The sequence below is a fragment of the Qipengyuania sp. L-5Y genome, from assembly GCF_056859455.1.
In genome coordinates this window covers 1-56,927 of sequence record NZ_JBSXOM010000015.1, presented here as the reverse complement: position 1 = coordinate 56,927, position 56,927 = coordinate 1, and the positions used below count along the sequence as shown (strand labels likewise).

Annotated in this window: 55 protein-coding genes and 1 tRNA gene (1 of these 56 running past the window's edge); 19 read left to right on the top strand and 37 right to left on the bottom strand. The window is 59.9% G+C overall.

All coding sequences use genetic code 11. The features are described from left to right. The 5 genes in view from rodA to AC13F2_RS01240 are tightly spaced (at most 13 nt apart) and all read right to left on the bottom strand, a layout consistent with a single transcriptional unit that may run on beyond the window. Positions 1-390, bottom strand: partial view of a rod shape-determining protein RodA gene (gene rodA, locus AC13F2_RS01260; RefSeq protein ID WP_482963995.1) — the start only. 729 nt of this gene lie to the left of the window's left edge; the window shows 390 of its 1,119 coding nt (coding positions 1-390); its start codon is at positions 388-390; its stop codon lies off the left edge, out of view. After that, entirely contained in the window at positions 387-2,444 is a 2,058-nt protein-coding gene (gene mrdA, locus AC13F2_RS01255) for a penicillin-binding protein 2 (protein WP_103025076.1), read from the bottom strand. Before mrdA ends, rodA begins: the two co-directional genes overlap by 4 nt. Beyond that, a complete protein-coding gene (locus AC13F2_RS01250; RefSeq protein WP_103024950.1) occupies positions 2,444-2,995 on the bottom strand; it encodes a rod shape-determining protein MreD in 552 nt (183 codons plus the stop codon). Before AC13F2_RS01250 ends, mrdA begins: the two co-directional genes overlap by 1 nt. Continuing rightward, the gene (gene mreC / locus AC13F2_RS01245) at positions 2,995-3,885 is read right to left on the bottom strand and encodes a rod shape-determining protein MreC (protein ID WP_196846202.1); all 891 of its coding nucleotides are present in this window, start codon (positions 3,883-3,885) and stop codon (positions 2,995-2,997) included. Before mreC ends, AC13F2_RS01250 begins: the two co-directional genes overlap by 1 nt. A gap of 13 nt (positions 3,886-3,898) precedes the next feature. Next, complete coding sequence (locus AC13F2_RS01240; protein ID WP_103024952.1) at positions 3,899-4,942, bottom strand: rod shape-determining protein; 1,044 nt, start codon at positions 4,940-4,942, stop codon at positions 3,899-3,901. Positions 4,943-5,137: 195 nt separating this feature from the next. Between AC13F2_RS01240 and mutL the strand changes: the two genes are divergently transcribed. Continuing rightward, complete coding sequence (mutL, locus tag AC13F2_RS01235; RefSeq protein ID WP_482963996.1) at positions 5,138-6,940, top strand: DNA mismatch repair endonuclease MutL; 1,803 nt, start codon at positions 5,138-5,140, stop codon at positions 6,938-6,940. Further along, positions 6,940-7,425: a hypothetical protein gene (locus tag AC13F2_RS01230; protein WP_397490686.1), complete on the top strand. Its 486-nt coding sequence runs from the start codon at positions 6,940-6,942 to the stop codon at positions 7,423-7,425. Before mutL ends, AC13F2_RS01230 begins: the two co-directional genes overlap by 1 nt. A gap of 1 nt (position 7,426) precedes the next feature. Here the strand turns inward: AC13F2_RS01230 and AC13F2_RS01225 are convergent, their stop codons facing one another. The 11 genes from AC13F2_RS01225 to AC13F2_RS01175 form a co-directional block, all read right to left on the bottom strand. After that, positions 7,427-7,885: a MaoC family dehydratase gene (locus AC13F2_RS01225; protein ID WP_482963997.1), complete on the bottom strand. Its 459-nt coding sequence runs from the start codon at positions 7,883-7,885 to the stop codon at positions 7,427-7,429. A gap of 16 nt (positions 7,886-7,901) precedes the next feature. After that, entirely contained in the window at positions 7,902-8,642 is a 741-nt protein-coding gene (locus AC13F2_RS01220) for a MauE/DoxX family redox-associated membrane protein (protein ID WP_482963998.1), read from the bottom strand. 36 nt (positions 8,643-8,678) lie between these two features. Beyond that, complete coding sequence (locus tag AC13F2_RS01215; protein WP_482963999.1) at positions 8,679-9,476, bottom strand: DUF1206 domain-containing protein; 798 nt, start codon at positions 9,474-9,476, stop codon at positions 8,679-8,681. Positions 9,477-9,542: 66 nt separating this feature from the next. Next, positions 9,543-10,805: an alkaline phosphatase family protein gene (locus AC13F2_RS01210; RefSeq protein WP_482964000.1), complete on the bottom strand. Its 1,263-nt coding sequence runs from the start codon at positions 10,803-10,805 to the stop codon at positions 9,543-9,545. 8 nt (positions 10,806-10,813) lie between these two features. Next, positions 10,814-11,914, bottom strand: coding sequence for a redox-regulated ATPase YchF (gene ychF / locus AC13F2_RS01205; RefSeq protein ID WP_482964001.1), 1,101 nt, complete (start codon positions 11,912-11,914; stop codon positions 10,814-10,816). Between the two features lie 64 nt (positions 11,915-11,978). Beyond that, positions 11,979-12,974, bottom strand: coding sequence for an SDR family oxidoreductase (locus AC13F2_RS01200; protein WP_482964002.1), 996 nt, complete (start codon positions 12,972-12,974; stop codon positions 11,979-11,981). A gap of 136 nt (positions 12,975-13,110) precedes the next feature. Beyond that, entirely contained in the window at positions 13,111-13,332 is a 222-nt protein-coding gene (locus AC13F2_RS01195; RefSeq protein WP_196846194.1) for a PEP-CTERM sorting domain-containing protein, read from the bottom strand. Between the two features lie 114 nt (positions 13,333-13,446). Continuing rightward, positions 13,447-14,010 (bottom strand): aminoacyl-tRNA hydrolase, encoded by a 564-nt coding sequence (gene pth, locus AC13F2_RS01190; RefSeq protein WP_221598458.1) that lies wholly within the window; start codon positions 14,008-14,010, stop codon positions 13,447-13,449. Between the two features lie 90 nt (positions 14,011-14,100). Next, on the bottom strand, positions 14,101-14,784 hold the full coding sequence (locus AC13F2_RS01185; protein WP_103024962.1) for a 50S ribosomal protein L25/general stress protein Ctc: 684 nt from the start codon (positions 14,782-14,784) through the stop codon (positions 14,101-14,103). Positions 14,785-14,909: 125 nt separating this feature from the next. Further along, positions 14,910-15,797: a TraB/GumN family protein gene (locus AC13F2_RS01180; protein ID WP_482964003.1), complete on the bottom strand. Its 888-nt coding sequence runs from the start codon at positions 15,795-15,797 to the stop codon at positions 14,910-14,912. A gap of 23 nt (positions 15,798-15,820) precedes the next feature. Beyond that, positions 15,821-16,747, bottom strand: coding sequence for a TraB/GumN family protein (locus AC13F2_RS01175; RefSeq protein ID WP_482964004.1), 927 nt, complete (start codon positions 16,745-16,747; stop codon positions 15,821-15,823). Between the two features lie 138 nt (positions 16,748-16,885). On the opposite strand from AC13F2_RS01175, the gene AC13F2_RS01170 reads away from it, so the two are divergent. Genes AC13F2_RS01170 through ppdK form a run of 3 tightly spaced genes read left to right on the top strand, consistent with a single transcriptional unit; the run spans position 16,886 to position 22,721 of the window. Further along, complete coding sequence (locus tag AC13F2_RS01170) at positions 16,886-17,821, top strand: glycine--tRNA ligase subunit alpha (protein WP_301642805.1); 936 nt, start codon at positions 16,886-16,888, stop codon at positions 17,819-17,821. Beyond that, entirely contained in the window at positions 17,818-19,998 is a 2,181-nt protein-coding gene (gene glyS / locus AC13F2_RS01165; RefSeq protein ID WP_482964005.1) for a glycine--tRNA ligase subunit beta, read from the top strand. The genes AC13F2_RS01170 and glyS overlap by 4 nt, the downstream gene beginning before the upstream one ends. A gap of 59 nt (positions 19,999-20,057) precedes the next feature. After that, entirely contained in the window at positions 20,058-22,721 is a 2,664-nt protein-coding gene (gene ppdK, locus AC13F2_RS01160) for a pyruvate, phosphate dikinase (RefSeq protein WP_482964006.1), read from the top strand. Here the strand turns inward: ppdK and AC13F2_RS01155 are convergent. Further along, complete coding sequence (locus tag AC13F2_RS01155; protein WP_482964007.1) at positions 22,718-23,476, bottom strand: methyltransferase domain-containing protein; 759 nt, start codon at positions 23,474-23,476, stop codon at positions 22,718-22,720. The two genes, ppdK and AC13F2_RS01155, sit on opposite strands and share 4 nt — an antisense overlap. Before the next feature lie 54 nt (positions 23,477-23,530). Between AC13F2_RS01155 and AC13F2_RS01150 the strand changes: the two genes are divergently transcribed. The 5 genes from AC13F2_RS01150 to AC13F2_RS01130 all read left to right on the top strand — a co-directional run bounded on the left by AC13F2_RS01150 (position 23,531) and on the right by AC13F2_RS01130 (position 29,095). Continuing rightward, entirely contained in the window at positions 23,531-24,283 is a 753-nt protein-coding gene (locus AC13F2_RS01150) for a double zinc ribbon domain-containing protein (protein WP_482970437.1), read from the top strand. A 394-nt stretch (positions 24,284-24,677) separates the two neighbouring features. Then, a complete protein-coding gene (gene hisI / locus AC13F2_RS01145; RefSeq protein ID WP_482964008.1) occupies positions 24,678-25,010 on the top strand; it encodes a phosphoribosyl-AMP cyclohydrolase in 333 nt (110 codons plus the stop codon). Positions 25,011-25,042: 32 nt separating this feature from the next. Then, positions 25,043-25,501, top strand: coding sequence for a MerR family transcriptional regulator (locus AC13F2_RS01140; RefSeq protein ID WP_103024969.1), 459 nt, complete (start codon positions 25,043-25,045; stop codon positions 25,499-25,501). Positions 25,502-25,550: 49 nt separating this feature from the next. After that, the gene (locus tag AC13F2_RS01135) at positions 25,551-27,356 is read left to right on the top strand and encodes an acyl-CoA dehydrogenase C-terminal domain-containing protein (RefSeq protein ID WP_482964009.1); all 1,806 of its coding nucleotides are present in this window, start codon (positions 25,551-25,553) and stop codon (positions 27,354-27,356) included. A 512-nt stretch (positions 27,357-27,868) separates the two neighbouring features. Further along, positions 27,869-29,095 (top strand): GGDEF domain-containing protein, encoded by a 1,227-nt coding sequence (locus AC13F2_RS01130; RefSeq protein ID WP_397490699.1) that lies wholly within the window; start codon positions 27,869-27,871, stop codon positions 29,093-29,095. 9 nt (positions 29,096-29,104) lie between these two features. On the opposite strand, the gene AC13F2_RS01125 is transcribed toward AC13F2_RS01130, so the two are convergent. The 5 genes from AC13F2_RS01125 to tyrS form a co-directional block, all read right to left on the bottom strand. Beyond that, on the bottom strand, positions 29,105-29,812 hold the full coding sequence (locus AC13F2_RS01125) for a dienelactone hydrolase family protein (protein WP_482964010.1): 708 nt from the start codon (positions 29,810-29,812) through the stop codon (positions 29,105-29,107). After that, positions 29,809-30,726, bottom strand: a complete 918-nt coding sequence (gene cysK, locus AC13F2_RS01120; protein WP_103024973.1) for a cysteine synthase A — start codon at positions 30,724-30,726, stop codon at positions 29,809-29,811. Before cysK ends, AC13F2_RS01125 begins: the two co-directional genes overlap by 4 nt. Then, positions 30,723-32,045: an MFS transporter gene (locus tag AC13F2_RS01115; RefSeq protein WP_482964011.1), complete on the bottom strand. Its 1,323-nt coding sequence runs from the start codon at positions 32,043-32,045 to the stop codon at positions 30,723-30,725. Before AC13F2_RS01115 ends, cysK begins: the two co-directional genes overlap by 4 nt. Positions 32,046-32,108: 63 nt before the next feature. Then, positions 32,109-32,447 carry a PilZ domain-containing protein gene (locus AC13F2_RS01110; RefSeq protein WP_103024975.1) on the bottom strand — a complete coding sequence of 113 codons (339 nt, stop codon included), beginning with the start codon at positions 32,445-32,447 and terminating at the stop codon, positions 32,109-32,111. Positions 32,448-32,547: 100 nt separating this feature from the next. After that, positions 32,548-33,777 carry a tyrosine--tRNA ligase gene (gene tyrS / locus AC13F2_RS01105; RefSeq protein ID WP_482964012.1) on the bottom strand — a complete coding sequence of 410 codons (1,230 nt, stop codon included), beginning with the start codon at positions 33,775-33,777 and terminating at the stop codon, positions 32,548-32,550. Positions 33,778-33,809: 32 nt separating this feature from the next. Here tyrS and AC13F2_RS01100 point away from each other — a divergent pair, with 32 nt between their 5' ends. The 3 genes from AC13F2_RS01100 to AC13F2_RS01090 all read left to right on the top strand — a co-directional run bounded on the left by AC13F2_RS01100 (position 33,810) and on the right by AC13F2_RS01090 (position 36,981). Then, positions 33,810-34,352, top strand: a complete 543-nt coding sequence (locus tag AC13F2_RS01100) for a DOMON-like domain-containing protein (protein ID WP_482964013.1) — start codon at positions 33,810-33,812, stop codon at positions 34,350-34,352. After that, on the top strand, positions 34,349-35,551 hold the full coding sequence (locus AC13F2_RS01095; protein ID WP_222828174.1) for an exo-beta-N-acetylmuramidase NamZ family protein: 1,203 nt from the start codon (positions 34,349-34,351) through the stop codon (positions 35,549-35,551). The genes AC13F2_RS01100 and AC13F2_RS01095 overlap by 4 nt, the downstream gene beginning before the upstream one ends. Before the next feature lie 140 nt (positions 35,552-35,691). Continuing rightward, complete coding sequence (locus AC13F2_RS01090) at positions 35,692-36,981, top strand: spinster family MFS transporter (RefSeq protein ID WP_397490703.1); 1,290 nt, start codon at positions 35,692-35,694, stop codon at positions 36,979-36,981. Here the strand turns inward: AC13F2_RS01090 and AC13F2_RS01085 are convergent. From AC13F2_RS01085 to AC13F2_RS01075, 3 genes are all read right to left on the bottom strand, one after another. Continuing rightward, complete coding sequence (locus AC13F2_RS01085; RefSeq protein ID WP_482964014.1) at positions 36,891-37,835, bottom strand: DUF817 domain-containing protein; 945 nt, start codon at positions 37,833-37,835, stop codon at positions 36,891-36,893. The two genes, AC13F2_RS01090 and AC13F2_RS01085, sit on opposite strands and share 91 nt — an antisense overlap. A 9-nt stretch (positions 37,836-37,844) precedes the next feature. Further along, the gene (locus tag AC13F2_RS01080; RefSeq protein WP_482964015.1) at positions 37,845-38,186 is read right to left on the bottom strand and encodes a hypothetical protein; all 342 of its coding nucleotides are present in this window, start codon (positions 38,184-38,186) and stop codon (positions 37,845-37,847) included. 71 nt (positions 38,187-38,257) lie between these two features. After that, positions 38,258-39,439 carry a vWA domain-containing protein gene (locus AC13F2_RS01075; RefSeq protein WP_221598439.1) on the bottom strand — a complete coding sequence of 394 codons (1,182 nt, stop codon included), beginning with the start codon at positions 39,437-39,439 and terminating at the stop codon, positions 38,258-38,260. 132 nt (positions 39,440-39,571) lie between these two features. Here AC13F2_RS01075 and AC13F2_RS01070 point away from each other — a divergent pair, with 132 nt between their 5' ends. Then, positions 39,572-40,972, top strand: coding sequence for a methyl-accepting chemotaxis protein (locus AC13F2_RS01070; RefSeq protein ID WP_196846174.1), 1,401 nt, complete (start codon positions 39,572-39,574; stop codon positions 40,970-40,972). Between the two features lie 57 nt (positions 40,973-41,029). On the opposite strand, the gene AC13F2_RS01065 is transcribed toward AC13F2_RS01070, so the two are convergent. Next, positions 41,030-41,884 (bottom strand): AAA family ATPase, encoded by an 855-nt coding sequence (locus AC13F2_RS01065; protein WP_482964016.1) that lies wholly within the window; start codon positions 41,882-41,884, stop codon positions 41,030-41,032. A 359-nt stretch (positions 41,885-42,243) separates the two neighbouring features. On the opposite strand from AC13F2_RS01065, the gene AC13F2_RS01060 reads away from it, so the two are divergent. Further along, on the top strand, positions 42,244-43,455 hold the full coding sequence (locus AC13F2_RS01060; protein WP_482964017.1) for a bifunctional alpha/beta hydrolase/OsmC family protein: 1,212 nt from the start codon (positions 42,244-42,246) through the stop codon (positions 43,453-43,455). Between the two features lie 76 nt (positions 43,456-43,531). Here AC13F2_RS01060 and AC13F2_RS01055 read toward each other — a convergent pair whose 3' ends face one another. Beyond that, on the bottom strand, positions 43,532-44,833 hold the full coding sequence (locus AC13F2_RS01055; protein WP_482964018.1) for an Nramp family divalent metal transporter: 1,302 nt from the start codon (positions 44,831-44,833) through the stop codon (positions 43,532-43,534). Between the two features lie 43 nt (positions 44,834-44,876). Then, the gene (locus AC13F2_RS01050; protein WP_482964019.1) at positions 44,877-46,205 is read right to left on the bottom strand and encodes an alginate export family protein; all 1,329 of its coding nucleotides are present in this window, start codon (positions 46,203-46,205) and stop codon (positions 44,877-44,879) included. 63 nt (positions 46,206-46,268) lie between these two features. On the opposite strand from AC13F2_RS01050, the gene AC13F2_RS01045 reads away from it, so the two are divergent. Continuing rightward, positions 46,269-46,976 carry a sensor histidine kinase gene (locus AC13F2_RS01045; RefSeq protein WP_482964020.1) on the top strand — a complete coding sequence of 236 codons (708 nt, stop codon included), beginning with the start codon at positions 46,269-46,271 and terminating at the stop codon, positions 46,974-46,976. Then, positions 46,973-48,253, top strand: a complete 1,281-nt coding sequence (locus AC13F2_RS01040; RefSeq protein ID WP_482964021.1) for a sigma-54-dependent transcriptional regulator — start codon at positions 46,973-46,975, stop codon at positions 48,251-48,253. Before AC13F2_RS01045 ends, AC13F2_RS01040 begins: the two co-directional genes overlap by 4 nt. 123 nt (positions 48,254-48,376) lie before the next feature. Here the strand turns inward: AC13F2_RS01040 and AC13F2_RS01035 are convergent, their stop codons facing one another. The 9 genes from AC13F2_RS01035 to AC13F2_RS00995 are packed head-to-tail and all read right to left on the bottom strand — an operon-like array spanning position 48,377 to position 56,414. After that, positions 48,377-48,544, bottom strand: coding sequence for a hypothetical protein (locus AC13F2_RS01035; protein ID WP_196846170.1), 168 nt, complete (start codon positions 48,542-48,544; stop codon positions 48,377-48,379). Then, entirely contained in the window at positions 48,541-49,308 is a 768-nt protein-coding gene (locus AC13F2_RS01030; RefSeq protein WP_196846169.1) for an MBL fold metallo-hydrolase, read from the bottom strand. The genes AC13F2_RS01035 and AC13F2_RS01030 overlap by 4 nt, the downstream gene beginning before the upstream one ends. Next, complete coding sequence (locus tag AC13F2_RS01025; protein WP_482964022.1) at positions 49,305-50,081, bottom strand: TatD family hydrolase; 777 nt, start codon at positions 50,079-50,081, stop codon at positions 49,305-49,307. Before AC13F2_RS01025 ends, AC13F2_RS01030 begins: the two co-directional genes overlap by 4 nt. Continuing rightward, positions 50,081-51,640 carry a methionine--tRNA ligase gene (metG, locus tag AC13F2_RS01020; protein WP_482964023.1) on the bottom strand — a complete coding sequence of 520 codons (1,560 nt, stop codon included), beginning with the start codon at positions 51,638-51,640 and terminating at the stop codon, positions 50,081-50,083. The genes AC13F2_RS01025 and metG overlap by 1 nt, the downstream gene beginning before the upstream one ends. Next, a complete protein-coding gene (locus tag AC13F2_RS01015; protein WP_482964024.1) occupies positions 51,633-52,583 on the bottom strand; it encodes an AAA family ATPase in 951 nt (316 codons plus the stop codon). The genes metG and AC13F2_RS01015 overlap by 8 nt, the downstream gene beginning before the upstream one ends. Next, a complete protein-coding gene (tmk, locus tag AC13F2_RS01010) occupies positions 52,580-53,218 on the bottom strand; it encodes a dTMP kinase (protein WP_482964025.1) in 639 nt (212 codons plus the stop codon). Before tmk ends, AC13F2_RS01015 begins: the two co-directional genes overlap by 4 nt. Beyond that, positions 53,215-54,375, bottom strand: coding sequence for a D-alanyl-D-alanine carboxypeptidase family protein (locus AC13F2_RS01005; protein WP_482964026.1), 1,161 nt, complete (start codon positions 54,373-54,375; stop codon positions 53,215-53,217). Before AC13F2_RS01005 ends, tmk begins: the two co-directional genes overlap by 4 nt. A gap of 34 nt (positions 54,376-54,409) precedes the next feature. Further along, positions 54,410-55,408: an SPOR domain-containing protein gene (locus tag AC13F2_RS01000; protein ID WP_482964027.1), complete on the bottom strand. Its 999-nt coding sequence runs from the start codon at positions 55,406-55,408 to the stop codon at positions 54,410-54,412. Continuing rightward, positions 55,392-56,414 carry a lytic murein transglycosylase gene (locus AC13F2_RS00995; protein ID WP_482964028.1) on the bottom strand — a complete coding sequence of 341 codons (1,023 nt, stop codon included), beginning with the start codon at positions 56,412-56,414 and terminating at the stop codon, positions 55,392-55,394. The genes AC13F2_RS01000 and AC13F2_RS00995 overlap by 17 nt, the downstream gene beginning before the upstream one ends. Positions 56,415-56,539: 125 nt before the next feature. Between AC13F2_RS00995 and AC13F2_RS00990 the strand changes: the two genes are divergently transcribed. After that, positions 56,540-56,629: transfer RNA gene (locus AC13F2_RS00990), tRNA-Ser, on the top strand. A 146-nt stretch (positions 56,630-56,775) separates the two neighbouring features. Continuing rightward, positions 56,776-56,927, top strand: a 152-nt coding sequence (locus AC13F2_RS00985; protein WP_482970438.1) for an Arm DNA-binding domain-containing protein, incomplete at its 3' end; no start/stop codon positions are given.

The following is a 56,927-nucleotide window of genomic DNA, read 5'->3' as shown; positions in this document are numbered from 1 at the left end:
TACAGGGAGCGACGAGTAGAACCGCGCAAGCACCAAGACGATGGCCGGCTTCATCAATTCCGATGGCTGCAATTGCATGAACCCGAGGTCCAGCCAGCGTTGGCTACCTCCGCCGACGAAGCCGATCGCTTCCACCGCGACCAGCATCAGCAGAATGATGCCATATATGGGAAATGCCAGAAAAATGGCCCATTCGCGAGTGAAGCGGGCCAGAATGAAGGCCATCACGAGGAAAATACCAAATCGCAGGATGTGCGAGGCGGCATAGGGTTGCCAGCTTCCGGCTGCGGCCGAGAAAAGCACCAGCGCGCCGAATCCGATCAGGACGAAAAGTGGGAAAAGCATTCGCCATGGCTGGCGCGCGATGGGCGCCGGAACGATCCCGCTCATTCGCTGGCCTGTCCGGATGAAAGGGAGGTGTCGAGACGCGGATCAACCTTTTCGTCGGCGAGGCTTTCCTGCCGGCGCACGGCGAGACGGGCTTCGGCCTCGACCTGATCGAATATCTCTTCGTCGCGGGCCGGAACGGGTTTGACGTCCTCTCCGGCTGCTGCCGCATAGGCACGGTATTTCGCATCGAGCCGTTGCTGTGCGGTGCCGCCCCATTGCTCCTCGAAGCCGCGAAGCATTTCCATGCCCTTTTCGGGATCGAACAAAAAGGTCATCACATCGCGCGCGATCGGATAAGCGGAACCGGAGCCACCGCCATGCTCGATCACGACGGCCCCCGCATATTTCGGTTTGTCAAAGGGCGCGAAGAAAATGAAGAGGCCGTGGTCGCGGTATTTCCATGGCCCCGATTTGCCGTCCGACAAATTCAGGCCCACGACCTGTGCGGTTCCTGTCTTGCCCGCCATCTTGATGTCGTCGAAGGGCAGACGAGCACGACCGGCGGTTCCGGGGCCGTTGACGACATCGCTCATCGCCTGACGAACATAGGCCACGTGCTCGGGAGCAAAATCGACTTCGTCGAAACCTTTGACCGGTGTGGAGGTTACCAACCGGGGCTGAACGTGCCGCCCGGTTGCGAGACGCGCCGACATCACTGCCAGTTGAAGCGGATTGGCCAGCATGTAGCCTTGCCCGATGGTGGCATTGACGGTGTCGAATGCCTGCCAGGGGCGCCCGTATTTCTCTTCCTTCCAGGCGGGATACGGCACGGTGCCATAGAATTGGCTGGCGACGGGGAGGGGGAATTCCTGCCCCATTCCGCAGCGCTGCGCCATGGCAGCAATGGGATCCATGCCGATACGCTGAGCGAAGTGATAGTAATAGACGTCGCACGACTGGTAGATGCCCTTGGCCATATTGACCGTGCCGTGGCCGCCGCGTTTCCAGCAGCGGAATACGCGATTGCCCACGCGCAGACCGCCACCGCAGAAAACCGTTTCGTCCGGGTCCAGACCTTCACGCATGAACGCCATGGACACCATGGGTTTGACCGTCGATCCAGGCGGATACAGACCCTTCAGAACCTTGTTTCGCAGCGGCACGCGTTCATCATCGCGCAGCATGGAATATTCGACGCGCCCGATCCCTTGCGAAAAGCTGTTTGGATCGAAGCTAGGCATCGATGCCATGCACAGGAGGTCGCCCGTTTCGCAGTCCATTACGACGACAGAGCCGCTTTCCAGGCCGATGCGCCGTGCGGCATAATCCTGCAGGGGTCCATCGATGGTAAGCCGGATCGGATCGCCCTGGATATCCTCACGAGTTTCCAGTTCCCGTACGATCCGGCCAGATGCCGTCACCTCGACCCGCCGGGCGCCAGGTACACCGCGAAGTTCCTGCTCGTACTGCTTTTCCAGTCCGTCCTTGCCGATCTTGTAGCCCGGTGTGACGAGCAGAGGATTCCGATCCTGTTCGGCGTATTCTTCGGCATTCGCCGTACCGACGTATCCGATAAGATGGCCTACGCTGGGCCCTGTCGGATAGAAGCGCGAGAAACCGCGCTGAGGAACGACACCGGGCAGATCGGGCAGCCTCACGCTGACCGCGGCAAATTCGTCGTAGGTTATGCCGGAAGCAATCTCGACAGGCTGATATCCCGGACCATCGGATACCTGCTTGCGGATATCCGCGGCCTGATTTTCATCGAGGTTCAGGATCTTCGTAAGGGCCGCGATCGTCGCTTCCGTGTCGGGAGTGCGATCGGGAATGATATCGACGCGAAAATCCGCTCTATTGGAGGCGAGGGGGGCGCCATTACGATCCAGAATCCAGCCGCGCCGTGGCGGGATGAGCGAAAGGTTGACCCGATTGCTTTCCGATTCCAGCTCGTATTTTTCGTTCTCGGCAATTGCGATGTATCCCATCCGCGCTGCCAGCAGCACGCCAAGACCGCCCATGGCGGTGCCGATGACGAAGGTCCGCCTGTCGAACGCATTGTCCAGCGTCGATTGCGTTACGACCTCTTTCGGCTTTGCACGCTTACGTAGACGCATCACAGCGCCTTCCACCTGGTAAGGCGGAAGCGGTCAAGCATGGCGACGAGACGTGCGGCGATCGGGAAGAGAAGAATGGTAAGCACTAGCTGCGGTATCAGGGCGATAAGAGAATGGAACGTGGGTTGGCCACCTGAAAGCAGCCAGCCTGCCAAGAGATAACCGAAGATCAATATACAGGCGGTGAACCAGTCCTGCCAGAATGTGCGCCACGGCAGCCGGGTTTCAATAAGTTCGATTACGATCATGATCAGAGACCATGTGAAAATCGCAAATCCGAAGGGCTGGCCGTTATAGAGATCGTCGAGCAGACCAAGGGGCATCCCTGCCCAAATCGGCATCAGGCCCGGGCGAACCAGTCGCCAGGCGAGAAGCATCAGCAATCCAAGGGGTGGAATGATCGGGAGAGCCGAAGCGATCGGAAAGATGGGCAGGATCGAAGCGACCATGATGCTGACCCAGGGAACAACATTTGCCAGCAAGCTGGAATGCGAACGGTTGATCCGGCTGCCATAAGCATCGCTGCGAGAACGCGGGTCGTTGCGTTCCATCAGTCGGTCAGTTCGCGCTCGATCGGCGTCTCCGCGCCGAGCACTGCTTCGGGTTCGTAGATCGGTTCTACACTTACATAGTCGGTGGCCGCGGGATCGCTGATAATGCGCGCCACCCCGCCGTCATCGGTCGTTTCCGTCAGGATGGCGACTGCGATTCCGGGAGGGTAGTATCCGCCAGCGCCGCTGGTCACGAAAACATCGCCGGGCTTGAGCGGGTTGATACCCAAATTGATAAGCCTGATCCGTATCAACCCATCTCCGCGCCCCTCGGCGAAGGCGACAACCTCGTCATTGGCGCGGCGGACCGGGAGGATGCTTTCGGTGTCCGTAAGGAGAAGAACGCGCGAACTGTCGCTGCCGACCTCGAGAATCCGGCCAACAATGCCGCGCGGCGACCGTACCGGCATACCGATCTCGACACCCTCGGACGAGCCAGCACCGAGATAGGCGAAGCGTCTCGTGCTCGAGGCCGAAGAGCTCACGAGGCGGGCCACCGCAACGGGCTCACGCTCGGCGTCCTGAAGTTTCAGCAAGCCCTTGAGGTGAAGGTTCTCGCGCTTCACCGCCTCCGCTTCGGCAAGGCGGATCCGCGCGATTTCCATTTCGCGCTTGAGGTCAGCATTTTTGGACCCGGCCCGGTAGTAGCCGCTGATCGTGTCCCAGAACCCCTTGCTTCCCGTACGAACAGTAGAGGCAGCTTCCGTGGCGGGCGAAACACCATCCTGCGCGACCCCTCGGAGTCCGCCGAAAAGATGGGGTTGAAAAAACGACAGGGCGAGCAGGATCGCGCCGATCAGCGCGCCGATGCCCGCGATCACGTAACCGGTAAAAAGATTGTACTGCGCCCTGCGAGAATACCCCGAGCGCCGTGAACTTATCGGCGCCATCCGTTTTGCCTTTCTACGCCGTCATCAGGACGCCGCGATAGATCGGGTCCTCCATCGCACGACCGGTGCCGAGTGCGACGCATGAAAGCGGATCTTCGGCGATGGTGACCGGCAGGCCGGTTTCTTCGCGCAGGTAATCGTCGAGCCCGCCGATCAATGCGCCGCCGCCGGTCAGCACGATGCCTTGGTCGACAATATCGGCAGCAAGTTCAGGTGCAGTATTTTCGAGCGCAATCCGCACGCCTTCGACGATAGCGCCGATCGGTTCATTGAGCGCTTCGGCAAGGTGGCCCTGATTAATCGTAATTTCCTTGGGCACCCCGTTCACGAGGTCGCGGCCCTTGATGGTGATGCTTTCGCCAACACCATCTTCCGGCGGGCGCGCCACGGCGTAGTCTTTCTTGATGCGTTCGGCTGTGCTGTCGCCGATCAGCAGGTTGTGGTGTCGGCGGACATAGGAAACGATCGCTTCGTCCATCTTGTCGCCGCCAGTACGAACCGACGTAGTATAGGCAAGACCGCGCAGGGAAAGAACGGCGACTTCGGTCGTGCCGCCACCGATGTCGACGACCATGCTGCCGACCGGTTCCGTAACCGGCATGTCGGCGCCGATCGCGGCGGCCATCGGTTCGAGAATAAGATAAACCTGCGATGCGCCAGCATTCGATGCCGCATCGCGGATTGCGCGACGTTCGACCGAGGTGGAACCCGACGGAACGCAGATCGTGATTTCCGGATAGCGCATCAGGCTCTTGCGACCATTCACCTTGCGGATGAAGTGCTTGATCATCTCTTCGGCCACGTCGAGGTCGGCGATCACACCGTCACGCAGCGGGCGGATGGCTTCGATGCTGTCCGGAGTCTTGCCCATCATCATCTTCGCATCATCGCCTACAGCCTTGACGCGCTTCATACCGTTGATCGTCTCGAGGGCGACGACGCTCGGCTCGTTAAGAACGATGCCCTGATCCTGTACATAGACGAGGGTATTGGCGGTCCCCAGGTCGATCGCCATGTTCTGCACGCCGAATTTGAAGATGTTGTTCCAGAAGCCCATTTTAACTCGATTTTCCGTGTTGTCGCGTGGTCAGGCGAGGGGGATGCGGCCCACTCGCACCTCTCCGGGGGGATATGGTGGCCGTGCCTTAGCGAGATTAAGCAGGGAATGCCAAAAATTTCCGTGCATCTCATGGGGGATAGCGAAACGCACTGTCTCGGAATCGTGGCGCTTCATCGTTAGTATTGCCCATCAATGCCCGAAATACGCCGCCTGCCCGAGAATCTGGTCAACCGAATTGCCGCCGGTGAGGTGGTGGAGCGTCCGTCTTCCGCGCTCAAGGAAGTGGTCGAAAACGCCATCGATGCTGGCGCAAACCGGATAGCGATAAAGCTGGTCGACGGTGGGTTGACGAGTCTCGAAGTGACCGACGACGGGTGCGGCATGTCGCCCGAGGAAATGGCGCTGGCCTTAGAACGTCATGCCACGTCTAAACTGCCGAACGAAGCAATCGAACAGGTTGCAACGCTCGGCTTTCGCGGAGAAGCGCTGCCGAGCATCGCCAGTGTGGCGCGCTTTACGCTGGAAAGCCGGCCGCACGGGGCCGAGCAAGGCTGGAAACGGGTCGTGGACCACGGCGAAATTCGCGACGAGGGACCGGCTGCATTGCCACCGGGGACGCGCGTGCGAATCGAAAACCTGTTCGGGAAAATTCCCGCGCGGCGCAAATTTCTACGCACCCCGCGCAGCGAATACGCCGCATGCAAGGATGTGGTGCAGCGACTTGCCATGGCGCGACCCGATATTGCGATCACGCTCGACCACGGCGATCGCCGCATTTTCGGTTTGCAGGCCGGCGAAGGGCTGGCGAACCGCGTGGCACAACTCGTAGCACGCGAACTCAAGGATAACGGCGTTGCCATCGATCTCGAGCGTGGGGCGATGCGTCTGACCGGTATTGCCGGCTTGCCGACGTATAACCGCGGCATTGCCGATCATCAGTATCTGTTCGTCAATGGCCGGCCAGTAAAGGACCGCCTTCTGACCGGAGCTGTTCGGGGGGCTTATGCCGACATGCTCGCCCGGGATCGCCACGCTGTGCTGGCCCTGTTCCTCGAACTGCCCTGCGAAGACGTCGATGTGAATGTCCATCCAGCCAAATCGGAAGTGCGCTTTCGCGATGCCCAGGGGGTCCGCGGATTTATCGTTTCCGGACTGCGGCAGGCACTGGCAACGGGCGACAAGCGCAGTGCACAATCGCCGGATGCCGGAGCGATGGCGCGCTGGCAGCAGGAGCCGGTGCGCGAAGAACCGGCTGCGGCATTGCGGTCCATGTTCAGCGGTCGGGACTGGTCCGCTCCGCAGCAGCGCGTGGCGGAAGCCAGCGCCGTATGGCGCGGTGTCGAGGCCGATGTCATGGCGCAGCCGCAGGGGCGCGCCGAAGAAGCTGCGCCGGTAACACAAGCGACGGATGAATATCCGCTCGGCATAGCGCGCGGGCAAGTGGCGAACACCTACATCGTCGCAGAAGCGAAGGATGGTCTCGTACTGGTGGATCAGCACGCGGCGCACGAGCGTCTGGTGCTAGAGCGGCTGCGCGAGGCGGGGGCTGAAGAGGCCGTGGCACGCAGCCAGGCCTTGCTTATTCCCGAAGTGGTCGAACTGGACGAAACGAGTTGCGACAGGCTGGAGGAGGCAGCGCCGAAGCTGGCCGAACATGGTTTGGCTATCGAGAGGTTCGGCCCTTCCGCGATGCTTGTCCGCAGCCTGCCGCATGCCATTGCACGGACCGATCCGGAAAAGCTTTTGCGCGATATCGATGACGATCTCGCGTTGAACGGGGAGGCATTGCTTCTGGGCGAAAAGCTCGACCTCGTGCTCGCCACCATGGCATGTCATGGGTCGGTAAGGGCGGGCCGCGTCCTGCGTGTCGATGAAATGAATTCGCTACTGCGCGAGATGGAGCGGACACCGCGGTCCGGGCAGTGCAATCATGGTCGCCCGACCTGGGTCAAACTCTCGATGGAAGACGTCGAAAAACTGTTCGGAAGGCACTGATGCGCGTTTCAATTATCCTACTCGCCCTGACGCTGGTGGCGTGTTCGAATGAACCGAACGAACAAGAACGCGCTGCCGCGGTTGCTGAGGTGGAGGCTAACCGCATTCCTCCACCGGAGGAGCTCCAACTCGAACCGATCCGCTACCGCGAGATCGAGAAGAACGAATTATACGGAACAGGCTGCAGCTTTGCACCGGACGGTGGGGGCATGTCTGCGGTTGCCCTGGCGATGGCCGAAACCGGTCATTTTCTGCGCGGCGATAAACTGATTACGCTTGCAGCCGACAAGGGCAGTCCAGAATTGCCCTATCTCGCGCGTCGCAAATATGACGGGGCGGCTTATTCGATGACCCTGGATCTCGATGAGGCCGAGGGCGAACAATCCGGCGAAGAGACAAGCGACTATCCGGCCACCCTGACGATCCGGGATGCAAGCGAACAGGTCGTGTACCGTAAGAGCGGGATTGCCCAATGCGGCGCGTAGCCTAGTCGTTTCCTTCCGGGTCGCGCGTGCTGATCAAACCATTGGACACCATTTCCAAAACCGGTTCGTCGTCCTGATTGAACACGGTCAGCGAGCTTTTGAAGATTCCCATCTCCGGGCGCGATCCACTGCGGCGCTTTTCGATAACGACACTTTCACAGCGCAGTGTGTCACCGGGAAAAACGGGCTTCTTCCAGCGCAGTTGATCAATACCGGGCGAGCCGAGTCCTGCCTGACGGTTGGCTTTCAGGTTCTCGACCAGCATGGCCATCGTCATCGCACAGGTATGCCAGCCACTGGCAGACAATCTACCGAAATGCGTCGCAGCAGCAGCATCGTCGTCCAGATGGAAAGGTTGCGGATCGTATTTCGAAGCGAATTCGATCACTTCTTCACGCGTTACTTCGTAGCGCCCGAAAGCCTGCTTCTGCCCGATGGCTAGATCTTCGTAAAACTGCATTGCATATTGCAATGGATCACAAAGTCGGACGAAGCAACATCCAAATCGCCATGCCGATCATGGCGAGATTTTCGCTCAGGGAAACGAAACCCAGCGGCACATTCGCACTGCCGCCGACACAGGCACATTTGATGCTGCGCTTCTGGATGTATACCGCATAGAAAACGCTGATCGCGCCTACCGTCCCGATAAACAAGGCAACGGGTATGGATAGCCAAGGCAAAAGACGGCCCGCCATCAGGATAGCTGCGGTCGCTTCCAAGTAGGGGTAGGCATAGGCGTAGGGCACCCATTTTCGCCCGAGGAGATCATAACCGACGAACATGGTGGAAAACTGTTGGACATCCTGCAGTTTCAGCATGGCGAGCATCGCCATCGAAAAGGCGACAAACCATTCGGCAGTGCGAATAGTGAAGGGCAGCTGAAAAACGAACAGGCTCAGAGCAATCGCCAATGCAGCGCCGACTGCGAATACTGCAATGACAGGCCGATAGCTTGTCCCCTCTGCATCTTCGCTATCGTGACCGAAGTGCTCGCGGAGCTCGGAGTAGCCCCCAATCCGCTTGCCATCGATAAAGGTCTGCGGGGTGGTTTCTACCCCGTGTTTTGCCTTGAAGGCATTCGTTTCCTCACGGGTGGTCAGGTAACGATCATCGACCGAAAAACCTTCCCGTTCAAGGAGCCACTTCGATTTCACACCGAATGGACAGACATGCTTGTCCATTACCATTCGATACAGGGTCGCGGTTCTCGACATAATCGGAATGTATACCCCTAGGGGGTATTATTCAACTCACGAACGGAACTTGGGAACGCGCCCGTTCAGATTCATCTCGGGAATGGTCCGATACCTCGCGAGCACCAGACTGAATATCCCAAACGCCAAGACACCGATCGCGACAAGCGTGAAGGCGATGCCTTCGCCGGCAAGGGCTGCGACTGCGTCGCCCAGCGTTTTAATCTGACCTGCTCCGGCTGACATGAACCCGGCTTTGAACAACGACCAACCGATGACGAGGAATACAACCGCCCGCGCGATGTATCCGATGCCCCCGAGCAAGCGTGTTTGCGAAGGAGCAGCAGGACTGATCCGGTTCATGAAACTGCCGGTCACCGCCTTCTTCGCCTGAAAAAAAGCAGTAGCGAAAAATGCTATGCCAAGTAGGCCGAGCGCTGCCCCGCCGAATTGCATGGAAAGTATGCCCGAAGCTGCATCCTGCGCCCCGCCACCAGTGTCGCTTCCGGTAGTCGCGAACTGATATGCGGAGAAGGCCAGGGCAAGGTGACCGATGGCACTACCGGCATGGCCGATACGATGCGCCCATCCCGTGGTGTCACTGCCCTGGTTTTCGATATCGAAGAAGGTCGAGGCGAAGCGAAACAGGGCATAGGCCAACAGGCCGACCACCATCAGCCACAGGATGGCATGCCCCAACGGAAACTCTTCGATGGCGTCGAAGATACCATTCGTACCCTGACTGATCCGACCGGCACTGGTCAGAGCGATCAGGCCGAGAACGCAATAGAGGATGGCACGACTGAAGTAGCCGACGCGCACCAATGTGCTGAATTTAGAAGACTTGCTACCCACGTTTCATCCCCACTACCTTTGCATGGCAACGGGAACATGGGACGCTCGTTCCGGATGGTGCGTAAATTAGGGTACGAGCGCCCCGGACACATCGGACAGTTTGCCGTCAGTTTTGGCTGCTTGAGGAAGGCCCAGTAGCTGGCGAAGCAACGGCGTCACAGCCGTATTCTGAAAAGAAGGGAGCGTGGTGCCGTGCCGAAAGGCTGGACCATTGACGATGAATAGCGACGTCATCTCCGGCGAATAGGGATCGAAACCGTGGTTGCCGCCGTGCCAGCTACCTTCCGGCGCCGTCGGAATGATGGTCCAACCTGTATCCGGCAAACAGAAATAGGGCGGGATACGTCGGTGGGTGCCATACTGGAAGCGGGCGGGCATATCCCCCTTGCGCCAGCATTCCATATGCTCGTGCTCACGCAAGAGTGCAGCTTCCAGCGCAGCCGTGTTGCCTTCCGTCGGCTCGAACGTGGCATAGGCGCCGCCTTCTACGAGGCGATAGAGCGACGGATCGACGATATCGGCCAGCACGACCACTTTGTCCGACCCTGTTGCGGCCATGCCGTGATCGGACACGATGACCAGATTGGCTGGTTGCCCCAGGGTTTGAAGGCCCGAAACTAAATTTGCGATGTGCTGATCCACGTCGGCGAGTGCGCGGTTCACCTCTTCGCTCTCGGGACCGCCATCATGGCCCGCACTATCGACGGTGTCGAAATACAGGGTCACAAATTCGGGACGAATGTCTGCAGGACGCCGCAACCAGTCGAGCACCGCATTGACCCGTTGGGTATTCGAAACCTGCATGCTGAAAGCCTGCCAGTCGCTCGCCATCTCGCCGTCCGTGACGGGGCCGTAGCGAACCGCGGTGCCGCCCCAGGGGACCGCCGAGCCGGGCCAGAACATGGCAGCACTGCGGATCCCTGCCTCTTCCGCTTCCACCCAGATCGGCTTGGCCTCGCTCCACCAGTAAGGATCGACCGTCGCCATCGTAAAGGTTTCACCGGGCCTGCTCTTATCCTCCATCTTGTTGGCGATAATGCCATGATGGTCGGGGACGAGACCCGTTACCAATGTCCAGTGGTTGGGGAATGTCTTGCTGGGAAAAGACGGTCGCATCGGCGCAGTGACGCCATCCGCGGCCAGACGGGAAAGGGTGGGTGTCAAACCGCGATCCAGATAGCTGGGATGAAATCCGTCTATCGCGATGAGAATGGTGACCGGATCACGCTGTTCGATAGCCGCGCTTGCGACGGGCTCGCCGGTATAGGTAGCGCAACCGCTCGTAATTGCGGCAAGACCAAAGGCGAGGGCGGCAGCGATCCGGTTCATTGGTGTTCTCAGACGTTGAATTTGAAAAGCATGACGTCGCCGTCCTGCACGAGGTATTCCTTGCCCTCCTGCCGCAGCTTGCCCGCTTCGCGCGCACCGCTTTCGCCACCGAGAGCGACGTAGTCATCGTACGCAATTGTTTCAGCACGAATAAAGCCGCGCTCGAAATCGGTATGGATTTCACCGGCCGCCTGCGGGGCCTTGGCGCCAGCCGGGAATGTCCATGCGCGCGATTCCTTGGGGCCGGCTGTAAAGAAGGTCTGCAGGCCGAGCAGCTTATACCCTGCCTTGATTACGCGGCTGAGACCCGATTCCACGAGTCCGAGTTCGGCGAGATATTCTGCGCGGTCCTCTTCCGGCATGCCGACCAGTTCGCTTTCGATGGCTGCTGATACCACGACGGCTTCAGCGCCTTCGGCAGCGGCCTTGGCGAACACCTGTTCCGAAAGCGCGTTTCCTTTCGCAGCATCTTCTTCCGCGACGTTGCACACGTAGAGGACGGGCTTGGCAGTCAACAATTGAGCCTGACGGAAAACCCGCGCCTCTTCCTCATCCTTCGGTTCGGTGAGGCGGGCTGGTTTGCCATCTTTCAGCAGTTCCAGCGCCTGGCCCAGCACGCTGGCCATCAGCTTGGCTTCCTTATCGCCGCCAGTGGCACGCTTGGCCGCTGCCGGCACGCGCTTCTCCAAGCTCTCCAGATCAGCGAGCAGCAATTCAGTCTCGACCACCTCGGCATCTGCGAGGGGGTCCACCTTGTTGGCTACATGCTGGATGTCGTCATCTTCGAAGCAGCGCAGCACGTGAACGATCGCATCTACTTCACGGATATTGCCGAGGAACTGGTTGCCCAGACCTTCACCCTTGCTCGCACCTCTCACCAGACCGGCGATGTCGACGAAGGCCAGCTGGGTTGGAATAGTCTTGGCCGATTTAGCTATCCCGGCGATTTTCTCGAGCCGCTCATCAGGGACAGACACCTGGCCGACATTCGGTTCGATCGTGCAAAACGGATAGTTCGCAGCTTGCGCAGCCTGCGTCTCGGTCAGTGCATTGAACAGGGTGGACTTGCCGACATTCGGCAGGCCGACGATCCCGCAGCGGAAACCCATCAGAAACTCCGGATATAGTGTGTGGCGCGCGCCTTAGCCGCACCCTACACGAATTGCCATAGCGTCAGACGTTGTGGACGGCCTTGATCAGCGGGCCGTAGCCGCTTTCCCCCAACCACCCGACCGGGGTCTCGGCGCAAACCTCGTTGATCGCGACTTGCGGAATGCTTCCCGCACTGACCGGCAGGCGCACGGGGCGAGTGCCTGGCGCCATTGCAAGCACCTTGGCCATGGCGCGTGGGATGTCCATTGGATCTGCTTGGCGTCCCGATCCGTCCTCAGTCCCCATGGTCGCGACGATTTGCGGGTAGCCGTCGAGATGAATTTGAGACGCGCGATTCTTGAGGTCCTGCGAATATAGATTTCGGTTGACCCAAACCTTTGTCGGATAGCCGCCCGGCTCGATTATCGTGACGCCGATATTATGCGGTACCAGTTCGTAGGCTAGTTGTTCGAACATGGCTTCGACCGCGAACTTCGTCGCGGAATAGTGGCCGGAATAGGGGACCATTACCCGGCCGAGCTGGCTTGAAACGGCAAAGAAATGACCCTGTTTGCGCGCACGCATTCCGGGTAGGACAGCGCGGACAAGCCGGTGATAACCAAGCACATTGGTATCGAAAGCGAGCTTGGTTGCCTCCATGTCCTGAACCTCGACAGGGCCCGTAATGCCGACACCGGCATTATTGACCAGAACGTCGATCCCGCGTCCGATTTCTCGCTCTGCTGTCGCAACCGCTTCTGCGACCTCATCGTCGAGCAGAACGTCGAGCCGCAATACCCGGATATCCAGACCTTCGTCGCGCGCCAATTGCTGCAATTCATCCGCTTCGGGCCGCGGCGTATTGCGCATGGTAGCGAAGACCGTGGCGCCGGCACGGGCAAACAGTTCGCTCGCCCGCCGGCCGAAGCCGGACGAGGTCCCGGTAATCAGGATTGCCTGCCCGGTCAGATCAGGAAGGGTGTCTAGCTTATCGTCCTGAGCGAACGAGGCCGTAGCGGCGAGCGCGCCCGTTGCCGCGGCGCCCGCGAGCAAGGTTCGGCGAGTAAGATCGGTCATGACTGGTCTCCTTCACAGCCATGATGCCGCGGCATGGCCCAATTGGCCAGCGCGTCGTCAGGATCGTGAAAAAGTCTGAGCCGGCCGGCCAGATAGTCGCTGCCTTTGCGGTCCCATCCCGGAACCGCCAAATGTCTCAGCGCTTTTCGTTGCGCTTTTTGCGGCGGTAGAGCGCGACGGCCGCGCCATAGCCTGCAACGCCGGTTCCCATCATCGCGAGCGCGCCGGGTTCTGGCACGGAAGTCCCACCGCTGCTGCTGCTGCCACCCGTATCGCTAGGCGGACGGGTCATGGCCGCTGCCGAGGTGGCCGAGGCAAGCAAGGTAGCGGAAAGGAGAGCCGTCTGAACTAAGCGCATGATGAAATCCCTGAACAATCTGGAGAGGGGACTAGTGTTCGGAGGACGAAAATCGACTGCCGGCTTCAAGCTGTCTCTTGCCGGGACAGTTTATCGCAGTGCAGCGTAAGTTAGTCAGATCCGCAAGGCGAGATCGCTCATGAAGCGTGCGTCATCCCCTGCGGCGAGCCACTTGGCTTCGGCGGCGATCCCGGCAAGCATGTCGGTCAGCGGATCCATTTCAGCTTTCGCGTAATTGCCCAGAACGTGGCCGTGGACGCGCTCTTTGGTACCGGGATGACCGATGCCAATTCGTACCCGGCGGAAGTCGGGCCCCAGGTGCTGATTGATCGATTTGAGACCGTTATGGCCTGCCAGTCCGCCACCGACACGGACCTTTACCTTGAACGGTGCCAGATCGAGTTCATCGTGAAAGACTGTGAGTGCATCGGGCTCCAGCTTGTAAAACCGCAATGCCTCGCCTGCAGCACGGCCGCTCTCGTTCATGAAGGTGGCGGGCTTCAGAAGCAGAATCTTCTCGGACCCGATCCGCCCCTCCTGTACCCACCCGGAAAATTTCTTCTGAACGGGGCCGAAATCATACATGTCGGCGATCACGTCCACCGCCATGAAGCCGACATTGTGCCGGTTCATCGCATATTGCGGTCCGGGATTTCCTAGGCCTGTCCAGATCTGCATGCGGCTCCTCTAGCTTCGCTCACCTCAAAAGCAAAACGCCGGCCCCTTGCGGGACCGGCGCTTCGTGAAACCCCGGTAAGGGCGGAAGGATTAGTCCTCGCCGCCTTCTTCCTCGGTATTCTCTTCGTCGCCTTCGCCAGCGTCCTGCTCGGTTGCAGGAACATCGGCTGCGTCGGCGCTGGTCGTATCGCCTTCGGACTTCTTGAGAGCCGAAGGAGCAACGAGCGTAGCGATGGTGAAATCGCGATCCGTGATCGCGCTTTCGCTGCCTGCCGGCAGTGCGACTTCGCTGATGTGGATCGAATCGCCGACTTCCTTGCCGGTGACGTCGATTTCGATTTCGCTCGGGATCTTGTCGGCATCGCAGACAAGTTCAAGCTCGTGGCGGACGATGTTGAGCACGCCGCCCTTCTTGAGGCCCGGCGAGGCTTCTTCATGCGTGAAGACAACCGGAACCTGGACTTCGACCTTGGCACCCTTCGAGAGGCGCAGGAAGTCGGCATGTTCCGGACGGTCTGTGACCGGGTGAAGCGCTACGTCCTTGGGAAGTGTGCGGAATTTCTTGCCGCCCAGTTCGATTTCGACGATCGAATTCATGAAGTGGCCGCTGTCGAGCTGCTTGATCAGCTCCTTGGCTTCAACATGGATCAGTGTGGGTTCTTCCTTGCCGCCGTAAATCACGGCGGGGACGCGGCCATCGCGGCGCAGTTGACGGGAGGCTCCCTTGCCAGCCCGTTCGCGCGCCTCGGCCGGCAGGGTCAGAGCGTCGCTCATGTCACATACCTTTCGAATGCATATTGGTTGCTCGGTCCACCACACCTCCAGGGATGACCATGGTGCCGAAGGGCGCGCCGATAGCACGAAGCGGGGGAAAGGCAAGCCTTAACCGGCCTGTCCGGCTATTCGATTCGCCTGACGGTATAGCCGCGTTTCTGCAATAATGCCGGCAGGCCGCCTTCGCCCAGAAGGTGCCCGGCGCCAACCGCGATCAACGGTTTTTCTTCGGCAGACAGCAAATTCTCGATCTGTGCCGCCCAGCTCGCATTACGGTCGTGCAGCAGGGCTTTCTCGAGTTCGGGATCAGCCAGAACCCCGCGTCGCGTCAGTTGCGTTAGCTGGTCTAGATCGCCGGCAAGCCAGGCTTCGGCGAGAGCGCCCCGGCCATCGCCATACTCACTCGATTCCTCAAGTACGGCATTCAGCAGGTCGCGCTGCTCGGATTCGGGAAGCCTGTCGAAGATTGCCAGCTGTCTTCGCGCCCCTTCCAATTCCACGATTTCGCGCCCGTCGAAGGCGGTCAGTAGCGCGCGATCGGCACCATTCTGCGACTTATTGGACTGCGCCACCTGAGACAGTGCCAGAGCGGCCGCCCAACTTTCCATCGAATCGAAATGGTTTCGACGGACTTTTGCCTTCGCCAGCAGCGTTTCGAACTCGTCCCGAAATTGCGGGTCGATGCGATTTTCCAAAGGGCCGGTCGGCTGATCGAACGCCATCTCGCCGAACAGCCGGGACAGTTCCGCACCGTCTTCCAGATTGGCGACCTCGACCACCAGCGTATCGGCGTTGTCGATAACCTCGGCCAGCCTGGGCGAACGCCATTTGGTCCCGTCGGGAAGGGCGTGAATGGTCCCGAACATCCAGCCTTCCACCGAGCCGGAGCCATTCACGATTTCCCACAGGGCCGGGTGCGGCCCCTCCGCTTTGTCGATATCCGGTTGCGAACCGCATGCCGCGATTAGCACGGACAGCGCGAGGCAGATGGACGTCAGGAAGCCGCGTTTCACAAAAAACCCGCTGTGCTCGAACGTTACTGTACGCGCTCAACGGTCAGACCGCGCTCTGTCAGGTAATCCTGCACGCTTTTCTGACCTGCAAGGTGCCCCGCGCCAACCGCGATGAACACGGTACCAGGGCGCTTGAGGCGCGTATTTATCCAGTTGGCCCAGTTTTCATTGCGTTTGTAGAGCAGGGCATCCGCCAGCGCCGGATCGGTTAGGCCTTCGTTCATCAGCTCGGCCAGCCCGTCGGCATCGCCGGCCAGCCATTCGGCGACCATGCTGTCCATCATGGGCACGATGCGATCGATATTTTCCGCCGACACCATAAGGAAGGCGGTCTGGGATTCCTTGGGCAGGGAATCGAACAGACCGATCTGCCATTCCATGGTTTCCAGCGCGCCGCGTGCTGCCGAGGCTGGAGCGAGCTGCTCCAGCTTGGCTTCCACGCCGCTTTCGGCACTGTACCCGGCCTTTATCAGCGGCAGCACCGATAGCGTCATTCCGGCAAACCACGGTTCGAAACGGTCGAACGCTGCGGGCGGCATGTCCAGCTTGGTCAGCGCCGCTTCGTATGTGGTGCGGTCGCTATCGCTGAGCATTTCGCGCAGCGACTGGTCTGCCGGCAGAATCGCCTTTGACATCACCATCTGCTGCGATGCCGGGTCCTGCGTTTCGGAGCTCGGAATTTCGGTTACGAGTTCCTGCGTTTCCGCAAGCGCGCTTTCGATCGGTCCCTGATACCAGTCGACGCTATCGGGCAGGGCATGAACCGTGCCGAACAGATAGATCGTCGTATCCTCATCCGCCACCTTCCACAGGCCCGGGCCATCGCCTGTCCGCCCATCCGCCACGGGCGCGGTGGCGACATTTTCCTGCGAATAGGCGGCACACCCCTGCAGCAGAAGTGCAAGCGACAGAAGGCAGCCCGACAGCGGGCCCGAAGTAAGGCGTTTCATATTATGTGATTCCCTGTTGATTGACACAGGGATAGCGGGCGGCACGGCCAGTTGCAAAGCGACCTGCACGGGAAAGGTACCGAAGGCGCGACGCTGTGGCATTGACGCATTTTCGCGCTTGCGCCATTGCCCCGCGCCATGGACCGCAATCCGCAGAATTCCTTTCAGGACATGATCCTCGCCCTCCACGATTTCTGGAGTGCACAGGGGTGCCTCATCCTCCAGCCCTACGACATGCGCATGGGTGCCGGGACCTTCCACACCGCGACCACCTTGCGCGCGCTGGGGCCCGAACCGTGGAACGCCGCCTTCGTACAGCCCTGCCGCCGCCCGACCGACGGTCGTTATGGTGAGAATCCGAACCGGCTGCAGCATTATTACCAGTATCAGGTGATCCTGAAGCCGAGCCCGCCCGATATCCAGGACCTCTATCTCAAGAGCCTTGAAGTGATCGGCATCGATCCGCTGAAACACGACATCCGTTTCGTCGAGGACGACTGGGAGAGCCCGACGCTGGGCGCATGGGGGCTGGGCTGGGAGGTCTGGTGCGACGGGATGGAAGTCACCCAGTTCACCTATTTCCAGCAGATGGGCGGCTTCGATTGCAAGCCGGTGGCGGGCGAACTGACCTACGGGCTCGAACGGCTCGCCATGTACATCCAGGGCGTCGACAACGTCTATGATCTCAACTTCAATGGGGGCACGTCCTCAAGTAGCGAAGCGGTAGGACGCGAAAGACTCGTGACGTACGGCGACGTGTTTCTCGAGAACGAGAAGCAGATGTCGAAATGGAACTTCGAGGTCGCCGAGACCGATGCTCTGTTCGACCTGTTCAACAAGGCCGAAGCGGAATGCAAAAACGCGCTCGCGAATGAAGTGCCGATCGCCGCTTACGAACAGGCCGTGGAGGCGAGCCACATCTTCAACCTGTTGCAGGCGCGCGGTGTGATCAGTGTGCAGGAACGGGCCAGCTATATGGGCCGCGTCCGTGATCTCGCGCGCGGGTCTTGCGAAGCGCACATGGCGAAGGAAGCACCCGTCTGGGCAGAGAAATATCCGGAGTGGTCGAAATGAGCGACTTTCTCCTCGAACTGCGCAGCGAAGAGATCCCCGCCCGCATGCAGGCGGGCGGGCGCGCCGAACTGGAAAAGCTGTTCCGGCGCGAGCTGGACGCGGCGGGCATTTCCGCAGGTGAGATCACTGTGTGGTCGACCCCGCGCCGTCTCGCATTGATTGCCCGCGGTCTTCCCGAGACAACCGAGGCGGTGAGCGAAGAACTGAAGGGCCCGCCGGTCGGCGCGCCCGATCAGGCGCTCGAAGGTTTCTGTCGCAAGGCAGGGATCGAAAAGGCCGACCTCGAGGTTCGCGAGGTGAAGGGCCGCGAGACCTATTTCGCCATCAAGAACGTGCCCGGCCGCGCCACCAAGGACCTGCTCGCCGATGCGATCCCCGTGATCGTTCGCGATTTCAGCTGGCCCAAATCGATGCGCTGGGGTGCCGCCTCGATCAGCACCGAAAGCCTGCGCTGGGTGCGCCCGCTTTCCGGCATCGTTGCGCTGCTGGGCGACGATGTGGTCGATTGCGAGGTGCATGGCGTCACCTCGAGCGCGGTCACGCTCGGCCACCGCTTCCACCATTCCGGCGACATCACCATCGGCAATGCTGAAGATTATGCGGTGAAACTGCGAGCCGCGCATGTGATCGTCGATCAGGAGGAACGGCAGGACCTGATCCGTTCGGGCGCAGCCAAGGTTGCTTCGGAAGCCGGCCTCAAGCTGGTCGAGGACGAGGGGCTGGTGATCGAAAACGCCGGTCTCACCGAATGGCCCGTTCCACTGCTCGGCCGGTTCGAGGAAGATTTTCTCGAGGTGCCGCCCGAGACGATCCAGCTCACCGCACGTGTGAACCAGAAGTATTTCGTCTGCGAAGACGACAAGGGCGAGCTCGCCAACGCCTTCATCTGCACCGCCAATATCGAGGCCGAAGATGGCGGCGCACGCGTGGTCGACGGCAACCGCAAGGTCCTCGCCGCCCGCCTGTCCGACGCCCGTTTCTTCTGGGACGTCGACCGCAAGAAGACCCTCGCCGAGCACGCGAAGGGTCTGGAGCGGATCACCTTCCACGAGAAGCTGGGAACCGTCGCCGACAAGGTGGAGCGCGTGGCGAAGCTGGCTGAATGGCTGGTCGAGGAAGGCATCGTCAAGGATGCGGATCCGGACATGGCCGAACAGGCCGCACGCCTCGCCAAGGCCGATCTCGTCACCGAGATGGTCGGCGAGTTTCCCGAACTGCAGGGCCTGATGGGCGGCTACTACGCGCGCGCCGAGGGTCTTCCGGACGAAGTCGCCGACGCGATCCGCGACCATTACAAGCCGGTCGGGCAGGGCGACGATGTCCCAACTGCACCGGTGACCGTTGCGGTTTCGTTAGCGGATAAATTAGACACCTTGGCCGGGTTCTTCCTCATCGACGAGCGCCCGACAGGCTCTAAAGACCCATTCGCGCTGCGGCGCGCCATCCTAGCAGTTATCCGTCTGGTTACAGCGAATAATCTTCGCCTTTCGCTCTCCGACGCATTTCTAGAAGCGCAAGCGCGGTTGGAAAGTAACGATGACAGCCAGGTCTTTAACGCGCTGAGCGCGAACCATTTTGAGGATTTCCTTGCTGACCGCCTCAAGGTCCAGCAACGCGAGGCAGGCGTTCGCCACGATCTCATCGATGCGGTCTTCGCGCTTGGCGGGGAGGACGATCTCGTCCGCCTGCTCGCGCGTGTAAAAGCCCTCCAGTCCTTCATGGAAACCGAAGACGGCGCCAACCTCCTCGCCGGTTTCAAGCGCGCCGCCAACATCCTCAAGAAGGAAGACTGGCACGGCAGCGAAGGCGAAATCGCCCGCACAGGCGAAGAAGATCCTCTTGCGCTTGTCGACGATCCCGACATGAAAGCCGTGATCCAGGCCAAGATGAATGAGCGCCATGCAAAAGAGCTTTCCTACACTCCGGAACCGGCCGAAAAGGCTCTTATGGACGCGCTGGAATCATCGGAACCTGCAGCTACACTAGCCATTGATGCGGAAGACTTCTCCGGCGCAATGGCTGCACTTGCTTCTCTGCGCGCACCGATCGATCGCTTCTTCGATGAAGTGACGGTAAACGCGGATGAAGAAAACAAGCGCGCCCATCGGCTCGACCTGCTTGCGCGTTTTCGCGCTGCAGTGCACCAAGTGGCAGATTTCTCTCGCATCGAGGGATGACTTTTTCCCCCTTGGACCGTGTAACAGGCGGTCCATGTCTCGGATAAGCAGGGATTAAAATGAACGATACGGTCTTCACCTTCGGCGGCAGCGCTCCGCATTCGAATGCACGACAGAAGGACAAGACCGTCACGGGCGGCAAGGGTGCGAACCTGGCCGAGATGGCCAGCATCGGCCTGCCGGTTCCCCCCGGCTTCACCATCGCGACCGAAGAATGCCTCGAATATCTCGCAGGCGGTTCGGACTTTTCCGAAAAGTTGCGGACGGACGTCGCGGATGCACTTCGCCACGTCGAAGAAACGGTGGGCAAGGGATTTGGCAATGCTGCCGATCCGCTGCTCGTGTCTGTCCGGTCGGGCGCGGCCATTTCCATGCCGGGCATGATGGACACCGTGCTCAACCTCGGCCTGAACGACGAGACGGTCGAAGGCCTTGCCAGGACGTCCGGCGATGAACGTTTCGCTTGGGACAGCTACCGCCGCTTCGTCCAGATGTACGGTGATGTGGTCCTCGGGGTTGATCACGGCCTGTTCGAAGAAGCGCTGGAAATCGCCAAGGAAGACAACGGTTATTACGCGGATACCGAGCTTTCCGCCGACGAGTGGAAGACGCTCGTTGCGCAATACAAGTCCATTGTCGAAGAAGAACTCGGCTCTCCTTTCCCTCAGGATCCTGTCGAACAGCTCTGGGGCGCCATCAGCGCCGTCTTCGACAGCTGGGATACCGAGCGCGCCAAGGTCTATCGCCGCCTGAACGATATTCCGCATGACATGGGCACTGCGGTGAACGTGCAGGCGATGGTATTCGGCAACATGGGCGATACCAGCGCTACCGGGGTTGCGTTCACGCGCGATCCGTCGACCGGTGAAAAGGCTTATTACGGCGAATGGCTGGTCAATGCGCAGGGCGAAGATGTGGTCGCGGGCATCCGCACACCGCAATATCTCACCAGGGCCCGCCGTGAAGCTGCCGGGGCAGACAAACCGAGCATGGAAGAAGCCATGCCCGAAGCGTTTGCCGAACTGTCACATCTGTTCGATCTGCTGGAACGGCATTACACCGACATGCAGGATATCGAGTTCACCGTGCAGCAGGGCAAGCTCTGGCTTCTCCAGACGCGCAACGGCAAGCGGACGGCAAAGGCCGCGCTGAAGATGGCCGTCGACATGGTGGCCGAAGGGCTGATTGACGAGAAAACCGCCATCCTGCGCGTTGATCCGATGGCACTCGACCAATTGCTGCACCCAACGCTCGATCCCGATGCTCCGCGTGATGTTTTGACAACCGGCCTTCCTGCATCGCCGGGTGCCGCAAGCGGCAAGATCGTTCTCGATGCGGATACGGCCGAAGTTTGGGCAAATCGTGGCGAGAAGGTCATTCTGGTTCGTGTTGAAACCTCGCCGGAAGATATTCACGGAATGCACGCTGCAACCGGGATTTTGACGGCGCGCGGCGGGATGACCAGCCATGCGGCCGTGGTTGCACGTGGAATGGGTCGTCCTTGCGTATCGGGCGCTTCGCAGGTCTCGATCGCACGGGAAGGGCGCACGCTGAGCATTGGTGATCGCGAACTTTCCGAAGGCGATATCATTACCATCGACGGCGCGAATGGTCAGGTCATGGCGGGCGAGGTCGCGACCATCGAACCCGAACTCGCTGGCGATTTCGGTACCTTGATGGAATGGGCCGACAGGCACCGCCGCATGCGCGTGCGCACCAATGCCGAAACCGAAACCGAATGCCGCATGGCGCGCCAGTTCGGCGCCGAAGGCATCGGCCTTTGCCGGACCGAGCACATGTTCTTCGATGCCGGCCGGATCAGCGCCGTGCGTGAAATGATCCTGGCCGATACCGAAAAGGGCCGCCGTGCCGCGCTCGACAAGCTGCTGCCGGAACAGCGCAGCGACTTCGTGACCATCTTTGAAGTGATGGCGGGTCTGCCATGCACTATCCGCTTGCTCGACCCGCCGCTGCACGAATTCCTGCCGCACGGCGATACCGAGTTCGAGGAACTGGCCGAAGCAACTGGAGTGCCGATCGAGAAGCTGCGCCGGCGCGCTGGCGAATTGCACGAATTCAACCCCATGCTCGGCCACCGCGGTTGCCGCCTGGGGATCACCTATCCCGAAATCTACGAAATGCAGGCACGCGCGATCTTCGAAGCCGCCTGTCAGGTCGCCAGGGACAGCGGGGACGCACCTGTCCCTGAAATCATGATCCCGCTAGTCGCCACGCGGCGCGAACTCGAATTGCTCAAAGCTGTCGTCGACAGGGTCGCGACCGAAGTGTTTGCCGATACCGGAACGACGCTCGAATACCTCGTCGGCACGATGATCGAACTGCCTCGCGCTGCCCTGATGGCGGGCGAGATAGCCGAAGTCGGCGAATTTTTCAGTTTCGGGACCAATGACCTCACCCAGACCACGCTCGGGGTCAGCCGCGACGATGCCGGACGATTCCTCACAACCTACGTCGACAAAGGCATTTTTGCGCGTGATCCGTTCGTCAGCCTCGATGTCGACGGCGTCGGGCAACTGGTCGAACTCGCGGTAGAGCGGGGCAGGGCCACGCGCGAAGGACTGAAGCTGGGTATTTGCGGCGAACATGGCGGCGATCCGGCAAGTATAGCCTTCTGCGATCGTACCGGTCTGGATTACGTGAGTGCGTCCCCCTACCGCGTACCGATTGCGCGTCTGGCCGCTGCGCAAGCCAGCCTTCGTTAGTCTTTCCAGCCTGTAAGCGTCAGTATTTCGAAAGTTTCGAGCACACGGCCCTTGTCGTTGGCAGCGGTCATGAACGCGTTGTCCGCTCTCGTCTTCGCCCTTTTCCCAAGCGCTGGAGGCACATTGGCTAGCGTGCTGCCCAATCCCTGATCGCGAAGGTCGGACACGAGCCGGTCAAGCGAGGCGAAGGATACGGTCAGGCGCCGACTGTCGACCACCTGCCGTTTGAACAATGCGCGTTGGAGAAGGGCAGAGGCCGCCTGATTGTCGACCAGCGGATGCATCCGCGCCGTGGGCCTGTCCGGTTCACTCGCGATCATGGCGCGCCGCAAGTTGGGAAGGCTCCCGGCCCCAAGGAAGCTGGCCATCATCAGGCCATCATCCGCCAAGGCGTTGCGCATATGCCGAAGAGCGCCTGGAAGGTCGTTGACGCGGTCAACCGAAGAAAGGCTGACGATCAGATCGAACGGTTCGCCCTTGATCGGTCGCTCTTCGTCGAGAGTGGCAACGTCATGCTCGACGACGTTCGAACCAGCGCCTCGCAGCGACAGCGCCAGAGTTCCAGTCCAGTCGCCGATTACCAAGACACGTTCAGGCGACATGCGGATAAATTCGAGCCGGTCGAGAATATCCTCGACCATATCGTCCATGATGTAACGCGCCGCATCGCGATGAGCCTGCCTCACCCGGGCACGGCGCAAGCCCGCAATACGACGCTCGCGAGAGAATATCCGGGGGGGCGTGGAGGAATTCATGTCTCGATCCCTGCCGCGCTTGCCAGGTGCGCGCAAGGCGGGCAGCAAGGGAAGGTGTCGACAAGCCGCCTTCTCGCGACCAGCTTCGCGCCCGTGCTCAACTTCGTGTATCCGCCCCGTTGTCCGGTGTGCGGCGGGGGAGTGGGCGAGCAGGGCGGTTTGTGCATGACCTGCTGGGATGATTTAGTCATTCCATCGGAGCCGTGGTGCTCTTCGTGCCAGCGCCCATTCGGCGAAAACGGTCCGACCGATGGCGCTATCTGCGCACCCTGCCTTGCCGATCCACCGAAACACGACGGGATCGCCGCGGGAACGCTCTATACCGACACGTCGCGAAAGCTCGTTCTCGCGTTCAAGCACGGACGGCGGATCGCGCTAGCGCCGATGCTTGCAAAACTGATCGCCGCCCGGCTTCCGCGAGCAGACGGCCTCAGGCTTATCGTTCCCGTTCCGCTTCACCGCGGAAGGTTGTGGCACAGGGGCTATAATCAGGCAGCGTTGCTCGGACGGCAGCTCAGCCGCATGGGACATGGAACCCTGTGCGTGGATGGATTGATTCGAACCAAACCCACGCCAAGCCTTGGTGGTCTCGGAAGAAAGGCCAGGGCAAAGGCTCTGTCCGGGGCCGTGAAAATCAATCCCAAGCGCGCACGAGTTTTGAATGGTGCTGAAATCGTGCTGGTCGACGATGTTTTGACCAGCGGTGCGACGAGCGCGGCTTGTGTGAAGGCCTTAAAAGCTGCTGGCGCGAAGAGGGTGATGATCGCGTGTTTTTCGCGCGTTCTCGACGAGGCCATACGAAGCTGACCCATAACGGAAACGCCCGGGATCTTGCGATCCCGGGCGCCACGTGACGAATATAACCGGACCTGCCTTGCGGCGCGGGTGCAGCCCCCCAGCATGCACCTTGGGTCCATCCCTCATCGTTTCCGGATGCGCCGCGCATACCCTCATCGCGGCTGCGGATCCGTTAACCCCCTGAACCTGGCGCTCTACTGGCACCGCTGCTCCGGTGGGCAGGCCTCACGTGCCTGCTGACCCTTTTGTTCCTCAAAAACGCCTGACTTCAAACACACTTCTGCAAGAGTGTGTGATTTTGGGTCGACTTTGTGGTTATCGTGCAACAAGCATGTCGCAGGTGTACAATTTGAAAGGTTCTACCATGTCAGATCGATCCGAGCGCGAAGCTGGACGGTCCTTTATGCCGAAGTTCGACGACAAGGGCCTCCTCAGTGCCGTGGTGGTTCACCACGAGACTCGCGACGTGCTCATGGTAGCCTTCATGGATGCCGAAGCGCTGAATGCGACGCGAGAGACGGGGGTCGCCCACTTCCATTCCCGCTCGCGCGGCAAATTGTGGAAGAAGGGTGAAAGCTCCGGCAATATACTCAAGGTCCATGAGATACTGGTGGACTGTGATCAGGATGCGCTTGTTCTGTCTTGCACACCGGCGGGGCCGACTTGCCATACCGGAGCCCGTAGCTGCTTCTACCGCGTATTGCAGGATGACGCTCTCGAACCCGTCAAGACTTGACGCTTACGTAAACGTTGGATTATTGGAAGGGCATGAACCAGCCGCTTCCCAAGGATGTCACCGCCGCGACTGGCGATCGCCGCCACGCCGGCGCCCATATCGAACGACCCGACGAATTGGGTCGCGAACAATACTCGATATCCGATCTTACCAGCGAATTCGGTTGCACGGCGCGGGCGCTCCGCTTCTACGAGGACGAGGGCCTTATCGCGCCGTCGCGTATCGGGCTGACCCGCATCTATTCGAAACGGGACCGCGCGCGACTCGCATGGATCATGCGGGCCAAGAACGTCGGCTTCTCGCTCGTCGAGATCCGCGAGATGATCGACCTCTACGATCTGGGTGACGGGCGTGTCGAACAACGGCGCGTCACGATCGAGAAGTGCAGGACCCATGTCGCCAAGCTGAAGGAACAGCGCGACGATATCGACAGCGCGATCAGCGAACTATCCGACTTCATCGAACATATCGAAACACTCGACCGCGATTGATTTCACCACCCGGCGCCATGCCGGCCAGGCTCAAACCAAGGACACGCAGATGCCCACATATACCGCGCCGACCCGCGACACCCGCTTCCTTGTCAATGAACTGCTCGATCTTGCCAGCTACGGCAACCTGCCGGGCTTCGAGATGGCAAGCCCGGATGTCACCGATGCCGTGATCACCGAAGGCGGCAAGTTCTGTGCCAAGGTATTGGCGCCCATAAACCAGTCGGGCGATCAGGAAGGATGTACGCGTCACGAAGACGGTTCCGTCACCACTCCGAAAGGTTTCAAGGAAGCCTTCAACCAGTTTCGCGAAGCGGGATGGGGGACGCTGGCGCAGCCTGAGGAGTTTGGCGGACAGGGCTTGCCGCATGTGCTCGGCTTCGTGATGGAAGAATTCATTTCCAGCGCCAACCAGGCATTCGGTATGTATCCGGGCCTGACCAATGGCGCCATTTCTGCACTGATCGCCAAGGGCACTCAGGAACAGAAGGAAATGTATCTGCCCAAGATGGTGTCCGGCGAATGGACCGGCACCATGAACCTGACCGAACCGCAGTGCGGCACCGATCTCGGCATGATCCGCACCAAGGCGGAGCCGAAGGGCGATGGCAGCTACTCGATTACCGGCACCAAGATCTTCATTTCTGCCGGCGAGCATGACCTTTCGGACAACATCATCCATCTGGTTCTGGCGAAGACCCCGGGAGCGCCTGACAGCACGAAGGGTATCTCGCTGTTCGTGGTGCCCAAGTTCCTGGTGAACGAGGACGGTTCGGTGGGCGAACGCAATGGCGTGATGTGCGGTTCGATCGAACACAAGATGGGTATTCACGCCAATTCCACCTGCGTCCTCAACTACGACGGCGCCACGGGATGGCTTGTCGGTGAAGAGAACAAGGGCCTCGCAGCAATGTTCATCATGATGAACGCAGCGCGCCTCGGCGTCGGCATGCAAGGTCTCAGCCAGGCTGAAGTCGCATATCAGAACGCTGTCGCCTACGCTCTCGACCGGCGTCAGGGCCGCGCACTGACCGGCCCCGCCGAGCCGGAAGCCCAAGCCGACCCGATCTTCGTCCATCCCGACGTTCGCCGGATGCTGATGGATGCCAAGGCCTTCACCGAAGGCATGCGCGCCCTGTCGCTGTGGGGGGCGTTGCTCGTCGACCTGACTCACAAGGCGCAGACCGAAGAGGAACGCGCCGAAGCCGATGCGATGATCGGTCTGCTGACCCCCGTCATCAAGGGATATGGCACCGACAAGGGCTATGAGGTTGCGACCAACATGCAGCAGGTCTTCGGTGGCCACGGCTATATCGAGGAATGGGGCATGAGCCAGTTCGTGCGTGATGCGAGGATCGCCCAGATCTACGAAGGCACCAACGGCGTGCAGGCGATGGATCTGTGCGGCCGGAAGCTCGCGCAGAAGGGCGGGGCAGCCATCCAGGCATATTTCAAAGCGGTGGGCGACGATATTGCAGCGGCCAAGGACGACGACGATCTGGGTGCAATGGCCGAAGCTCTGGAAAAAGCGCTTGGCCAACAGCAGGCGGCGACGATGTGGTTCATGCAGAAGGCCATGCAGAACCCGAACCATCTTGGCGCTGGCGCGCACCACTACATGCACATCATGGGTATCGTGACCCTGGGCTGGATGTGGCTGCGCATGGCTAAGGTGGCACAGACAGCTCTCGCATCCGACACCGATGACAAGGCGTTCTATGAGGCGAAGCTGGCAACTGCGCGCTATTACATGGACCGGTTCCTGCCTGACGTGGGAGCGCTGCGTCGCAAGCTGGAAGCCGGTGCCGATAGCCTCATGGCGCTGGACGAAGCGGCCTTCTCAACCGCCGCCTGACAGCAGGGCGGGTGACACCGACCGGGGGTGAATTAAAAACTGCCTCCGGTCGATTTCCCGTTTGCAATCATCGAATTACAAACCTTTTCGACGAAGCGTGTGTCACCTTTCGCCTTTCCTTGAGTATGGGCGACACATCTAAAAGCGCGATCGCGAGAAAATGCGACTTACGCATTTCAAAGGCGCGGCTCGCCGTCACTTCCTCATTGATGTGAAAGAGCTGCTTCCAGCATCTACCCAACAGCAGCAGTGTAGGAAAATGCTTTTGCGCTCGTGAGTAACGGGGCCAACATGATCCGCTAAGCATCGGTAAGAAAACGCAGATCAGAAGTTCGATCTTATTCATCACCGGAACGTCGGAGCACAGATTGACGTGCCTTGCTCCGAACGAAGCGCAGAGCGGACAATCATTCCACCGAATTGTTTCCAAGGGCATGGTCGTTAATCCCGTCAAACCCTAATGCGCGTTTAACCAAGCATTCGCACTTGGAAGTTACCGACTGGCTCCGCTCATGACCGCCGTTTTCATCCTCAGCATCAACATGTTCGTTTCGGCGCTGTTTGCGGTGGCATTTGCGGTGGTCGCATCTACAAATCCAACCGTTCGCGGTGCGCGGTGGCTCGCCGCTGCCTATGGCATCGGAGTAATCGATGTCGCGCTGGAGTTCCTTCTGCCTTCGCTGGCCCATCCGGGGGTGGGCGTGGTGGCGATCTATCTTGTCTATCTGACTGCACTGACCTTTGGGGTCGTGGGCGTCGCAACGCATTACGATGTGAAGCGACCGAAGATAGCTCTGGCGACGATCTGGGTTGCCGCCCTGGGGCTGATCCCGGCCCTGTTCTACCTGCCATATGGCTCGACCCTGCGCACGCTCCTGTACCAACTTCCTTATGTGTCGCTGCATGTACTGATCGTTGTGCTCGTGCTCCGGTCCGGAAGGCGTATGGCGCTCGACAGGCTCCTGGCGGCCGTCAGTGCGATGGGCGCGCTCACCTATCTGTCAAAATCCGCCATTGTTGCGCGAGTGAACAATGCCCCCGATCCGCAAAGTTACCTCGGTTCGGAATACGCCGCGATTTCTCAAACACTGGGCGCGGTTGTCCTCGTCGCCCTGGCATTGGTCCTGTTGCTGGTGATCATGCGCGACACGACGATGGAAATGGTCGTCCGCTCCGAAACGGACCCGCTTTCGGGCGTACTCAATCGTCGCGGCTTCGAAGCGCGCGGACAGCCTTATGTCGAACACGCAAAAAAGAACGGTCAGCCATTGGCGCTGATCACGATCGACCTCGATCGGTTCAAGGCGATCAATGACAGCTTCGGCCATGCCGCGGGCGACATGGTGATCGCGGACCTGGCCGCGTTGTTGAGTGCATCGTCCGGCCAGAGCGATCTGGTCGCGCGGTTGGGCGGCGAAGAATTTGCGATGCTTCTGCCGGGGCATAATGCAGCACAGGCCCAGGCTTTAGCGGAAGACATCAGGGTGCTGATTTCGCGCAAGCTTCCCCTTCGCTTGGGCAATGAGAAAGCGGTCACGGCATCGTTCGGAGTGGCCGAATTGCAAATGACCGATCAGCTTTCCGACCTGTGCCGTAGATCAGACGTCGCCCTGTACGAAGCGAAAGCCGGGGGGCGCAACAAGGTCGCCGCGGCATCCATTCTGCGCGCGGTCGGTTCCGAAGAGGACAGGCGCGATTATGGCCGGGTGCAGGACAGCCGCACCAAATACTGCGCGTAATCTGCTGCGCTAACTGCGCAATTCCAGCACTTCGTCGAAGAGCGCGTGCATTGCGGCCCAGCTCTGGCGATCGGCGCTGGGATCGTATGCGGGATTTGGCGTCCCGTCGCGCGCAAGCGGGTTGGTGAAGCCATGTTCGACGCCGGCATAGCTGTGGAAGTGCCAGTCGGCTCCGATTGCGTCCATCTCTTCCCAGAAGGCCAGAACCTGTGGCCGCGCAACCAAGGAGTCCGCATCGCCATGACACACCAGAATGCGCGGCTTTATTGGATCGTTTGCGGGAAGCGAGGTTTCCAGCATCCCATGGAAGCTGCACACGGCAACCAGATCCTGCCCGGCGCGCGCCATCTCCAGTACCGCCATTCCCCCCAGACAGAAGCCTATCGCCAGATGGGGTAAATCCGGGTGCAAGGTGCGTAGGAGGTCGAGCGTTGCCCCCAACCGCTGGCGCATGGCTGGCGGATCGCTACGCAAGGTCCGCATGGCGGCAAAGGCTTCTTCGGGATTTTCCGGTGCTTCGGGCCCGTAAAAATCGCCGATCAGAACGGCGTAGCCGGCATCGACCAGTTGCCGCGCCTTCATTTCGACCGCCGGGGTCGAGTTCATGAAGGTCGGATAGATCGCGACAGCGGCGCGGATCGCATCTTGCGGGTGTGCATGCAGTGCGGTCAGATCAACCGAACCGTCGCGATATCCGACCTTCCTGAGTTCCGTCATTCGGGAAGGAAATCCGGCACCGAGAGATAACGTTCACCGGTGTCGTAGTTGAACCCCAGGACCCGGGTGCCTGCGGGCAGATCGTTCAGCTTCTGCTTGATGGCGGCCAGCGTCGCGCCGCTGGAGATACCGACGAGCAAGCCTTCCTTTGCGGCACACTGACGAGCCATTTCCTTCGCATCTTCCGGTTCCACCTGGATGGTGCCGTCGATAGCCTGCGTGTGCAGATTGTCAGGGATGAAGCCGGCACCGATACCCTGAATGGGGTGAGGACCAGGTTGGCCGCCGCTGATGACGGGAGAGAGCGTGGGTTCGACGGCGAAAGCCTTCATATCAGGCCACGCGTCCTTCAGCACTTCTGCGCAGCCGGTAAGATGGCCGCCCGTGCCAACACCGGTGATCAGCGCGCCGATCGGCGCGTCGCTGAAATCGTCGAGGATTTCCTTTGCAGTCGTGCGTGCATGGACCTTCCAGTTGCTGTCATTGTCGAACTGGCTGGGCATCCAGGCACCATCGGTCTGTTCGACAAGCTGCTGCGCACGCTCGATAGCGCCCTTCATGCCGCCTTCCTTGGGCGTGAGATCGAAGGTGGCGCCGTAGGCGAGCATAAGTCGGCGACGTTCGACGCTCATGCTTTCCGGCATGACCAGAACCAGCTTGTAGCCTTTGACCGCGGCGGCCATGGCAAGTCCAATGCCGGTATTGCCGCTCGTCGGTTCAATAATCGTGCCGCCAGGCTTGAGCTTGCCCGCCTGTTCCGCATCTTCGATCATCGCCAGACCGATGCGATCCTTGATCGAGCCGCCGGGATTGGCGCGTTCGCTTTTCACCCAGACTTCGTGATCAGGGAAAAGTCGCGACAGGCGAATGTGTGGGGTTCCGCCAATGGTGGCGAGGACGGAGTCGGCTTTCATGGCATCTGCTCCTGCAGTTTTTCTTCAGGGGGAGAGTCTAGCAATTCCTCAGGCGGGTCAAAGGTCCGCGTGGTGCGCAAAACGGGAAATATTCTGGCCCAGATGGCGACGGTGACGATGGCGCCGACCCCGCCACCCACGACAGCGAAGACCGGCCCGATGAGAAAGGCCAGGCTGCCGGAAAAGAAATCGCCGAATTCGTTGGAGGCGCTGATGGTCAAGAGGCTGACGGACGAGACGCGGCCGCGCTTGTCATCGGGCGTGTGCAACTGGATCAGCGACTGACGGATGTAGACGCTGAACATGTCTGCGGCACCGACGATAAAGAGCATGGCCAGACTGAGCGGCATCCATTTGGAAAAGCCGAATATGATCGTGGCCATGCCGAAAATGCCGACGGCCCACAGCATCCGAGGGCCGACATTGGTCTTTAGGGGCCGGAAACTGAACCAGAGCGCCGTCAGCGCGGCTCCTACTGCAGGTGCCATGGCTAGCTGGGCAAGGCCGGTCTCGCCAACCTGGAGGATATCGCGTGCGAAGACCGGGAAGAGCGCCGTGGCCCCGGCAAGAAAGACGGCAAAAAGGTCGAGCGTTATCGCGCCCAGAACCATCTTGTTATGCACCACGTAGCGAAGGCCCTCGACCATTTGATGGATCGGCCGCTTGTTCGCTTCACGCGGGGGCTGGGGGACCTTGCCGATGAAGGACAGGGCGGTGATGGCGACCCCGAACAGGACGCAGGCGAACGCATAGGGAAGCGCCGGATAGATGGCGTGGGTGTAGCCGCCGATCGCCGGTCCGACGATCATACCCGTCTGCCACGCGATGCTGGAGAGCGCGATGGCATTGGGCAGGATCGTCTTGGGTACCAGATTGGGGGCCAGCGCGGATAGGGCCGGGCCGTTGAAGGCCCGCACTATGCCGAGCACGATCGCCACGCCGAAGAGCGCTGTGATCGTAAGCGTTTCGGACCAGGTGAACCATGTGAGGGTGGCGGCGCAGCCAAGCTGTGCAAGCATCGTCAACCGGGCGACATTGCGCCGGTCGAAATGATCGGCGGCCCACCCCGAAAACGGGGTAAGCAGAAACAGGGGCACGAATTGCAGCAGGCCGATCAGCGCGAGCTGCCCGGATGCCTCCGCAACGCCCAAACCGCTGTCACGGGCAATGTTGTAGGTCTGCCAGCCGATGATCAGCATCATCGCATACTGCGCCAGCGTCATCGTCAGTCGCGAGACGAAATAGGCGCGGAAATTCGCGATGCGCAGTGGCGAGGATTCGGGAGAAAGGGTGTCGGTTTCGTTCACCCCCGGACGCATGACAGGCCCGCCTTCGGTTGTGAAGACGGGCCTGCTTGTTCTTCTAGAAGAAGGTGTTGCGGCTCAGCGCAGCTTGCGCAGGCGCGGATTTGGCTGAAGCGTGTCGATCAGGGCCAGAAAGTCGTCGACGCGGATGATGCGTTCGAACTGGAAGCCAGCGCGGTTATCGCGGGTCCAGATGCAATAGGCCTCGATGCGTCCGATGACAGGGAGCCGCACGATTACGCGCTCGCCCCGTGCGATCGCATCGGCGTTGTCGACCATGAAGCCGTTGGCCGAAATATTCGCAATGTGCAGCCGCACGTCGCCCCTGCCGAAATGTTCGGCAATGACGGGGTGGTCGACCGGATGGCGCGCCATGCGCCGCTGATCGGTTACGCTCAGTTGTGCTCCGGCACTCATGGCTGACGATCCCTTTATTCGTGAAACAATCGAGGGTCTCTATGCCTGTAAAAGGCTAGCAATTGGTAAACCGAAGCACTGTAATCGGGCGTTGTACCGGTTAACGGCGGATTATGGCGTGCTTTTTCTTGCCCAGGCTGAGCTTGGATTCCGTGCCTTCGGCTATGGTTACCAGATAGGCCGGATCGTCGACCGCTTCTCCGTCCAGCCTCACTGCGCCTTCGGTCAGTTTGCGCTTCGCTTCGCCGTTGGAAGCGGTGAAGCCGAGTGCGGTCAGAACGGCACCGATGCGCATGCCGTCTGCGCCCACGTCCAGAGTGGGCAGGTCCGCACCGGCCCCGCCGCCGGCAAAGGTTTCCGTTGCGGTGCGTTCGGCCAGCGTCGCAGCCTCGTCCCCGCGAACAAGCCGCGTCACCTCGTTGGCGAGTACAGTCTTCGCGTGGTTGATTTCCGAACCTTCAAGCGATTCGAGCCGCGCGATCTCGCCAAGATCCAGATCGGTGAAGAGCCGCAGGAAGCGGCCGACATCCCGGTCGTCCACATTGCGCCAGTACTGCCAGAAATCGTAACTCGGCAGCTGTGCCTCGTTGAGCCACACCGCGCCCGCAGCGGTCTTGCCCATCTTGGCGCCATCGGCCGTAGTCAGCAGGGGTGTCGTCAGGCCGAACAGCTCGCTGCCGTCCATGCGGCGGCCCAGTTCCATACCGTTGACGATGTTGCCCCATTGATCGCTGCCGCCCATCTGCAGCCGCGCGCCCATTTCCTGCGACAGGTAACGGAAGTCGTACCCCTGCAGGATCATGTAGTTGAATTCGAGGAAGGTCATTGGTTGTTCGCGCTCGAGGCGCAGACGAACCGAATCGAAGCTCAGCATCCGGTTGACGGTAAAATGCGTACCGACCTTCTGCAGCATTTCGATGTAGCCCAGACCGCCGAGCCAGTCCTGATTGTTGACCATGACGGCATCGGTCGGGCCATCGCCGAAGGTCAGCAGTCGTTCGAAGACGGTCCTGATGCCGGCGATATTCTCGTTGATCGTGGCGTCGGTCAGCATCTTGCGGCTTTCGTCGCGCCCGGTCGGATCGCCGATCCGTGTCGTGCCGCCGCCCATGAGGACAATCGGCTTGTGTCCGGTCTGCTGCAAACGGCGCAGCATCATGATTTGCACGAGGCTGCCGATGTGCAGAGAAGGCGCAGTGGCGTCGAAACCGATGTAGCCGGGCACGACCTCCTTGGCCGCCAAAGCGTCCAGACCTTCGGCGTCGGTGACCTGATGGATGTAGCCGCGCTCGTTCAGCAGGCGCAGGAGATCGGATATGTAGTTGCTCATGACGATGCGTCCGCTAGCAGCTAAGGGGCGGCATGGAAATGTATCGATTGGTGCCGCATCAGGCTCATCCACCACTTGCCATTACAAGCATCGAAGCACGCGTCATCGGTCGCGATCCGAACTGGCTGAGGCTGCGCTGGCGCATCGAGGGGGCGGGCAGACTCGTCGTGCCGAAATTCGCGGGCAAGGGCCGGGCGGACGGCCTGTGGCAGACAACCTGCTTTGAAGTGTTTCTGCAACCCAAAGGCGGTGAACCCTATTGCGAATTCAACCTTTCCCCATCCGAAAGGTGGAACGCCTATGATTTCCAATCCCGACGCGAGGGCATGGCAGAACGACCCGTCCAGCGTGAACCCGTCTGCACGATGCGCATGGGCAGCAGCTTCGCCATTTTCGACGCTGCAATACCCGGCGCAGCGTTGCCGCAGGCGCCCTGTGCCATGGGGCTGACGAGCGTGATCGAAGAAGAGGACGGACATAAGAGCTATTGGGCGCTGGTTCATCATGAAACGAAGCCGGATTTTCACGATCCCGCTTGCTTCACTGCGCGCCTTGCGCCACCCAGCGCGACATGAAATTCGGCATCGATCGTCTCATTGCAGAAGATGAACTTCGCAAGCCCCTCCAGAACCAGAGGGTTTCGCTCATTGCCCATCCGGCGTCGGTTACGGCGAGCCTCGATCATTCGCTCGATGCGTTGATCGATCGCGGGGTGAACGTCACCTCCGCCTTCGGTCCGCAGCATGGTCTGAAAGGCGACAAGCAGGACAACATGGTCGAGACCGCGGACGAAACCGATCCGCAGTATGGGATCCCCGTATTCAGCCTCTACGGAGAGGTTCGCCGCCCGACCGGACAAATGATGTCGAGCGCCGATATCTTCCTGTTCGATCTGCAGGACCTGGGTTGCCGCATCTACACCTTTGTCACGACATTGCTCTACATGCTCGAGGAGGCTGGGCGAGCGGGCAAGAGTGTCTGGGTGCTGGACCGGCCAAACCCTGCGGGCGGCCCGGTGGAGGGCACGCTTCTTCTTCCGGGACAGGAAAGTTTCGTCGGCGCCGGACCGATGGTGATGCGCCATGGTCTTACGATGGGAGAAATGGCAAAATGGTTCGTCGACCATTTCAAAATCGACGTCGACCTCAAAGTGATCGAAATGATCGGCTGGAAGCCCGGGCATCCTTCGGGATACGGTTGGCCGAAAGATCGGGTCTGGATCAATCCGAGCCCCAATGCCGCAAATCTGAACATGGCAAGAGCCTATGCCGGCACGGTGATGCTGGAAGGGACCACGCTTAGCGAGGGCAGGGGCACCACCCGCCCGCTGGAAGTGCTGTTCGGCGCGCCCGACATCGATGCGAAGGCGGTTCTGGCCGAGATGAAGCGTCTGGCACCGGTCTGGCTGCGAGGCTGCGCAATACGCGAATGCTGGTTCGAACCGACGTTTCACAAGCATGCCGGCAAACTGTGCAATGGCCTGATGATACATGCCGAGGGACCGTTCTACGATCACCACGCTTTCCAGCCATGGCGACTGCAGGCGCTGGCTTTCAAAGCGATACGGCGCTTATATCCGGATTACCCCATCTGGCGGGACTTCCCTTACGAGTATGAATTCGATCGGCTGGCAATCGATGTCATCAATGGTGGACCGGCCTTGCGCGAATGGGTCGACGATAGCGAATCCGTGCCCGACGATCTGAATGCCCTCGCGAGCGCCGATGAGCACGCATGGCGCCAAACCATCGCGCCGCATCTTATCTACAGCTAGTTCTCCCGTGGCCTCCCCCGTGAGAGCCTTATCGTCCCGACCGTCGGTTCAATTTTCCATCAACGGCCTTGACGAAGTGTCGTAATCAGTAAAGCTTGGCCAGACAAAACGGGCATACCCGTACTTCTGGAGAGGTTTTAATGGCGACGTCGGCAGAACGGCAGACCGGTGGGTCGGTGAGGGTTACACTGTGGATCCTGCTGATCGTCTATATCTTCAATTTCATCGATCGGCAGATCGTCAATATTCTCGCCGAGCCGATCCGCATGGAACTCGGCCTGAGCGACACGCAGATCGGATTGATGACCGGGCTGGCATTCGCGCTGTTCTACACCGTGCTCGGATTGCCGATTGCACGGTTCTCGGACCGTTCGACCACCAACAGACCATGGCTCATCGGCGGGGCGCTGGCGATCTGGTCTGCGATGACGGCCCTGTGCGGACTGGCGCAGAATTTCGCCCAGCTTCTGCTGGCACGGATCGGCGTGGGCGTTGGTGAAGCAGGCTGTACACCCCCCGCGCACTCCCTGATTGCCGATCTCGTCGAACCTTCCAAACGGGCATCGGCGCTTGCCTTCTATGCCCTGGGAATTCCCGTCGGCACGCTCCTCGGGATGTTCATAGGCGGGTTGCTGGCAGACGCGGTGGGGTGGAGAAACGCGTTCCTGATCGTTGGTCTGCCCGGATTGATCCTCGCGATAATCGTCTTCACCACCCTGAAGGATCCGCGGCGGACGGGGCTCGTCAAGCAAACAGCTGCCCAGGCATCGGCTGGACAAATGCCCTTGAAGGACGCGCTGAGGGCGATGTTCAGTTCCCGCGCTTTCGTGCTTCTGGTGATCGCCGGTTCGGCAGCTGCGTTTCTTGGCTATGGGAAAATCACCTGGATCACGATCTTCTTCCAGAGAACGCACGGCCTGACACCAGGAGAGACGGGCTTCTGGTTCGGCGTCGTCAATGGCGGTGCGGGTATCGCCGGCACCATGCTGGGCGGATATATTGCCGACCGGTACGGCGCGAAGAACCGCAGGCATGTTCTGACCGCACCGGCCCTGGGAATGGTGCTCACCATCCCATTCGCGCTGTGGGCGTTCATGACCGACAACTGGTTCCTGGCTCTGTTCCTGCTGATCATACCGACGCTGTGCAACTCGCTATATTACGGCCCCACATACTCGAGCGTTCAGGGTCTCGTCCCGCTTCGGGCACGCGCGATCGCAGCTGCAGTATTGCTCTTTTTCCAGAACCTGATCGGCCTCGGGCTTGGGCCTCTATTCTTCGGTATGCTGTCCGACATGCTTCAGCCTGCGTATGGAGAGGAAAGCGTCAGGTATGTGCTTTACGGAGCCACATTCCTCGGGCTCGTTCCCGCATTTTTCTTCTGGCGCTGCTCGCTGCGACTGGACGAAGAGCTCGACCGTAAGGACTGATCCGGCTCTCGAACCGGGGCCACCAGTTCAACCAGGACGAAACTGATCAGCATCAAGAGAAACCAGCTGCCCAGCTTGGCAAGGCTGACCATCTGCCAACCGTTCTCCTGACCGGGATAAGTCCAGGCGCGCGCGAATGTGCCGATGTTCTCCGCGCCCCAGATGAACAGGGCAACGAGCAGAAACCCCAGCAAGAGCGGCATCCAGCGATGTTCGCGCCAGTTGCGGAAATAGACCCTCGTTTGTGCAAACAGTAGGATGGTCGCCGCGAAGAGAGCGAGGCGTATGTCGGGTAGCCAGTGATGGGCGAAGAAATTCACATAGACCGCGGCGGCAAGCAACCACGTCCAACCACGCTTTGGATAGCCAGTGTAGCGGAAATCGAAAATTCGCCAGACCCTTGCGATATAGCTGCCGACGGCCGCATACATGAACCCCGAGAAGAGCGGGACCGAGCCGATATGTAGGATGCTTGCTTCGGGATATACCCACGAGCCGGCGGCTGTCTTGAACAGTTCCATGACCGTGCCGACCACGTGGAAGATCAGGATCACCTTCGCTTCCGCCCAGGTTTCCAGTCGAAAGGCGAGCATGCCGCCTTGAATGGCGACTGCGGCGATCGTAAGGAAATCATAGCGGTGAACCGGCGCGTCTTCCGGATAGAAGAAGTGCGTGGCCAGAAGAAGCGCGAGCATGAGGCCGCCGAACAGGCACGCCCAAGCCTGCTTTATGCCAAACAGCAGAAATTCATACAGCCCAAGGCGCCATCCGGTACCTGGATCGAACCGTTCGAGGCTGAGGCGAATTCGAGCGAAACGTGAGTGATCGAACTCATCCGATCGCAACGCTGTCATCAGGCCAGATCAGCGCGCCGGTTCAAGATGGGCTGGGCCATCCGGAGAAGAGGGCAGGGGGCGGAAATCCGCCTTGTCGTTGTGCATTACCATGACGCTGCAACCGTCAATCTTCTGGTCAACTGCGGCAATGAAATAGGGTTTGTCAGCCGTTGCAGGCTGGCGATCCAGTTTGGGCAAAACGGAGTCCTGGCGCGCTTGCGTAATCAGATCGTCGCACGCGTCTCGCTCGATATCCAGAGTTCCCAAGACCGGCATTGCCGATCGAGGCGCGCTGTGCGTGGCTTCGCTTTCAGGTGAAGATGCCGCTATCGACACGGCGGCTGCGCAAAGCAGAAATGTAACTCTCATCGACATTCTCCTTTCCACGCACGGTAAATCAAAATTCAACGGAGTTACAAGATGGGGTTCATTTGGCCGCGTCAGCCCTGCTTGCGGCTCAGTTCGCGCATCGCATCATCCAGCCCGTCGAGCGTTAGCGGGTACATACGATCATTGACGATGTGTTTCATCACCTTGGTCGACTGCGAATAGCCCCATTGCTTTTCGGGCACGGGGTTCAACCATACGGTTGCCGGGTAGGTGTTTACCACGCGCTGCATCCACGTGGCACCAGCTTCTTCGTTCATATGTTCCACACTGCCGCCGGGATGCGTGATTTCATAAGGGCTCATCGCGGCGTCTCCAACGAAAACGACTTTGTAGTCATGCCCATATTTGTGGAGCAGGTCCCAGGTCTTGGTGCGTTCCTGCCAGCGACGGCGATTGTCCTTCCAGACGCCTTCGTAGAGACAATTGTGGAAGTAGAAGAATTCCAGATTCTTGAATTCGCTGGTCGCAGCGCTGAACAGTTCCTCGGTGATCTTGATGAACGGGTCCATAGATCCGCCGACGTCGAGAAACAGGAGCAGTTTCACCGCATTGCGACGTTCGGGTCGCATATGAATATCCAGCCAGCCCTGCTTTGCCGTACCTTCAATCGTCGCGTCGATATCCAGCTGGTCGGCGGCGCCTTCACGGGCAAACCGGCGTAGACGGCGCAGGGCCATCTTGATGTTGCGAGTGCCGAGTTCCTTGGTGTTGTCGAGATTCTTGAATTCTCGCTTGTCCCACACCTTGAGCGCGCGCTTATGCTTGCTTTCGCCGCCTATACGCACGCCTTCCGGGTTGTAACCGGAATTGCCAAAGGGCGAGGTGCCACCCGTGCCAATCCACTTGTTACCGCCCTGGTGGCGCTTTTCCTGTTCTTCGAGCCGCTTCTTCAGCGTCTCCATGATCTCGTCCCAGTCGCCCAGGCTCTTGATTTTTTCCATCTCCTCGTCGGAGAGAAATTTCTCGGCCACAGCCTTGAGCCAATCTTCGGGTATGTCGACAGGGTTCTGACCGTAATCGCTAAGGACACCTTTGAAGACCCGCTGGAAGACCTGGTCGAACCGGTCGAGCAGGCCTTCGTCCTTCACGAAGGTGGCCCGGGAGAGGTAATAGAACGCCTCGGGCGATTGTTCGATGACATCGCGATCCAACGCCTCGATGAGCGTCAGGTGTTCCTTGAAGCTTGCGGGGATGCCCGCAGCGCGGAGCTCGTCGACGAAATTTAAGAACATCGGTAATGTCTAGCGCGTGCCGATCCGTCGCACCAGTCCTGCTTTGCCACTCGTCGCGGAGGCCATTTAACCGTCCGCTAACCACCCTTCGTTAGGAGGTTCGCAAACAGGGACAAAGGGGTCACAACAGCCATGGAACTTAGCGCGATCGATGCCCGGGGCGCATCGGCTCTCGACAGGATACCCGAAGCGTGCGGGAAGGTCACCGTGGGCTGTTCCGATGTCGCCGGTATCGTTCAGGGCGTGATCGATTCCTTCGGCCATCTGCGTAGCGAATATGTCGAGTTGCAGGGTACCGTACGCGCCCTCGATGAAGACCAGAGTAAAGTCCTGGAGGCGAGCGACGAAGCGCGTTTGCTTTCCGAACGCGCCATCGAACGCCTCAACGACGGCACGACGCTTATCAGCAGCTCGCTCAACGAGATCGGCAATCTCCTGAGCCTGGTCGAAACACTGACGGAGCACGTTACCGGCTTTGCTGCGGCGATGGATCAGGTGCGGCGATCCAGCCAGGAAATCGACCAGATTGCCGAAACGACCAACATCCTCGCGCTCAATGCCACCATCGAGGCCATGCGGGCCGGTGAACAGGGACGCACCTTCGCCGTTGTCGCGAACGAGGTAAAGGCGCTAGCCAGCGAAACGCGCAAGGCGACTGAGGAAATCAGCCGGACCGTCGATATGCTGGGCGGCGAGGCGGAGCAGGTCATCGAAAAGATCCAGAGCGGTGCCGCGGCCAGCACGCAGGCCAAGAACTCCGTCGGTGCGATCGAAGACACGATGCGCAGCGTCACCGAACTGCTGCTCGAGGTCGACGGACAACAAGACCAGATTGCCCGCAACACGGCCACGATTTCCGATCACGTTCACCGGGTTCAGGACGTGCTCGGTGATTTCGACGGTGCCGTCAGCGAAAACGAAAGCAAGCTCGCGACAGCGCATGGGCGCATGGAAGAGCTTGAACTGATCGCCAGCGACATGTTCGACAAACTGGTGAAAGCGGGTCTATCGCCGCAGGACAGCTCCATGGTCGAGAAGGCGCAGGGACATGCGCAGGAGATCGTCGCACTTGCCGAGCAGGCCATAGCCGCGGGCGAACTGTCGATGGATCAGCTGTTCGATCGGAACTATCGCCAGGTTCCCGGTACCAATCCGCCCCTTTACCGCACGGCGCTGAGCGAGTGGGCCGATGCCAATTGGCGTCCGCTGAACGATCGTGTGAGCGGCGAAGGCGGGGCCGTCATCATGTGTTCGCAGGCAGACATGAGCGGATTTCTTCCGACCCACGTTACCGCGCATTCGCGCCAGCCGACGGGCGATCTGGCACATGACACGAAATACTGCCGCAATGGCCGCATTATTCTGGAAGGGATCGACCACGTCGCCAAGGCGACAACCGATCCTTACACGATGGCGGTCTACCGCCAGGAAGGCGACGGCAAGAACTACATGGTCGTGCGCAACGTCTATGTGCCGCTTCACATCGGCGGGCGACGCTGGGGCGATTTCGAGCTGGCTTACAGCTTCCGGTAAAATCGACGGTCGGGAAGGGCGACGGGACTGCAAACGTCAGCCCCATCGCACACCGAATTATTGCTGGCGCCGGGCCATGAACGCGAGGCGTTCGAACATCATAACGTCCTGTTCGTTCTTGAGCAGGGCGCCGTGCAACGGCGGGATCGCGGCGTTGGGATTGGCATCCTGCAGCACGTCCAGCGGCATATCTTCGTTGAGGAGCAGCTTGAGCCAGTCGATCAATTCGCTGGTCGAGGGCTTCTTCTTCAGGCCGGGCACGTCACGGATTTCGTAGAAGATTTCCATGGCCTTGGTGACGAGAGATTTCTGAATGCCCGGGAAGTGAACTTCGATGATGTCGCGCATAGTGTCGTGATCGGGGAACTTGATGTAATGGAAGAAGCAGCGGCGCAGGAATGCGTCGGGCAGTTCCTTTTCATTGTTCGAGGTAATCACCACGATCGGGCGTTCTTTCGCTTCGATCCGCTCGTGCGTTTCGTACACGTCGAAGCTCATGCGATCGAGTTCCTGCAGAAGATCGTTCGGAAATTCGATATCGGCCTTGTCGATTTCGTCGATCAGCAGGACGGGCAGCTGCGGTGAGGTGAAGGCTTCCCACAGCTTTCCCTTCTTGATGTAGTTGGCGATGTCGTGAACGCGCTTGTCACCGAGCTGGCCATCGCGCAGACGGGCAACGGCGTCATATTCATACAGGCCCTGCTGCGCCTTGGTGGTCGATTTCACGTTCCATTCGATCAGGGGCGCATCGATGGCCTTGGCGATTTCATGCGCGAGGACCGTCTTGCCGGTACCCGGTTCGCCCTTGACCAGAAGCGGGCGGCGCAGCGTTACCGCGGCGTTGACCGCCACCTTGAGATCTTCGGTGGCGATATAGGACTTCGTACCTTCGAAACGGCTCGGTTCGGTCATCGGTTTTCCCTTGCAACTTTACGTAAGCGTTAGGGGCCACAGAAGTGAAGGGCAAGGGGCATCTCGAACCCAAGCGTGACAGCGACCGGGGGTGGATTAAAAACTCCATATCCTTCTATTACTCTGTAAAAACAGATGCATAGGGGGAAATTGATCAAACTCAATGTCACCTTAGTTATCGCCGGCAGCAACCATCCCGACTGCCGGTCGATGTAGCGACATGCACGAATTCCCCGTTGTAGGAAAATGTCCAGTCGCGTGACGATGGCGAAAGAGGGCGACACCCCGGCGGTATCTTTGCCGAGCCTTCGTCCCTACTATCGAAGATCAGATCATCCGTCAGGCCGCGAGGAGACCCCATGCCGACCGAAACCATCACCATTGCGACCAATGCGGGCTATAATCTGGAGGGTTCGCTCGAATTACCGACGGGTCTGGTGCGTGGTGCTGCGCTGTTCGCTCATTGCTTTACCTGCACCCGGCAGAGCAGGGCGGCGGTACATGTTTCCCGTGCCCTGGCGAAGCAGGGCATCGCCTGCCTGCGGTTCGACTTTACCGGGCTTGGTGGCAGCGAGGGGGATTTCGGGCATGCGGGCTTCGCCACGGATATCGCAGACCTGGTTGCTGCGGCAGAGCATTTGCTCGAGCGCTTCGCACAGCCGATCCTGCTTGTGGGACACAGTCTGGGCGGCGCAGCGGTTCTGGCGGCGGCGGATGATATCGGTTTCGACAGAATCGCTGCCATCGCCACGATCAGCGCCCCCAGCGACGTGCCGCATGTCCTTCAGCGCATCGACGGCGATATCGACGCCATACGAAAGGAGGGGGAGGGCACGGTCACAATCGGCGGGCATTCCTTCACACTCAGCCGCGAATTCATCGAGCGGGTAGAGGATGTCGATCTGCTTTCCCAAGTCAGCAAGTTGAAGCGGCCGCTGCTGTTCCTCCATTCGCCCACCGACGAACTGGTGGGGATAGAGAACGCCACCGCGCTATTTAGTGCAGCGAGGCATCCGAAGAGCTTCGTCAGCCTGGATCACGCCGATCACCTCTTGCTGGACGACAAGGACGCCGCGTTCGCAGCCTATGTCATCGCCGCATGGGCGAGCCGCTATATCCCTGTAAGGGACGATTGGCCGATGCCGGAGGAAGGCGTGGTCGTTAAGACGGGCCATGGCAAATTCGGAACGGAAGTACACACGGCCACCCACCGCTTCGTAGCCGACGAGCCGGCCGACTATGGCGGTGACGATAGCGGTCCCACGCCCTACGATCTTTTGACCGCGGCGCTGGGGACCTGCACGGCCATGACGATGAAAATGTATGCGGACCGGAAAGGCTGGCCGTTAGGCGGTGTGACTGTGCAGGTGACGCATGAGAACAATCACGAATGCGTGCATGCCAAGGCGATGGAAGACGGAACCAAGATCCAGGCGCTCAATCGCCGGATCGCAATCCACGGCGATGAACTGGACGACGACCAGAAAGCGCGAATTATGGAAATGGCGGACAAGTGCCCGGTTCACCGCACACTTGAAGGCGAACTGCACATCCACACCGATCCGCTTTAGAATTGCGGAAAATTGATACCCGGCGACAGGCTTCACGCTTTGCGCAGAAGCGTCGCCAGGCATCTTTCGTAGCCTGTTAACTGAGCAGGCGCGCGACCTGCTGGACGGCAAGCACCACGAACAGGATTGCAGAGCCCGCGAGCGTCAAGTTCGCGACCACACCATTCCGGGCATGGGCTGGCACCCGTTCGGAATTGTTGAGCATCAGCAGCGTAACGGCCAGGAACGGCATGAACAGCGCGCCGAACGCCCCGTAGATGATGACCAGCAGGAACGGCCGGTCTGCAAACAGCAGGATCATGGGCGGGAATGTCAGCCAGGCGAGATAGAACTTGTAGGCACCACTGCCTTCATGGCCGCCTTCGCTCGCGCCGCGTAACTGGTACCACCAGTCGGAGAAGAACAGGCTCATGCCCTGCCAGACACCCAAGAGCGATGAGAGGGAAGTCGCCGCAAAGCCCACCAGGAACAAGGTCGCGATGGTCGCGCCGAAGCGTTCTTCGAGCACACCGGACAGGCCCAGCAGGCCCTTGTCGCTGTCTTCAAGCGCAATACCTGCAGAATAAAGCAGTTCCGCGCCCACGATCAGCATGGCGATGACGAAAATGCCGGTAACGATATAGGCCAGCGCATTATCCACCCGCATCATCGGGAACCACGGCATGCCGCGCCAGCCCTTGGCCTGCGTCCAGTAACCATAGGCTGCGGTGGTGATGGTCCCACCCACGCCGCCGATCAGGCCCAGCGTATAGAACAGCGATCCTTCGGGAAGTTCGAACGTCATCCCGCGTGCCATGTCGGGAAGGCTGGGCGCCACCAGGAAAGCGAGGCCGACCATGATGATGAACATGAGGCCAACCAATATCTTCATGACGATTTCGAAGGTTTCGTACCTGTTGAACCATACGAAGACGAAGCCGAAGATACCGGCGATGATCGCCCAGGCTCGCAGGGGCAGTTCCGGGAACAGGGCTGTCAGGGGAAGGGCGGTCGCGCTCATGGCAGTGGCCCCGTAGATGAAGCCCCAGATGATGACGTAAACGCCGAAATACCAGCTCGTCCATTTGCCCAGGGAGCGCCAGCCCGCCAGGATCGTGGACCCAGTGGCAAGGTGATAGCGCGCCGACCCTTCGGAAAGGGCGATCTTGACGATGCAGCCGACGACCGCCGCCCACAGCAGGGCATAGCCAAAGCGGGAACCGGCGATCAGGGTGGCGACGAGGTCGCCTGCACCGACACCGGTCGCGGCGACCACGATGCCAGGCCCAAGATGGCGCCACATCTGCCCGCGGGTGGGCGGAGCGGAATGCGCATCGGGTCCCTCGGAGCTGGCGGCCGATGGGCCAGTCTGCGCAGTTACGCCGGTTTCAGTATTCATGTCTCTCCCCTGTGACCTTGGCGGCCCTTATGGTGGAACAAAATCAGAAGCGGTAGCTCAGCCATGCTGTCGCAAAAAAGCTGTCGGCATAGCCCGCGCGGGTCAGGACGTTTCGCGCGACGGTGTACTCGGTGCGTGTACCCATGAAGAGGCGCGGCGTGATATTCCACCGGGTCTGCATACGGATCATGTCAGCCACCTTATGCCCGGACACCTGATCGGTGCCTATGTAAGGGCGGTTGATGGGGCGATAGACTGCGTCGGTTTCTTCCGGACGATAGCTGAGCTGGTATTCGAGATTGACCGAAAAGTTCTTGAAGGCCTGGAAATTGAAACCGGGCGTGACCGCCAGCAAATTGGTCGGCGTCATGGTGATCTGATAGCCGAACGGCGCATTGATGCCATAGGGCGTGGTGGCCGTGCGCAATGTGCCCGTGCCGCTGGTGCCGTTGCCCCCGCTGCCATAATCGAAGCGCAGACCGACCGAAGGCGCGGTGCGATCTTCGCCCAGACGATAGGTCTGCGACAGGAATACCTGCCAGGCGGAAATGTCGCGATCGCCAAATGATCCGGACTGGTAGTTCGCGTTCCAATCCACCGTGATCGGACCCGCGCTGCCCCACAGACGTGCGCCCGTATACAGGCGCCGATCATCGGCAATTTGTGGCCCCCACGTGAGATCGTTCTGCCTCAACCGCCAGACGAAGGGATCGAAGTACAATTTCGATCCCCCGAACATATCGGTCGGCAAGACGAAACCGAGATTTACACCGCTGAAGCGGGTATCGTCGTCGCTGCGATCGTCGCTGGTGCCACTCGCGCCGAGTTCGGTGAACTCGAAATCGAACAGCCCTGCGCGAACGCGGGAGCCGCGAACCCATGTCCGCAGGCCGTTGACGACGAAGCGGATAGTGTTGAAATCGCGTGATCCGATCAACAACGCGGACCCATCGAGAAATTCCTGGCGGCCGTAGCGCGCACCAGCCTCGAGCCCTGCGATATCACCGCTGACTTCCGCGAAGGCTTGCTGAACGACGAGGTCGTTCTTGAAGTTGGTCTGCTGGGTTGTGAGATTGCGACCGTCGAGCCCCCCATGGGCGATCTCGGCGAAGAGCCGGACATTCGGCCCTAAATGCAGGTCCGCGCCGCCTATCACCCGGAGCCGGTCACGCCGTTCGGTAGGGCGTTCGACCAAGCCGGTGTTGGTGAGGAAATCGCTACGGACGCGAATTTCACCCGAGAGGGTCAGATAGACTTCGCCGTCGTCCGAAATGGGCAGGAATTTAAGTCGATCCAGGAAATCGTCGCGTTTTGCCTGGTCGGCCATGGCGCGCCAATCCTCGGTCCAGCGGGTCGAGGCGAGGCGACCCACGACCTGACCTTCGCCGATTGCTTCGCGTGGGTAGGGATCGGTTGTGGGTATCTCGTCCTGGCCTTGGCCTACATCGCCCGCGGCCTGCGTCAGGCAAACCGCCTCGCCACGCTGGGACAGGTTACGGCCGGGGTCGCCCATGAAACCGCACAGCCGGTAGCCGCGATCCGGACCTATGCCGCCAATGGCGTGACGCTGTCGGAAAGGGGAGACAGCGCAGGTGTGTCCGAGAACTTCGTCGCCATTTCACGTCTGGCAGACAGGATCGGAAAAATCACAGCAGAGCTTCGCAATTTCTCCCGAAAACGGACCGACAAGCTTGAAGATGTACGATTGAGCGACGCCATGGCAGGGGCGCAACTCATTCTCAAAGAGCGGTTGCGGCCGATCGAGCTCGATCTGGCACCCGAAATGGAGACACTGACGGTCCGCGCCGGCCGGGTTCAACTGGAGCAAATCCTGGTCAATCTGCTGCAGAATTCGGCCGAGGCGCTGGTTGATGTGCCGGATGCAAAGGTCACCATAAGTGTACGAAAAGAAAACGGAATGATTGTCATGAACGTTGCCGACAATGGCCCCGGTCTGTCGAAAGCGATGATTGCGCGACTGTTCACTCCGTTTTCCACCGAGCGTGAGGGCGGGCTGGGGCTTGGCCTGGTGATCGCCCGTGACATCGCACGAGATATGGGCGGAGATCTTCGTCATGTCGCCAACGGCGGGAAGGGCGCGTCGTTCGAGCTTACCTTGCGCCCGACAGGAGAAGTGCCGTGACGTCTCGCGGACCGGTGATGGTCGTTGACGATGATGCGGATCTGCGCGCATCATTAAGCCAGATGCTGACACTCGCCGGATATGAGGTCAGCGAAGCGCGCGACGGCGCCGAAGCGTTGCGAGCGCTAAGTCGCGAATTCGCCGGACCAATCGTCAGTGACATCCGTATGCCGGGAGTGGACGGGATCGAGCTGCTCGAGGCAGTGTGCGGCATGGATCCCGAACTCCCAGTGATCCTGCTGACCGGTCATGGCGATGTTGCGATGGCGGTAGACGCCCTGAAATCAGGGGCTTGGGATTTCCTGACCAAACCCTTCGACCCGCACGAGCTTGAAGGGGCCGTATCGCGCGCGGCGGACAAGCGGCGACTGGTCTTGGAAAACCGCCAGCTTAAGGCCATGGCGGGGAAGGGGGCGCAGACATCCCCGATCATCGGGCATTCCGCCGCTATCGAACAAGTGCGCCAGACGCTGGCGGCGCTGGCCCCGACGCCGATCGATCTGCTGATCGAAGGGGAAAGCGGAACGGGAAAGGAACTTGCGGCACGTGTGCTGCACCATGATTCCCGAAATTCGCGGCGGTTCGTTGTGCTGCCCTGTGCAGGTATAACGGAAGCGATGGCGCAGGATCGGTTGTTCGCACCCGATGGCCCCATTGCCGATGCGCAAGGTGGCACGCTCTTCATCGATGACCTACATCGTGCCGGGCCGCTGCTGCAGTCTCGCCTCGCGGAATTTGCGGAGACGCGCCAGCTCGGCACTCTCGATCGGGATCAGGCGCTCAGCGTGGCCTGCCGGGTAATCACAACGGTGGCTCACCGTGACGATCTCGCCAAGATCGATCCCGCCTTGCTCTATCGCGTATCCAGCATGCGAATAACGCTGCCGCCGTTGCGCAAGCGTCGAGAAGACATTCCGTTGCTGCTTACCCATTTTCTGGGAGAGGCGGCCCAAAAACATGGGCGTGATCCGATCCAGCCCGATCGGTCCACGTTGGATTGGGCGGCGGGCCATCGATGGCCCGGCAACGTCCGCGAGCTCGAAAATCTGGCCGAACGCATGATCCTTGGGCTGGAAACAAGTTTTGGCGTTGGAGAGCAAACGCAAACATTGCCGGAGCGGCTCGAGGCTTTCGAGCGCAACCAGATCATCGCCACGCTGGCCGCGTCAGGCGGCAGCGTCGCCAAAACGATCGAGCGCCTCGGCATTCCGCGCAAGACGTTTTATTACAAGGCGAACAAGCTCGGCATCGATCCAGCGCAGTTCCGTGGCGACTGAATCAGACGATCGCTTGCGAGGATTTCATTTGGTGGTGTTTGCGCGGGGGTGTCCGATCCTGGACGGACCGACAGAAATCCAAGATTGATAATATATATTATGTTAAATTGAGTGCGGGTCGGGTTAGCGCACGATGTCGACGAATAAAATGACGATGGCGAATATACCCGCCCATGCACCGGCCATATAAAGACCTTTCTTCCAGTTCACGTCGTGCGAGCGAAATGCCGATGCGACCAGTATCAGAAAGCCAGTCAACGAAATCAGCGACACGATCTGATACTCGTTCATACTTCAAGGCCCAGTCCATCGAAGCCGACCACGACGTCTTTGGGCACTTCATCGCACAACGTTCGATAGTCCATGCTCTTGTCCATATGAGTGAGGACAGTCTTCCGAGCCTTGATCTTGCGCGCGAGATCGATGGCCATCTCGAGATGCGCATGAGTCGGATGAGGACGGCGGCGCAGGCAGTCTACGACGAGAAGATCAGGTCCTTTGAAGCACTTGATCATTTGCGGGGTGATTTCGCTGAAATCCGTCGCATAGACGAGAGATTTGCCATCTGCTTCAAAGCGAAATCCGGTGCTTGTTACCGGCCCGTGCGGCATCTCGACGAACTGAAAGGAAAATCCCGCAACCAACTGAGCATCTTTGACATTTTTAAGTCCAATCAGCGTGGGATATCCGAACTGGCCCTCGAATATATAGTCGAACCGCCGACGCAGCCGCTCGCACGTTCCAGTGTTGGCGAAGCCTGGTAAGGGATTGCTTCGATCGTAACGCATGACGCGAAGATCATCGATTCCGTGGCAATGATCGGCGTGATCATGCGTCCAGAAGACGGCGTCCACCTTTTCGATGTCATTTGCCAGTAGTTGAGCCCGCAGATCCGTCGATGTGTCGACGAGGATCCGCTGTCCAGCATCATTCTCAACGATGATCGACACGCGGGTACGGCGATTGCGCGGTTCGTTCGGATCGCATTCGCCCCAGTCGTTACCGATACGGGGCACCCCCGTGGAGGTACCCGAACCGAGCATAAGGAGCTTCACGGTACCGCCTTGCTGAAGAGCGCATAAAAATTCCGGGTCGTGTATTCAGCCAGGCTGTCGAGACTTTCGCCGCGAAGGTCCGCCAGGAATTTTGCCGTATCATGCACGAAACCGGGTTCACATGTCTTGCCACGGTGAGGAACCGGAGCAAGGAACGGGCTGTCGGTTTCGACCAGTAGACGGTCTTGAGGAATGGCTTTGGCAAATTCCTGCAGGTCGCGAGCATTCTTGAACGTAACGATGCCCGATATGGAAATGGACAGCCCAAGATCGAGTACCTGCTGACCAAAGTCGGCCGATGCAGTGAAGCAATGAATGAGGGCCGGAAAGGCCCCCTCCCCCATTTCATCCTTGAGGATGGCAAGAGTGTCATCCTCTGCATCACGCGTGTGAATGATTACAGGAAGTTGCAGCTCACGCGCGACATCGATGTGAAGGCGAAACAGGTGCTTCTGCGCCTCGCGGTCGGAATGATCATAGTAATAGTCGAGACCGGTTTCGCCGATACCGATGACCTTCCCACCCCTCGCCGCAGCCAGGAGGTCAGCCCTTTCGAGCTCTGAATGCTCATCCGCATGATGCGGGTGAATGCCGACACTGGCGTAAACATCCGCCGTTTTCTGCGCCGTGCCGACGACCTGCGCCCATTCGGCTTGTTTCGTCGAAATATTGAGAAAGGCCCGAACCCCAAGTCCGCGCGCACGATCGAGCACGGCTTCCTGTTCGTCGACCAGCCCCTCATATTCCAGGTGACAATGGCTATCGACCAGCATCACGCAGCCTCTTCGGTGGGAAGTTCCAGGCGCGGAAAGATAGGGGTAGGTTTGTCGATCGCGTGCTCGGCGGTTACCAATTCGCCAAACCAGCTCTGGTCCGAAAGATCGGCGTAACTACGGCGATCGGTTGAAATGCCGAGTTGATCAAGCACCGCAGCTGCTTTTTCCGGTACGACCGGTTGGATCGCAATAGCGAGATCGCGGATAGCAATAAACAAGGTCTGCAGTACCGCCTTCATCCGGTCGGGGTCAGTTTTCTTGAGCGCCCAGGGCGCCTGTTCATCGACATAGGCATTACAGGCATAAACGGCCCTGAGCCATGCTTCGATCCCAACGGAGAAGTTCAGCTTCTCGAACTCTCGCGGCAGTTCGGTTGCGCACGCGTCAGTGACCTTTGCCAGAAGCTCATCATCGGCGGGCTGCGTTTCGAACTGCTCCAGCTTACCATCCATATTCTTGGCGATCATCGACAATGTACGCTGTGCGAGATTGCCGAAGCTGTTGGCGAGTTCAGCATTCACCTTGTTTACAAGAGCTTCTGCCGAATAGCTGCCGTCCTGGCCGAAGGTTACCTCTGCCAGAAGGAAGTAGCGCAGCGCATCGACGCCGAATGTTTCGGCAAGTTCCATCGGGTCGGTGACATTCCCGAGCGACTTCGATTCCTTCACACCCCGGTTGAGCAGGAAGCCATGGCCAAACACCTTCTTCGGCAGCGGCAGATCCGCGCTCATCAGAAAAGCCGGCCAGTAGATCGTGTGGAAACGAACGATGTCCTTGCCGATCAAGTGCAGATCGGCAGGCCAGAACTTGTCCCATAACTCGCCACCATCCGGATAACCGAGGCCCGTGATGTAGTTCGTCAGAGCATCCACCCAGACGTACATCACGTGGCCGTCATTATCGGGAACCTTTACCCCCCAATCGAAGCTGGTCCGGCTGACGGACAAATCCTGCAATCCGCGCTCGACGAAAGCGACCATTTCGTTACGGCGACTCGCCGGCTCGATGAAGCCTGGCGCGTTCAGCACGTCCAGAAGCGGTTCGGCATATTTGGACAAACGGAAGAACCATGTCTCTTCCTCCGTCCATTCGACAGGTGTTCCCTGCGGGGATAGCTTTTCGCCCCCCTCCCCTTCGACGAGTTCCTTTTCGTCGTAGTAAGCCTCGTCACGAACGGAATACCATCCTTCGTAGCGGTCGAGGTAGAGATCGCCTTTGGCTTCCATCGCCCGCCAAATTGCCCGGCTGGCGCGATGATGATCATCATCGGTTGTTCGAATGAAGCGATCATAGGATATGTTCAGAACATCGAACAATTCCTTGAAATACCCGGACATTTCATCAGCTAGCTCACGCGGACTCTGGCCCAGATCGCGAGCTTTCTGCGCCATTTTCAGGCCGTGCTCGTCTGTTCCGGTTTGAAAACGGACGTCGCGTCCGCGCAAACGTTGGAAACGGGCGACAACATCTGCTGCAATCGTCTCATAAGCATGGCCGATATGCGGCTTGCCATTGGGATAGTGGATTGCGGTGGTAAGGTAATACGGTTCAGCCATCGGCTCGCTCGCTAGCGGTGGCAGCGTTGGCGAGCAAGGTACCGATTTCCATTGCGAGCAATCCGGCGTCGAAATTATAGGTCGGTTGTTCGCCGGTGAGGCGGACCAGTTCACTGTGCGTGTCGATTATCCGGCGCGGGTCGGACAGATTGTTCTCAAGCCTCTGACCCACCACCGATCTCGCAAGTTCCAGCACGGCGCGGATGCGGTTGCGATCGGGGCGTCCGCCGATCAGGCCAGCCAGTGTCCCGCGCATTCGAAAATCAGGGTCACCCCGATCCAGAATAGCGCGCATTTCCTGGGCGACTTTGCCGAGTTCCATATCGACGAATTCGAGAGCGGCACCGGGCGACCCTGCTGCCGCGGCAATCGCTGCAGACCGGGTGGCATCGTCAGCGCCTGGGGACAACTGGGTCAGCAGTCGGTCCATCTCGTTATCGCTGACGGTCGGGAAGCGAAGGACGCGGCAGCGCGAACGGATCGTGGGCAATAGCCGGGCAGGACTATGCGCAACGAGGAGGAAGTACGTGCCAACGGGCGGCTCCTCCAGGCTCTTCAGCAGAGCGTTCGCTGCGTTTCGCTCGAGATCGTCCGCCGGGTCGATAATGATCGCCCGCTTTTCGCCCATAGTCGGCCGCGTGCTCAGCCGGTTTTGCATGGCGCGGACTTGGGAAATCCGAATTGAGCGAGCCAGTTCGAAGGACTTTCCTTCGGCGCGTTTACGCTCTTCCTTGTCGTCCTTCGGCGCGAAGGAGAGGACGTGAATATCGGGATGCTGGACTGCCTGTCCATCGGCCCCGACCAGTTCGCGAGCAGCGGCAAGCGCGAATGTAGCCTTGCCGACGCCGCGCCGACCGGCGAGCAGCCATGCATGATGCATTCTGTCCCCGGCCATGGCCTTGTGCCATTCGCGCCAAGCTGCTTCATGGCCGAGCAGGGTCATGCCGTAACCTCGAACCGCTGCGAAATGGCAGCGACAACCTGCTGATGAACCTCTTCGATCGATCCGGAACCATCGATGACGGCAAACCGGTCCGGTTCGGTATTGGCGAAATCGCGAAACGCGGCGTTCACCGCCGCGTGGTAATCTGCGGCTCGCCCGCCAATGGCGTCGCTCGCGCCGCCATCACGCTTGGCCAGGCGCGCGGCGACCGCATCATTCGGCGCGTCGATCAGGAGCGTCAGATCGGGAAGCAGCCCGGCGCTACCGATCCGGTGAAGGTGGCTGACTTTATCGTCGCCCAATCCACCCGCGATCGCCTGATAGGCACGGCTCGAATCGATAAAGCGATCACACACAACCCAGGATCCCGCCTCGAGCGCCGGCCGGATCCTGCGCGCGACGTGATCGGCGCGGGCGGCAGCGAACAGCAGCGCTTCGGCCTCGGGCGTCCACCCCTCCCCCGGAGGAGACAACAGCAGATTGCGGATAGCTTCGGCCCCTGGAGTGCCGCCGGGCTCGCGCGTCAATTCGACCTTGATTCCATCCCGCTGCAGCCAATCCGCGAGCAGTCTGGCCTGGGTCGACTTGCCCATCCCCTCGCCGCCTTCGAAGGCGATGAAGCGGCCACGGGTCACGTTGCCCAACCCTTGAAGGCATTGAACACACGCTGGAGCGCAGTCGCTTCGATGACCTCCTCACCTGCTACCAAAGGCACACGGTGTTGTGGCATGCCGGCTATCGAGACGACCAGTTCGGCCACCTCCTCCCCCTTGGCGACAGGCGCTTGCAATGGCCCTTCGTATCGCAAGGACAGGGAAACGTCCGGATTGCTGCCACGGGGAATGGATATGCGCACGCCGCGCGGGGCGATCAGCCTGACTTCGGATACTCCGCCGTCCTGTACCTGCGCGCTGGCCACACGTTCCCCTTCGCTGAACAGGACGCGGCTTTCGAAATTGCGAAAACCCCATTCGATGAATTCACGCGCCGCCTTGTTCCGGCCCCTGCCGGTCGGACTCGCCGCCACGACCATCACAAGCCTCTGACCGTTCCGCTTCGCCGAGCCGAGAAAGCCGTACCCTGCCTGATTGGTAAAGCCCGTCTTGATACCATCGGCCCCTTCAACGACGCCGGAGATGGGGTCGTGATTGCGCTGTTCGATGCCGTTGTATTTCAGACCCGTCGCGCCCACGAAATGCCGATATTTGGAGGGATGCCGGGTGACCATTGCTTGCGCCAGCGTGCCGAGATCACGGGCGGTCACAAAGGTCTTTCCGCCGTCCATCCAGCCATTGGGCGTCCCGAAATAGCTATTCGACATTCCGATCGCATGAGCCCTCGAATTCATCGCGGCGACCCAGTCCTCGACCGATCCGGCCGCACCTTCTGCCAGCACGACGGCTCCGTCATTGGCCGAAACGGTGGTGATGCCATGCAGGAGATCGTCGACCGTCACGCGAGCGTCGGCGGGGAGAAACATGGTCGAACCCTTGCGGTTCCATTTGCGGAACGTGTCCGGTCGAACACCATAGACTTGCTGAGGGAACAGACGGCCCTCTTCCATCCATTCGAACGCCAGGAACGTGGTCATCACCTTGGTGATGGACGCGGGCATGAAGCGGCGATCAATGTCGCGCTCGTACAGTACCTGTCCGCTGGACGTATCGAGCAGATAGGCAATCGGCGCATCCTGCACATCAGGAATCCGCGCAGTCACCTTGTTCTGCGCACCCAGAGGTGTTGCGATAAGAATCGTCGTCAGCAGAGCCAGCGAAATCAGGCGGTTACGCAAGTTTGCTCCCGTGCCGGGCGAGAGCCGCGGCCTGTCAGTCGAGTGAATGTATCAGAGCATCGCTATAACCGCGCGCGCGCAGCTTGGCGAGCACCTGTTCCGCCTGTCCACGGCTTGTGAAGGGCCCGACGCGAACCAAGGAGAACCGACCGCTGGTAGCGATGCTGCCATCGACCTCACGCGCAAGCTTCTCGGCATTGGTACGGATGGCAAAAGCCCCGAGTTGCACGACATAGCCACCTTCCGCAGATGGCAGGTTCGATGGTTGGACCGGTTCAGCAGCGCCTTCAACCGCTTCGGCCAATTCGACACCTGGCGTCATGGGCGCGGCGACTGCAGCCTGCTCGACGTCCTCCGGCTCAGTCCGCTCTGATGTCATGACGGCTTCGCTTGTCGGGTCGATTGCCGTCACGATGCTGTCGTTAGGTTCCTTGCCGCTGACCATAGCCTGGCGCGGATCGCCAAGCGGCGCGGCGCCCTGTTCCGGCAAGCGTCGGCGCAGGACCTCGAGCAGACCAGCGGGCGTGTCCATGCGAAGGGGGGCTTCATTTCCGGCACGAAGGTCCGCCCGATGGTCTTCGGGCGGATTTACGCGTCGCATGCGGATCGGTGCTCCTGCGACAACGCCCAACTGCGCTAAAGCGGGTGCAGACAGGGCCACCAGGCCGTCGCCGGTCATCGGCCCGCGCCGTTCAAGCCTAACGAGGATTGTTCGGCCGCTATCAAGCGATGTCACCTCGACATAACTGGGAAGCGGCAGGATGCGGTGCGCTCCGGTTATGCCCGACGCGCTGGGGGCGTCTTCGGTCACATAGCCGACCTGATCGTAATTCATCGTGTCGATCGGCGTGTAGGTAACGCCGTCGATCACATAAGACTCGCCGATTACCACCGGGTAATCCGCTGCCGGACCGGTCCTGACAGACGAGGAGGTATCGTCCGGCTGGACCTTGGCATAGCTCGCGCCACCGGCAGGGGCGAGCGCGGCCAATGCAGTGACTACGGCAAGCGCAGTCTTAATTGGCGATTTCATCAGCGAGCAGCCCCACACTCATCGCGTAATAGTTCGAGCAATTATACTCGAGGATAACCCGATAGTTCGAAGTCAGCAGCCACGCCGGCGTGCCCGGCCCGTCAGGCTGGAACAGCGTCGCGAGCGTATCATCACCAATCGCGCGTTGTGGCTGTATGCCGAGGCTGCGCCATTCGCGGACCGGCTTGTAAACGCTATGGCGCTCGTGCACGCGCGAGCAGACAGGTGCGACGATGGGGCTGCGGTAGGCGTTCACGTTGAAGCCAGAGGGAACCGAGGCGCGTACACCCCAGGGTTGACCGGTGCGCCATCCGGCATCGCGGAAATAATTGGCGATAGAGGCCAGCGCATCAGCGCTGTTGTTCATGATATCTGCCCGGCCATCACCATCGCCATCCGTAGCGAGCCGCAGATAAACCGATGGCAGGAATTGCGGATTGCCGAAGGCACCTGCCCAGCTGCCTTTCAGTTCGTTACGCGAGTAGCCCTTGTCAGCCACTTTCATGAGCGCAACCCATTCGCTCGCAAACAGATCGCGGCGGCGACCTTCCCAAGCGAGGGTAGCCAGCGATTGCGACAAGTCGAAGCCACCCTTCACGGCGCCATAGGCTGTTTCATGCCCCCAGATGGCGACGAGAATTTCGGCCGGAACCCCATATTGCCGTTCGATCGCCCGTAAAGGGCCAGACCAGGTCGCGCGGGCACTGCGCCCACCACTAATCCGTGCCGAATCGACATGCGTGGCGATGTAAGGCGCGAGCGGAGGATAGCCGGACCCACTCGACGAACCAGGCTGGCTCTGATCGAGTTCGATCACACGACTGCTTGGCTGAAGACCCGACGTCATTCGTTGCAGCGTAGCCTCGCTGACCCCGTCCGCCCGCGCGCGCGCAATGAGCAACTGCAGGTAGGCATCGAAACTCAGATTGTCCTGAGCATTCGCCGGCAAGCCTGGGATCGCGAGTGCTAACGCCCCGAGGGCGGCTAAAAATCTTTGAAAAATCATGGAGAGGTTGTCGCAGAGTGAAGCTGAACGGCAAGTGTCATCTGTCGTGTACGGAGAACCCGCTATCGATGTTCCCGCAAACACGTGACAAATCGAAAAGATACGACTAGCTAGCCTCGGCTCGCGGACAGGTGGCAGAGCGGTTGAATGCACCGGTCTTGAAAACCGGCAAGGGTGCAAGCCCTTCGTGGGTTCGAATCCCACCCTGTCCGCCACCACCCTTTCCCTCATTTTCCGCCGATGACCTGAAAAAGCCAAGCATTTGCGCGGCTTATCAGGTGATTCGGGTCCCACACTGTCCTTGCTCATCCATCGGTGTCCGATTGGATTTGTGGGAATAAATGTGGGAGAATTTGAAGCCATGGGTAAGCTTTCAGCAACAGCGGTAAAGGCCGCCTCGAGACCCGGCAAATTAGGCGATGGCGACGGGCTTTACCTCGTGGTGAAGCCCTCCGGCACGAAGAGCTGGATGGTCCGGGTGCAGAAAAACGGCAATCGCCGCGATTTCGGTCT

Excerpts from the sequence above, each read along its gene's own strand:
- mrdA (WP_103025076.1), bottom strand. The coding sequence starts at position 2,444 with ATGCGTCTACGTAAGCGTGCAAAGCCGAAAGAGGTCGTAACGCAATCG.
- AC13F2_RS01250 (WP_103024950.1), bottom strand. The coding sequence starts at position 2,995 with ATGGAACGCAACGACCCGCGTTCTCGCAGCGATGCTTATGGCAGCCGG.
- mreC (WP_196846202.1), bottom strand. The coding sequence starts at position 3,885 with ATGGCGCCGATAAGTTCACGGCGCTCGGGGTATTCTCGCAGGGCGCAG.
- AC13F2_RS01240 (WP_103024952.1), bottom strand. The coding sequence starts at position 4,942 with ATGGGCTTCTGGAACAACATCTTCAAATTCGGCGTGCAGAACATGGCG.
- mutL (WP_482963996.1), top strand. The coding sequence starts at position 5,138 with ATGCCCGAAATACGCCGCCTGCCCGAGAATCTGGTCAACCGAATTGCC.
- AC13F2_RS01230 (WP_397490686.1), top strand. The coding sequence starts at position 6,940 with ATGCGCGTTTCAATTATCCTACTCGCCCTGACGCTGGTGGCGTGTTCG.
- AC13F2_RS01225 (WP_482963997.1), bottom strand. The coding sequence starts at position 7,885 with ATGCAGTTTTACGAAGATCTAGCCATCGGGCAGAAGCAGGCTTTCGGG.
- AC13F2_RS01220 (WP_482963998.1), bottom strand. The coding sequence starts at position 8,642 with ATGTCGAGAACCGCGACCCTGTATCGAATGGTAATGGACAAGCATGTC.
- AC13F2_RS01210 (WP_482964000.1), bottom strand. The coding sequence starts at position 10,805 with ATGAACCGGATCGCTGCCGCCCTCGCCTTTGGTCTTGCCGCAATTACG.
- ychF (WP_482964001.1), bottom strand. The coding sequence starts at position 11,914 with ATGGGTTTCCGCTGCGGGATCGTCGGCCTGCCGAATGTCGGCAAGTCC.
- AC13F2_RS01200 (WP_482964002.1), bottom strand. The coding sequence starts at position 12,974 with ATGACCGATCTTACTCGCCGAACCTTGCTCGCGGGCGCCGCGGCAACG.
- AC13F2_RS01195 (WP_196846194.1), bottom strand. The coding sequence starts at position 13,332 with ATGCGCTTAGTTCAGACGGCTCTCCTTTCCGCTACCTTGCTTGCCTCG.
- pth (WP_221598458.1), bottom strand. The coding sequence starts at position 14,010 with ATGCAGATCTGGACAGGCCTAGGAAATCCCGGACCGCAATATGCGATG.
- AC13F2_RS01185 (WP_103024962.1), bottom strand. The coding sequence starts at position 14,784 with ATGAGCGACGCTCTGACCCTGCCGGCCGAGGCGCGCGAACGGGCTGGC.
- AC13F2_RS01175 (WP_482964004.1), bottom strand. The coding sequence starts at position 16,747 with ATGAAACGCCTTACTTCGGGCCCGCTGTCGGGCTGCCTTCTGTCGCTT.
- AC13F2_RS01170 (WP_301642805.1), top strand. The coding sequence starts at position 16,886 with ATGGACCGCAATCCGCAGAATTCCTTTCAGGACATGATCCTCGCCCTC.
- glyS (WP_482964005.1), top strand. The coding sequence starts at position 17,818 with ATGAGCGACTTTCTCCTCGAACTGCGCAGCGAAGAGATCCCCGCCCGC.
- ppdK (WP_482964006.1), top strand. The coding sequence starts at position 20,058 with ATGAACGATACGGTCTTCACCTTCGGCGGCAGCGCTCCGCATTCGAAT.
- AC13F2_RS01155 (WP_482964007.1), bottom strand. The coding sequence starts at position 23,476 with ATGAATTCCTCCACGCCCCCCCGGATATTCTCTCGCGAGCGTCGTATT.
- hisI (WP_482964008.1), top strand. The coding sequence starts at position 24,678 with ATGCCGAAGTTCGACGACAAGGGCCTCCTCAGTGCCGTGGTGGTTCAC.
- AC13F2_RS01140 (WP_103024969.1), top strand. The coding sequence starts at position 25,043 with ATGAACCAGCCGCTTCCCAAGGATGTCACCGCCGCGACTGGCGATCGC.
- AC13F2_RS01135 (WP_482964009.1), top strand. The coding sequence starts at position 25,551 with ATGCCCACATATACCGCGCCGACCCGCGACACCCGCTTCCTTGTCAAT.
- AC13F2_RS01130 (WP_397490699.1), top strand. The coding sequence starts at position 27,869 with ATGACCGCCGTTTTCATCCTCAGCATCAACATGTTCGTTTCGGCGCTG.
- AC13F2_RS01125 (WP_482964010.1), bottom strand. The coding sequence starts at position 29,812 with ATGACGGAACTCAGGAAGGTCGGATATCGCGACGGTTCGGTTGATCTG.
- cysK (WP_103024973.1), bottom strand. The coding sequence starts at position 30,726 with ATGAAAGCCGACTCCGTCCTCGCCACCATTGGCGGAACCCCACACATT.
- AC13F2_RS01115 (WP_482964011.1), bottom strand. The coding sequence starts at position 32,045 with ATGCGTCCGGGGGTGAACGAAACCGACACCCTTTCTCCCGAATCCTCG.
- AC13F2_RS01110 (WP_103024975.1), bottom strand. The coding sequence starts at position 32,447 with ATGAGTGCCGGAGCACAACTGAGCGTAACCGATCAGCGGCGCATGGCG.
- tyrS (WP_482964012.1), bottom strand. The coding sequence starts at position 33,777 with ATGAGCAACTACATATCCGATCTCCTGCGCCTGCTGAACGAGCGCGGC.
- AC13F2_RS01100 (WP_482964013.1), top strand. The coding sequence starts at position 33,810 with ATGGAAATGTATCGATTGGTGCCGCATCAGGCTCATCCACCACTTGCC.
- AC13F2_RS01095 (WP_222828174.1), top strand. The coding sequence starts at position 34,349 with ATGAAATTCGGCATCGATCGTCTCATTGCAGAAGATGAACTTCGCAAG.
- AC13F2_RS01090 (WP_397490703.1), top strand. The coding sequence starts at position 35,692 with ATGGCGACGTCGGCAGAACGGCAGACCGGTGGGTCGGTGAGGGTTACA.
- AC13F2_RS01085 (WP_482964014.1), bottom strand. The coding sequence starts at position 37,835 with ATGACAGCGTTGCGATCGGATGAGTTCGATCACTCACGTTTCGCTCGA.
- AC13F2_RS01080 (WP_482964015.1), bottom strand. The coding sequence starts at position 38,186 with ATGAGAGTTACATTTCTGCTTTGCGCAGCCGCCGTGTCGATAGCGGCA.
- AC13F2_RS01075 (WP_221598439.1), bottom strand. The coding sequence starts at position 39,439 with ATGTTCTTAAATTTCGTCGACGAGCTCCGCGCTGCGGGCATCCCCGCA.
- AC13F2_RS01070 (WP_196846174.1), top strand. The coding sequence starts at position 39,572 with ATGGAACTTAGCGCGATCGATGCCCGGGGCGCATCGGCTCTCGACAGG.
- AC13F2_RS01065 (WP_482964016.1), bottom strand. The coding sequence starts at position 41,884 with ATGACCGAACCGAGCCGTTTCGAAGGTACGAAGTCCTATATCGCCACC.
- AC13F2_RS01060 (WP_482964017.1), top strand. The coding sequence starts at position 42,244 with ATGCCGACCGAAACCATCACCATTGCGACCAATGCGGGCTATAATCTG.
- AC13F2_RS01055 (WP_482964018.1), bottom strand. The coding sequence starts at position 44,833 with ATGAATACTGAAACCGGCGTAACTGCGCAGACTGGCCCATCGGCCGCC.
- AC13F2_RS01035 (WP_196846170.1), bottom strand. The coding sequence starts at position 48,544 with ATGAACGAGTATCAGATCGTGTCGCTGATTTCGTTGACTGGCTTTCTG.
- AC13F2_RS01025 (WP_482964022.1), bottom strand. The coding sequence starts at position 50,081 with ATGCTGGTCGATAGCCATTGTCACCTGGAATATGAGGGGCTGGTCGAC.
- metG (WP_482964023.1), bottom strand. The coding sequence starts at position 51,640 with ATGGCTGAACCGTATTACCTTACCACCGCAATCCACTATCCCAATGGC.
- AC13F2_RS01015 (WP_482964024.1), bottom strand. The coding sequence starts at position 52,583 with ATGACCCTGCTCGGCCATGAAGCAGCTTGGCGCGAATGGCACAAGGCC.
- AC13F2_RS01000 (WP_482964027.1), bottom strand. The coding sequence starts at position 55,408 with ATGAAATCGCCAATTAAGACTGCGCTTGCCGTAGTCACTGCATTGGCC.
- AC13F2_RS00995 (WP_482964028.1), bottom strand. The coding sequence starts at position 56,414 with ATGATTTTTCAAAGATTTTTAGCCGCCCTCGGGGCGTTAGCACTCGCG.